Origin of the sequence: Streptomyces sp. NPDC058086 (genome assembly GCF_042885015.1) — a bacterium.
Taxonomy (GTDB): Bacteria; Actinomycetota; Actinomycetes; order Streptomycetales; family Streptomycetaceae; genus Streptomyces.
Window position 1 is genome coordinate 1 of record NZ_JBHVST010000096.1, and the last position, 41,783, is coordinate 41,783.

The following is a 41,783-nucleotide window of genomic DNA, read 5'->3' on the forward strand; positions in this document are numbered from 1 at the left end:
GGCATGGGCTCGGTGTTCTGGTCCCGCTCCTACTTCGCAGGCTCGTGCGGTGGCGCACCGCTCACGGTAATCCGTCAGTACATCGAGCAGCAGAATCGCCCGCTCTAAAGTGCAGGTCAGAGCAGTCTTAGGATGCATTCCCTCCCCGGCTGAAGCCGGGGATACCCTGCAAGATCACGATGGACGTCCAGCGCGACATCGTGGGCATCGCGGACGACGGCTCCGGATATCTGCCGCGTCTGCGCAGTGCGATCGACGGTGCCCGCGCGGCGGGTATCCCCGTGATCTACGTGGTCATCGAGTTACGGCCGGGCGATCCGGAAGTCAGCACTCGCAACAGGGTGCTCACCGCCGCAGTGCGGGCCGGCCTGTTCACCGAGGGCGACCCCGGCACCGAGATCCACCACGACATCGCGCCCCAGCAGGGCGACGTCGTGGTCACCAAGAGGCGTGGGAGCGCGTTCTCGGGCAGCGACTTCGACCTGGTACTCAGGGCTCGTGACATCGACAGCCTTGTTCTCACCGGCATCGCCACCAGCGGTGTGGTGCTGTCCACCCTGTGCCACGCGATCGATCTGGACTTCGACCTCACCGTCCTGGCGGATGCCTGCCTCGACACCGACCCCGAGGTGCACCGGATCCTCACCGAAAAGCTGTTCCCGCAGTGGGCGGATGTCGTCGCCGTCGAGGACTGGCTCAAGGCCATCGCACAGCGGTAGCGGGAGACCGTCCGGACCCTCGCGTGCGGGTCAGGACGGCCTGGCCGCCACCGGCCGTCGGCGGTCACGGAATCCCTGCCACTCGGTGCCACTCGGTCTCGCTCGGCTCTCGGCACAGGTGTCATGAAGGCGATCGCGATCATTCCATGCGGCCTTTGCCCACCGGCAGACGGTTCGAGCGCCGATCGACGCCGTCAACCGCCCCCACGACCCGGCAGGGAACCTCACGCATCCCCGGACGGCGGAGCCGTGCTCCCCCGCACCACCAGCTTCGTGGGGACGAGCGTGGTGCCGTGTTCCGGCCCGCCGTGGCGCATCCGCCGCAGGACACCCTCGACGCACAGGCGTCCCACCTCGGCGAAGTCCTGGTGGACCGTGGTCAGCGGCGGCAGGAAGGAGCCGGCCTCGGGGATGTCGTCGAAGCCGATGACGCTGACGTCGTCGGGGATCTTCCGGCCGCGTTCGTGCAGGGCCCGCAGGAGGCCCAGTGCCATCTGGTCGTTGGCGGCGAACACCGCCGTGCAGTCGCGCTCGTCGGCGAGCCGCAGGCCCGCGCGGTAGCCGGACTCCGCCGACCAGTCGCCGCGCACGAGAGGCGGCGGGACGCGGCCCGCCTCGGTCAGGGCGGCGTGCCAGGCATCGGTGCGGCGCTGCGCCGCGAAGGACTCCTCGGGCCCGGCCAGATGCCAGACCGTGCTGTGGCCGAGGTCCAGAAGGTGGCGTACGGCGGCCCGGGCTCCCCCGGCCTGGTCGGTGTCGACCACCGCGTAGCGGTCGCCCGCGTCCGAGTCGGCGACGACGACCTGCACATGCGGGGGCAGTGAGATGGTCGCCGCGTCGAGCAGATGCACCTCCATGATGGCGATGACGGCGTCGACGGCGAGTTCCCCGAGCCGGGAGAAGGCGCCGCGCACCTCGTCCTGGGTGGGCACGGCGACCGGCAGCAGCGTGACGGCGTAGCCCTCCTGCGCCGCGGAGGTCGCGATCGCCTCCAGGGTGCGCATGTTGCCCGTGGTGGAGAGGTTGAAGGTGATGACGCCGATGGTGCGGAACTCACCGCGCTTGAGGGCCCGGGCTGCGCTGTTGGGCCGGTAGCCCAGTTCCTTCATCGCCGCCAGCACCTGTTCACGGGTCTCCTCGTTCACACCCGCGTAACCGTTGGAGACGCGGGAGACCGTCTGCGAGGAGACCCCGGCCAGGCGTGCGACATCCGCCATGGACGCGGTCTGCGTGCGACCCACCGCCCGTTTTCCCTTGCGCCCGCGGGACCGTTCCGTCCCCGTCGAGGCACTGTCCGCAGTGTCCACCCGTCTCCTTTGTTGCCCGGGTCGCCGTTTCGTCAGACGACCCTTGACCACCGACATTGGCGCAGTGTAGACATGCCGCCATCAGATGTTTACGTAAACATAACAGCCCTCGACGCGAAGGGGGACGGCATGTTTACGTAAACATCGCGACGGCGTGAGACGCCGGTTCCGAGATGGACGAGCGAGGAACGACATGACGACGCTTCAACCCCCTGCGGCCGTGCCACGGCGCCCGGACCGGCCTCCGAAAAGGGACCGCCGCTCCTGGACAGGATGGGGGTTCATCGGCCCCTTCGCGGTGGTCTTCGCCTTCGTCTTCCTGGCTCCGATCGCCTATTCGATCTACCTCAGCCTCTTCCGCGACAAGCTCATCGGGGGAACGTCCTTCGTCGGCCTGGACAACTACAAGCAGGCTCTCCAGGACGACCAGTTCTGGTCCTCCTTGGAGCGGGTCTCACTGTTCCTGCTGATCCAGGTGCCGATCATGCTGGGGATCGCCCTGCTCGTCGCACTCGCGCTGGACAGCGGCCGTCTGTACGGCAGGAACTTCTTCCGGATCTCGATCTTCCTGCCGTACGCGGTGCCCGCCGTGGTCGCCACCCTGATGTGGGGCTTCATGTACGGCACCCGGTTCGGCCTGGTGGGTGACATCAACAGCGCCTTCGACGTCACCCTGCCCGACCCGCTCTCCGCGAACCTGGTCCTGGCGTCGATCGGCAACATCGTCACCTGGGAGTTCGTGGGCTACAACATGCTGATCTTCTACTCCGCGCTGCGGGTCATCCCGAACTCGCTGTACGAGGCCGCGGAGATCGACGGCGCCGGGCAGATCCGCATCATCTCGGCCATCAAGCTCCCCGCCATCCGCGGCGCCCTGGTCATCGCGACGATCTTCTCGATCATCGGCAGCTTCCAGCTCTTCAACGAGCCGAGCATCCTGCGGCCCCTGGCACGCAACGCCATCACGACGGACTACACCCCGAACTACTACACGTACTCACTGTCCTTCAACGGACAGCAGCACAACTACTCCGCGGCGGTCGCCATCATCATGGGGCTGATCACCATGGTCATCGCCTATGTCGTGCAGCTCCGCGGCATGCGCAAGGGAGCGTGACCCGATGAGCAGCACGAGCAGCCCCGTCACCACCGCCTCCCCGCCCCCGTCCGCCGAGTCCGGCGGTTCCAAGAACACGCCCCGACTGCGCACGCGACGCAAGCACACGCCCGGGCGCCCCAAGCGCAGCATTCTGCTGACCGTGCTCACCGGCCTGATCATGCTCTACACCGTGGTGCCCCTGGTGTGGCTGATCATCAGCGCCACCAAGACCCAGGACGGGCTCGCCACCTCGTCCGGCCTGTGGTTCAGCCACAAGTTCGCCCTCTGGGAAAACATCCACGACACGTTCACGTACCACGACGGCATCTTCGTCCGCTGGCTGCTGAACACCCTGCTGTACGTCGTGCTCGGCGCCGGCGGCGCGACCCTCCTGGCGATCCTGGGCGGCTACGCGCTGGCGAAGTTCAACTTCCCCGGAAAGCGCGCCGTCTTCGCCGTGGTCATCGGTGCCGTCGCTGTCCCGGGCACGGCCCTGGCGGTGCCCACCTTCCTGATGTTCAGCAAGATGGGACTGACGGACACGCCGTGGGCGGTGATCATCCCCTCACTCGTCTCGCCCTTCGGTCTGTACCTGATGTGGGTCTTCGCCACCGAGGCCATCCCCACCGAGCTGATGGAGGCCGCCCGCATCGACGGAGCGGGCGAGATCCGCACCTTCTTCCAGGTCGCCATGCCGCTGCTCGCCCCGGGCACCGTGACCGTCCTGCTGTTCACCACGGTCGCCACCTGGAACAACTACTTCCTGCCGCTGATCATGCTCAAGGACCCGAACTGGTACCCCCTGACCCTGGGCCTGGACGCCTGGAACTCCCAGGCCCAGACGATCGGTGGCGACGTGATCTTCAACCTGGTGATCACCGGTTCGCTGCTCACCATCGTGCCGCTGATCGCCGCGTTCCTGCTGCTGCAGAAGTACTGGCAGTCCGGGCTCGCCGCCGGAAGCGTCAAGGAATAGCCCGCCCTCAGGCCCCCACCCCCCGCAGCCTCACCTCTTTCACCCTCACCCTGTCCCACCCATAAGAAGTCCCGCCCACGAAGAAGTGGAAGCACCTCCATGCGCAGAACCACCGGCCGCCTGCTGCGCGGCTTCGCTCTCCTCTCCGTCCTCGCCCTGGGGGCGACCGCCTGCGGAGGCTCCGACGACAGCAGCTCGGGCCAGAAGGCGGTCTCCGCCGCGGACATCCAGGCTGCCCTCAAGAAGGGCGGCTCGGTCACGGTCTGGGCCTGGGAGCCCACGCTGAAGACGGTTGCCGCCGACTTCCAGAAGAAGTACCCCAAGGTCAAGATCAACCTCGTCAGCGACCGGTCCGGTGACAAGCACTACACCGCTCTGTCGAACGCCATCGCGGCCGGCAAGGGCGTCCCCGACGTCGCGCAGGTCGAGTACTTCGCGCTGAGTCAGTACTCCCTCACCAAGGGCCTCAGCGACCTGGCCCCCTACGGCGCCGACAAGCTCGCCGCCAAGTACACCCCGGGTCCGTGGAACGCCGTGAGCGAGGGTGACAAGGTCTACGGCCTGCCGATGGACTCCGGCCCCATGGCGATGTTCTACAACAAGAAGGTCTTCGACAAGTACAAGATCGCCGTCCCGACCACCTGGGACGAGTACGTCGACGCGGCCCGCAAGCTGCACAAGGCCGACCCCAAGGTCTACATCGCCAACGACGCCGGCGACGCGGGCTTCACCACCAGCATGCTGTGGCAGGCCGGTTCGCGCCCCTACAAGGTCGACGGCACCAAGGTGACGGTCAACTTCGAGGACGCGGGCGCCAAGAAGTACACCGACACCTGGCAGAAGCTCATCGACGAGAAGCTCGTCGCACCCATCAACGGCTGGACCGACGACTGGTACAAGGGCCTGGGCGACGGCACCATCGCCACCCTGACCACCGGCGCCTGGATGCCCGCCAACTTCGTCTCCGGCGTGCCGAACGCCTCCGGTGACTGGCGCGCGGCCCCGATGCCGCAGTGGACCAAGGGTGACAAGGCAAGCGCGGAGAACGGCGGCAGCTCCCTCGCTCTGCCCGCGCTGGGCAAGAACAAGGAACTCGCCTACGCGTTCGTCGAGTACGCCAACTCCGGCGACGGCGTGCAGACCCGCATCAAGCAGGGCGCCTTCCCGGCGACCAAGGCGGAGCTCCAGTCCACCGAGTTCCAGAACACCAAGTTCGACTACTTCGGCGGCCAGGAGGCCAACAAGATCTTCGCCGAGTCCGCCGCCAACGTCGCCAGCGACTGGTCGTACCTGCCCTTCCAGCAGTACGCCAACTCGATCTTCAACGACACCGTCGGCAAGGCCTACATCTCCGGCACCAAGCTGGCCGACGGCCTGAAGAGCTGGCAGGACGCCTCCATCAAGTACGGCAACGAGCAGGGCTTCACCGTCTCGAAGTAACCGGCATTCCCCTCGGGAGCCGCCGCTGAGCAGCAGGCGCTCAGCGGCGGCCGCCCGGAAGCAACCACGCACCTCGCGCCACCCCGTGCAGTAACCGGAAGGACCACCATGATCTCCACCCTCCTGTCCCAGTTGCGGCACGGGCCGGACGGTGATTCCACCCCCCGCCTCGCCTACGGCGCCGACTACAACCCGGAGCAGTGGCCACGCGAGGTGTGGGAGGAGGACATCCGGCTGATGCGGGAGGCGGGCGTCAACATCGTCTCCGTGGCGATCTTCTCCTGGGCCCGTATCCAGCCCGCCGAGAACGAGTGGGACTTCGGCTGGCTCGACGAGGTCATGGACCTGCTGCACGCGGGGGGCATCGGGGTCGACCTGGCCACCGCCACCGCCTCCCCGCCGCCCTGGCTCAGCACGGCGTACCCGGAGATCCTTCCGGTCACCGCCTCCGGCGAGACACTGTGGCCCGGGGCGCGCCAGCACTGGCGTCCCACCTCGCCCGTCTTCCGCGAGCACGCGCTGCGCCTGGTGCGCAAGATGGCCGAGCGGTACGCGAACCATCCCGCGCTGGTCGCCTGGCACGTCTCCAACGAGCTGGGCTGCCACAACGTCTACGACTACTCCGACGACGCCGCCCGCGCCTTCCGCGACTGGCTGCGCTCCCGCTACACCACCCTCGACGCTCTCAACCACGCCTGGGGAACGGCGTTCTGGTCCCAGCGCTACAGCGACTGGGAGCAGATCCTGCCGCCCCGGCTGGCCGCGTCCCACCCGAACCCCACCCAGCAGCTGGACTTCAAGCGTTTCTCCTCCGACGTGCTGAAGGACCATCTGCGCGCGGAGCGGGACGTGCTGCGCGAGCTCACGCCCGACGTTCCGGTCACCACCAACTTCATGGTGATGGGCAACACCAAGGGCATGAACTACGCGGACTGGGCCGCCGAGATCGACTTCGTCTCCAACGACCACTACGTGGTGCCCGGCCCGCAGGACCGCGACGAGCTGTCCTTCTCCGCCAACCTCGTCAGCGGCATCGCCGGTGGCCGTCCGTGGTTCCTCATGGAACACTCCACCAGCGCCGTCAACTGGCAGCCGATCAACGTGGCCAAGCGGCCGGGCGACCTCGCCCGTGACTCGCTGGTGCACGTCGCCCACGGCGCCGACGCGGTGTGCTTCTTCCAGTGGCGCCAGTCGGCGGCAGGCGCCGAGAAGTACCACTCGGCGATGGTGCCGCACGCCGGAGCCGACAGCGAGGTCTTCCGCGCGGTGGCCGGCCTCGGACAGACCCTCAAGACCCTCGCTCCGGTCGCCGGGACCGAGCGTGAGCCGGCCCGGGTCGGGATCGTCTTCGACTGGGACTCGTGGTGGGCGAGCGAGCAGGACTCCCACCCCACCGCCCAGCTCAGCTACCGGCAGGAGGCGCTGGACTGGTACTCCGCGCTTCTCGCCCTCGGCATCCGGGCCGACGTCGTCACCACGCAGTCCGAACTCGACCGCTACCAGGTCCTGATCACGCCGGTGCTGCACGTCATGCCCGCCCCGCTCGCCAAGGAGCTCACCCGGTACGCCGAGAACGGCGGCCACCTGGTCACCACGTACTTCTCCGGTGTCGTCGACGAGAACGATCACATCTGGCTCGGCGGCTACCCGGGCGCCCTGCGCGAGCTGCTCGGCATCCGCATCGAGGAGTTCGGCCCGCTGCTCGACGCCGAGACGGTCGACGTCGACCTGGACGGCGTGGACGGTGCCGCCACCGGCACCCTGTGGACCGATCGGATCAGCGTCACCGACCCCGCGGTGGAGGTGCTGGCCCACTACCGTGGCGGCACGTACGCCGACCGCCCCGCCGTCACCCGGCGTCCGACGGGCCAGGGCTCGGCCGCGTACGTCTCCACCCGGCTCGGCACGGACGGTCTCACCGCCCTGCTGCCCAAGCTGCTCGACCCGGCCGGTGTGCGCAGTGAGCTGCCGGACGACGCGCGGGGAAGCGTCGAGCTGATCGTGCGCCGGAGCGCGGACAGCCGCTATCTGTTCCTGGTCAACCGGACCGACGAGACGGTGCCGCTGACCGGACTCACCGGAGACCTGCTGGTCGGCCGTACGGACGACGACGGCACCGTCGTCCTCTCCCCCCGGGATGTCGCCGTACTGCGGCAGCCCGCCCTCTGACGGCCCTCGAACAGCGAGCACGGCCCCCCGTTCGAGGGTTGAGCCGGCGTGTCCCCACCCGGGGGCACGCCGGTCCATCGCAGCGACCACCTACGAGTTGGGAGCACACGTTGGCACGCCGTACCCGCACAAGACGGCTTCTGGGAACCATCGCAGGCACCGCACTGGCCACCGGCGCAGCCCTGGTCACCGCCCCGCCGACGAGCGCGGAGACCGCGCCGGCGGCAGCCGCGTCCGTGACCGTCCGGCCGGATCCCTCGTACAAGGAGCAGAGCTTCGAGGGCTGGGGTACCAGCCTTGTCTGGTTCGCCAACGCCACCGGCAACTACCCGGCGCCGATCCGCGAGAAGCTCGCCAAGCTCCTGTTCGGCGACGACGGCCTCAACCTCAACATCGCCCGCTACAACATCGGCGGCGGCAACGCCCCCGACGTCAAGAACTACCTGCGGGCCGGCGGAGCGGTCGAGGGCTGGTGGAAGGCCCCGGACGGCACCACCCGTACGGACACCGACTGGTGGAGCGCCGACGACGCGGCCGACTGGAACCCGAACGCCGACGCCACCCAGCGCTGGTGGGTGGACCGGATCAAGAAGGACATCACCCACTGGGAGACGTTCAGCAACTCGCCGCCCTGGTTCATGACCACCAGCGGCTATGTCTCCGGCGGCTTCAACTCCTCCGCCGACCAGCTCAAGGCCGACTCCGTCGACGACTTCGCCGCCTATCTGGCGGGCGCGACCAAGCGGCTGGAGAAGGCGAGCGGCATCAAGGTCGACACCCTCGACCCGTTCAACGAGCCGAACACCAACTACTGGGGTACGCGTCTGGGAGCGGACGGGCAGCCGGTCGGCGGCCGCCAGGAGGGCGCGCACATCGGCCCCGAGCTCCAGCAGCAGGTGATCCGCGCTCTGGCCCCCGCTCTCAAGAAGGCGAAGACCGGCACGAAGATCTCCGCGATGGACGAGACGAACCCCAGCCTCTTCACGCAGAACTGGAACACGTACCCCCAGGACGTGCGTGACCTGGTCGGCCAGTTGAACGTCCACACCTACGGAACGGGTGGCCGTACCAGCGTGCGCGACCTGGCCAAGGCGGCGGACAAGCCGCTGTGGATGAGCGAGGTCGAGGGCGACTGGGGCGACGGCCAGAGCTTCACGGACATGCGGCCGGGCCTCGGTCTTGCCCAGCAGATGGTCGACGACCTGCGCGAACTCGAGCCCAGGGCCTGGGTGTTCTGGCAGCGGGTCGAGGACTACGACAACATGAAGCCGGGCGGTGAGTCCGCCAAGGGCGGCAACTGGGGCAGCATCCAGCTCCCGTTCAGCTGCACCTCCGCGGACACCCTCGCGACCTGCCCCATCCACACGAACACGAAGTTCGACACCGCCCGCAACTTCACCCACTACATCAAGCCGGGCGACCGGCTGATCAAGACCGACGACACGTCCAGCGCCGCCGCGGTCTCCAAGAGCGGCAACGGGGCGACCGTCGTCCACGTCAACAGCACCACCAGTGCGCGTACGGTCACCATCGACCTGTCCAGGTTCGGCCACATCGCGCGGGGCGCGACGGTGACTCCCGTGGTGACCAGCGCCGACGGCAAGCTGGCACGCCAGACCCCCGTCGCGGTCACCGACCGCCGGGCCACCTTCACCGTTCCCGCCCAGTCCGTGACCTCCTTCGTCGTCAAGGGCGTGTCGGGCGTGGCCAAGGACGCCGCTGTGCTGAAGAAGGGCCACACCTACTCCCTGACCGGCGTCCAGAGCGGCAAGGCGCTCACCGTCACGGACGACGGCGGCAAGCTCGTCATCAAGACGGCCGGCACGGACGCGGCGACGGTCACCGGCCAGCGGTGGCAGCTGCGACAGATCAGCGGCCAGACCGGCAACCGGCAGCGGTACGTGTTCACCAACCCGGTGGAGGGCAAGCGGCTGGCCGTACGCGACGGCGCCCCGGTCCTGGAGGCGGACACCGGCCCTCGTGACGCGGCCACGCAGTGGATCATGTCGACGACCGGTGACGGCACCTGGACCCTCGTCAACGCCGCCACCGGAAGGCTCCTGGAAGTGGGCGGCCAGGCCACCGCCGACGGATCCGCCGTCACGATCTGGACGCCCAACTCCGGCTCCAACCAACGGTGGACGGTGTCCGACGTGACCGGCTCCTAGCCCTGCGGCGACATCCGTCTCCGTGCCCGCCCGTGACGCTCCGGGCGGACACGGAGACGGATGCCTCGTCGGCCGCGTGAACTGCCTTGCAATGCCAATTCCTTGTGTGTCAGGTGAGTTCGAGCAGTCCCCTGCGCACGGCCTCCGACACTGCCGCCGCCCGGTTGTCGACCTTGAGTTTGCGATAGACGCGCACGAGGTGGGTCTTGACCGTGGCCTCGCTGAGGTACAGCGCCTCGGCGATGGCCCGGTTGCTGCGCCCCGCGGCCAGCAGCCGGACGACCTCGATCTCGCGATGGCTCAAGTCCTGGTCCGGGTTGACCACTTGGCCGACGAGTTCGCCGACGACCTCCGCGGCGAGTCCCATGGAGCCCGCCGCCGCGGTGCGCACCGCCTGGAACAGTTCCTCCGGCGGCCCCGCCTTGAGTACGTAGCCGCGCGCACCCGCTTCCAACGCGCGGACGACATCGGCTCGTCCGGCGTAGCTGGTCAGCATCACCACCGCCACACCGGGCGCCTGGGCGCCGAGCCGACGGGCCGCCTCGACGCCGTCGATCCTGTGGCCGGGTCCGGCGAACCGCAGATCCATCAGCACGACGTCCGGGACCAACCGGGCACCCAGACGGACCGCTTCCTCGCCGCTGCCCGCCTCCGCGATCACGTCGATGTCGGTTTCGCCTTCCAGCAGGGCCCGCAGTCCGGCGCGTACGACGGTGTGGTCGTCGGCGATCAGCACGCGCAGCGGTGCGGCGTTCATCGGACGGTCGCCGGTGTGAACGACGGCTCGACCGGCCGCGGCCGGGACCGCGCGGACACCGAGGCACGGATCCTGGTACCCCGGCCGGGTGCGCTGCTGACGTCGAGGTCGCCCCCGCACTCACGCAGGCGCGCCCGAGCGGCCGGAAGGCCGAATCCGCGGTCCGTCCGGACGGCGCCTGGCGAGCGCTCGCCCGCGAACGTGTCGGCCGGGTCGAAACCGACTCCGTCGTCGCTCACTTCGAGTTCGACACGATCGGGGTGCCGGTGGAAGGTGACCAGTACGTTCACCGCGTGGGCGTGTTCGCGTACGTTCGCCAGGGCGTTCTGGGCGATTCGGAACAGGGTGGTGGCGGCCTGGTCGTCGAGGACGGGCTGATGCGTTCCGAGCGAGCGGAACCGCACCCGGGCCGCGGCACCTTCCTGACGCGAACGGTCGCACAGCAGCCGCAGCGCGCCTTCGAGGCCGGCCTCGGCGACGGTGGTCGGGGTCAGGTCCCGGATCATCCGGCGGGTCTCGGCGAGGTTGCCGTCCAGGCCGTCGGCCACGGCACGGACACGGGTCCGCGTCACCTCCGGCCGCGCGTCCCAGTCGCGCTCGGCCGCCTGGAGCAGCATCAGGCTGCCTGCGAGTTCCTGGGCCAGGGTGTCGTGCAGATCGCGGGCGATGCGGGTGCGTTCGGCCAGCACGCCCGCCTGGCGTTGCTGCCGCGCGAGCGTGTCCCGGGTGTCCCGCAGTTCCTCGACGAGGCGCTGGCGGATCGCGGCGTCCCGCTGCTGGCCCCGGTAGAGGGCGACGGTTCCCCAGACGGCCGCCACCGGAACGAGGACGACCTCCGGGTCGAACCGGCCCGTGGACTGGACGAGCGCGTCGACGAGCACGAAGGTGATCACGGCGACCGAGACCATCGCGGAGCGGCGGCCGAGCACGCGCAGGGCCGCGCAGGCCAGCGGGACGGCACACCAGACGTAGGCCGTCGTCAGTGGTGACGGCGCGAGGAAGACGAGGGCGGTCCACAGCAGGATCAGCAGCGGGATCCAGAGGTGCCGGCCGAGCGGGCCGAGCCGGTCCCAGTAGGCGAACCCGCCCGCGTACGCCACGGCCAGCAGCCCACTGACGGTCACGATGTACCAGCACAGGGGTATCTCGAGTTGGGCGAGGCGCACGAGTCCGGCGCCCACGACGAGGAAGAAGGCGAGGTGCGAAACGTGTTCCAGGGTGGGCCGGTTGCCGCGAGGGGTCAGTGGAGCGCGGTCGGGCACGGCAGATCCCCTTGGGCGGACTGATCCAGTCGGACAGGGCGTCCGAGTCTATCCGTCACCTGTAGGGCCGATGTGAAGAGCGGGACTGCCGGTCTCCGTACCGACCGGAGTACGGAGACCAGCGACGCCACCAGCGGTTACGCCCCCGGGTGCAGGCCGGGTCGGCCCGGCGTGGGGTCGCCCTTCACCTCGCCGAAGTAGAGGGCGAAGGTCTGCTTCCAGCGCTCGACGGCCGCGCGGTCGGCCATGAAACGGGGGAAGCCGTCGATGTGGGCGTCGGGGTACTCCCAGATCGGCTTCAGACCGGCCGCGGGCGTGACGTCGGTCCGTACCGACCAGCCGTTGAAGGACGCCTGCTGCTGGGTGGTGGACAGCTGCCAGTTGAGGTACAGCTTGGCGGCCGTCGGGTTCCTGGCCTGCTTGAGGACGGCGGCGCGCTGACCCCAGGCCATGAAGGGGTGTCCGTCGGCGACGACCCACTTCGCGGGAGAGGTGGCCGGGGAGGTCAGCGTGCCCGCCGTGCCGATGCCGATCGCCTTCTGCTTGCCGAAGACGGCGTCCCCCGGGGAGTTGCTGCCGCGGGCGAACCGCACGTCCTGCCGGGCGAGCGCGGCCACCCAGTCCCAGCCGTACTTCTGCGCGTACAGGCTGTAGAGGTAGAGGACCGCGTCGTCGTCGTGCGGGTACGACGAGGCGATCTTCCCCTGCCACTTCGGGTCGACCAGGTCGAGCGGGGTCTTCGGGGCGTCCGCGCCGACCGCGGCGACGTCGTACAGGAAGCTGAAGCCGATCGCGCCGATGGCGACCCAGGCGCCGTGCGGGTCCTTGAAGCCGTCGTACACCTGGGAGAATCCGGCCGGCTTGTACGGCAGCAGGCGGCCCTGCTCCTTCCAGCGGGTGAAGTCCTGGAGCGTCTGAAGTTGTACGACGTCGGGGACCAGGGTGTCGGTGGCGAACTGGTTGTCGACGCGGACGTCGTGGTACTTGCTGTAGTCCACGATGAGCTTCAGGTCGATGTCCGGGAAGCGCTTGAGGAAGGCGGCCTTGGTGCCGTCCTGCTGTGTCGGGGTGTCTCCGCCGGCGTAGATGACGAGCTTGCCGCCGTCCGCCAGGGCGGCCCGGTACAGCTCGTCGAGCGTCCTGGTCTCCTCGGCTCCGCCGGCCCGCCGGGACCCGGCGGGCGAGGCAGCGGCGGCGGGGCCGGCCGCGGCGCCGAACGCTCCGAGGCCGAGGGCCGCGGCGCCTGCGCCTGCTCCGGTGGCAAGTACGCGTCGTCTGCTGAGGAAACTGGACACTCTGTGGGCCTCTCTGATGGGGGGTGAGGACCTCGGCGGGAAGGAACGCGGCGCCATGGTCAGTGGCGATTCTGGCGCCGTGGCGTGACCCCGCGCGTCGTCCGTACGGAGCGGAGGACGCGCGGGCGGTGGAACCCGCGTTCAACCGATCGGTTGAACGACGTCAACGGCCGTGCGGGCCGCGCACGACGTGTCTGTCAGCGCCCCGTGTCCGGCCCGATGTGGCGCCGACGCACCCAGCCGAACAGCGCCACCGAACCCACCGCCGCGAACGCGCACCAGGTCGACACGAACTCCAGCTCCCACAGCACCCAGCAGGTCAGCGCGCCCGTGCCCATCAGCACCCCGAGCAGCAGAAGCCCACGGTCACCGGAGAGCAGGAGCGAGCCGACAGTGGCCAGGAGGTAGCCGGCGACGAGTAGTTCAGGATGGTCCAGATGCACGAAGTAGCCGAGGGTGTGGCCGCGAACCTCCGCTCGCACGGGACGGGTCACGAGGGCGTACGCGAGTGCGGCGGCGGTCGCGAGGCCGATCGCCAGGGGGACCGTCAGCCTGCCCCGGGCGTGATGGGGCGCCGCCCACATCACTCCGGCCGGGACCCACACCGCGAGCAGAGGCAGCGCGATGACGGCCCAGGCGACGGTGGCGGGGCCCGTGCCCCCGCCGGAGTCCCAGACCACGGACTCCACGATCTGATGTGCCCCGAGGATCAACGGCAGCGCGGCCAGCGGCAGGTCACGGGCCCGCCGCACCCGCGCCACACAGGCCACCCCGACCGCGGCGATCCCGACACCGGCGGCCAGGTCGGCCGTCGCACTCCAACACATCGCGTCACCAGGGGGTCAGCAGTCATGTGATTACACCCTTACGCCGACCACGGTAGTGCCGCCGCCGACCGGACTCATAGAGGCCACCCGCCCATGCGGGGTCGAGCGGGACCGGCGGCACCGAAAATGGGTGTTACGGAGTTGCCATGCCCCCGCAGATGAAACTCACGGCGATCACACTCGACTGCGCCGGTCCAGAGACACCGGCCGCGTTCTATCAGCAAGCCACCGGGCTTGAGCTTCACCCCAAGTCCAACGGTGACTTCGCCGAACGGCGTCAGGCTCCGGCCGGGCATCCCTTCTGTCTGATCAGGGGCTGACGTCGAGAACACCGTCGAGCGAGGGCCGGCGTCAGGTGGCGACGTAGGTCGCGAGGTGCTTGCCGGTGAGGGTGGAGCGGGCTGCGACGAGGTCGGCGGGGGTGCCCTCGAAGACAAGTCGGCCGCCGTCGTGGCCGGCGCCGGGGCCGAGGTCGATGATCCAGTCGGCGTGCGCCATGACCGCCTGGTGGTGCTCGACGACGATGACCGACTTGCCGGCGTCGACGAGCCGGTCGAGCAGACCGAGCAGCTGCTCGACGTCGGCGAGATGAAGACCGGCGGTCGGTTCGTCGAGGACGTAGACGCCGCCCTTGTCCGCCATGTGGGTGGCCAGCTTGAGCCGCTGTCGCTCGCCGCCGGAGAGGGTGGTGAGGGGCTGACCGAGGGTCAGGTAGCCGAGGCCGACGTCGGCGAGCCGGGTCAGGAACCTGTGCGCGGCCGGCGTCGCCGCCTCGCCGGCGCCGAAGAACTCCTCGGCCTCGGTCACCGACATCGCGAGCACCTCGCTGATGTCGCGGCCGCCGAGGTGGTAGTCGAGCACCGATGCCTGGAACCGCTTCCCCTCGCACTCCTCGCAGGTGGTGGCGACGCCGGCCATCATCGCCAGGTCGGTGTAGATGACGCCGGCGCCGTTGCAGGTGGGGCAGGCGCCCTCGGAGTTGGCGCTGAACAGGGCCGGTTTCACGCCGTTGGCCTTGGCGAACGCCTTGCGGATCGGGTCGAGCAGTCCGGTGTACGTCGCCGGGTTGCTGCGTCGCGAGCCGCGGATCGCGCCTTGGTCGACCGACACCACGCCCTCGCCGGCCGGGATCGACCCGTGCACGAGCGAGCTCTTGCCGGAGCCGGCGACGCCGGTGACGACGGCAAGCACCCCGAGCGGGATGTCGACGTCGACGCCCTGCAGGTTGTGCGTCCTCGCGCCGCGGATCTCCAGCGTGCCGGTGGGCTTGCGCACGGTCTCCTTGACGACGGCCCGGTCGTCGAAATGGCGGCCGGTGATGGTGCCTCCGCTCCGCAGCCCCTCGACGGTGCCCTCGAAGCAGACGGTGCCGCCCGCCGTACCGGCGCCGGGGCCGAGGTCGACGACATGGTCGGCGATCGCGATCGTCTCCGGCTTGTGCTCCACGACGAGCACCGTGTTGCCCTTGTCCCGCAGCCGCAGCAGCAGGTCGTTCATCCGCTGGATGTCATGCGGGTGCAGGCCGATGGTGGGCTCGTCGAAGACGTAGGTGACGTCGGTGAGGGAGGAGCCGAGGTGGCGGATCATCTTGACGCGCTGTGCCTCGCCGCCGGACAGCGTGCCCGCCGGCCGGTCGAGCGAGAGGTAGCCGAGCCCGATCTCCACGAACGAGTCGAGGGTCTGCTGCAGCGCGGTGAGCAGCGGGGCCACCGACGGCTCGTCGAGACCGCGGACCCACTCGGCCAGGTCGCTGATCTGCATCGCGCAGGCGTCGGCGATGCTGATCCGCTTGATCTTCGACGACCGGGCCCCTTCGTTGAGCCGGGTGCCGTCGCACTCGGGGCAGGTGGTGAAGGTGACCGCCCGGTCCACGAACTCCCGGATGTGCGGCTGCATGCCCTCCCGGTCCTTGGCGAGCATCGACTTCTGGATCCGCGGGACCAGTCCCTCGTAGGTCATGTTGATGCCCGCGATCTTCATCCGGGTCGGCTCGCGGTGGAGGAAGTCGTGCAGTTCCTTCTTGGTGAACTTGCGGATCGGCTTGTCCGGGTCGAAGAAGCCCGACTCGCTGTAGAGCCGTGAGTTCCAGCCGCCCCCCGTGTAGCCGGGGACGGTGATCGCGCCCTCGGAGAGCGACTTGGAGTCGTCGTAGAGCTGGGTGAGGTCGAGGTCGGAGACCGAGCCACGGCCCTCACAGCGCGGGCACATGCCGCCGGTGATGCTGAAGCTGCGGCGCTCCTTCACGGTCTGTCCGCCGCGCTCCATGGTGACCGCGCCGGCTCCGCTGATCGAGGCGACGTTGAAGGAGAACGCCTTGGGCGAGCCGATGTGCGGCTTGCCGAGCCGGCTGAAGAGGATGCGCAGCATCGCGTTGGCGTCGGTGGCGGTGCCGACGGTGGAGCGGGGGTCGGCGCCCAGCCGCTGCTGGTCGACGGTGATCACGGTGGTGAGCCCGTCGAGGACGTCGACCTCGGGCCGCGCCAGTGTCGGCATGAAGCCCTGCACGAAGGCGCTGTACGTCTCGTTGATCAGCCGCTGCGACTCCGCCGCGATCGTGTTGAACACCAGCGAGCTCTTGCCCGAGCCGGACACGCCGGTGAACACCGTCAGGCGGCGCTTCGGGATCTCGATGCTGACGTCCTTGAGATTGTTCTCGCGTGCGCCGTGCACGCGGATCAGGTCGTGGCTGTCGGCAACGTGCGGCGCAGGCGACTGCGTGTCCGTCCTCGGGGCCATGCTCATCGTGTCTCCATCTGTCGAGTGGGCCGCCTTCGCGGACTCCGTCGGCGTCGCCTGGCTGGATCCGACCAGCCCCGAGGGTAACGTCAGGTCTTCCTGTGTCGGGGCGTGGATCGCGATGTCCACGGACGTCACGGTAGCCGCGGCTCACTGACGGGCGCTTCTCGAATCCTGACCGGTCCGGTCAGCTGCTTCGACGCGCACGACGGCGTTCATGCCGGAACCGCGCCGCCGTCCCGCCGCTGGATCGTCACCGCTGCCCGGTGGAGTTCGGTGAGCACCGTTCGTACGGCTCTTCGTGCGGCACGTTCGGGGCGGTGGAGCACGTCGATGTGGCGTCGGGTGTGCACGCCGCTGAGAGGTCTGAGGACGAGTGCCGGGTGTGGGCGCGTGGTCCAGCGGGGCATGAGGGCCAGGCCCCCTCCGGCGGCGACGGCTTCGGCGACCACCGAGAATTCGTTGATGCGATGGACGATGTCGAGCCGGCGGTTCGCGGCGCTCGCGATGGCGTCGATGGTGGCCATGAGCGGGAACCCGTCGTGCACGGTGATCCAGGGTTGGTCCGCGACGTCGCGCGGGGTCAGACGTCGTTTGGCGGTCAGTGGGTGGCCGGCCGGCAGGGCGATGTCCAGCGGTTCACGCAGCAGCGTGTCGGCGGTGACCGTGGCCGGCCACGGCGGCGCCTGGTCGAGACGGTGGGCGAGTACGAGGTCGTAGTCCCGGGTCAGTCCGGGGAAGTGGTCCTGCGCGACGTCCTCGTCGGCGAGCGAGAGCCGTGGGCGTCCAGGTCCTGCCTGGCCGAGCAGCAGGAGCGGGAAGAACGCGGAGGCCGCGCTGTGGAAGGCCGCCATCGATACGCCCGCGTCCGGCTGGTCGACGAACTCGTCGATCGCGTGGCGTGCCGTGGCCATCGCGGTCTCCACCTCGATCGCGGCACGGGCCAGGGCTTGCCCGGCATCGGTGAGTACCAGCCGCCGGCCGTCGCGTTCGGTGAGAGGGACGGGGATCGAGCGTTGCAACAGCCGCAGCTGTTGGGAGATCGCCGAGGGTGTCATCAGCAACGCCTCGGCGGTGGCGGTCACGCTTCCCGACTCGCCGAGCTCCCGCAAGATCTGCAACTGCCGTTCGTTCACCTGCTCAGTGTAGTGATGCTTCAGGATTGCTGAAGAACATCGTTCTTGGCTTCAAGGTGAGAACAGTGCAGCGTAGGGGCGTGTTCCACACTCGCCGCACTGACGCAGTGCTTCTGCTTGTCGCCATCGTCTGGGGCTCCAGCTACCTGGCCGCGAAGACGGCCACCCATGCCCTGCCGGTCCTGGTGGTGCTGTTCGCGCGGTACGCGATCTCCGCGATCGCCTGCCTCGCCCTCGTCGCCGCCCGCCGCCGGAAGGAGCGCTGCACGCGGGAAGAAATACGTGTCGGGGCTGTGCTGGGGGTCACTCAGGCCGCTGTCCTGATTCTGGAGACGTACGGTGTCGCGCACACCAGCGCGGCCAACGCCGGCCTGATCATCAGCCTCACCATCGTGCTCACCCCACTGCTGGACCGCACGACGGACAACGGACGGCTGCCTCCGCGCTTCTTCGCCGCCACGGGTGTGTGTCTGGTGGCCGTCGCACTGCTCATGTCCGGCAGCGGCTTCCACACTCCCGGGATCGGCGACCTGCTGATGCTCGCCGCCGCGGTGGTGCGCGCGGCGCATGTCGCGCTCGTGGGGCGGCTCACGCAGGGCCGCGTCGTGCGGCCGTTGCAGCTCACGGCCGTCCAGACGGCTGTCGGCTCGGCGCTGTTCGTGGTGCCCGCCGCGAGCGCCCTACCGACGCTGACTCGGGTCGATGCCGCGGTCTGGGGCCAGCTCGCGTATCTCGCCCTGTTCTGCAGCGTGTTCGCCTTCCTCGCCCAGACCTGGGCGGTGCAGAACAGCTCTGCCAGCCGGGCCAGTCTGCTGCTGGGCACCGAACCGGTCTGGGCGGTCGTGGTCGGCGTCTGTCTCGGCGGCGAAGGGTTCACCGTCCTCACCGGCCTCGGCGCCGCACTCATGGTCACCGGAACGTACTGGGGGCAGTACATCGAACGCACCCACCGCACCATCCACATCAAGGAGTCCCCATGCCGGACAACGGCACCTACGAGCGTCTGATCAGCCTGCTCGACAGCACCGCGACCGCGTACGAACTCATGGACCACGAACCGGAAGGCACCACCGAGACGGTCAGCGCACTGCGCGGGCACCCGGTGTCCGAGGCCGCGAAGTGCCTCGTCCTGTTGGTCAAGGTCGACCGGCGGGTCACTCGCCACGTGCTCGCGGTCGTCCCGGGGGACCGGCGTGTGGACCTCAACGCCATCCGCACGCTGTTCGCGGCCCGCTACGTCGGATTCTGCGACGCGGCCACCGCGGAGCGACTGGCCCATGCCGTCCCAGGTACCGTTCTGCCCTTCAGCTTCGACCCCGCACTCGAACTCGTCGCGGATCCGGACGTCGTCGCGCGACCGTGTCTCTACTTCAACGCCGCTCGCCTTGATCGCTCGCTGGCCATGTCCGGGGCGGACTACGCCAGGCTCGCCGAGCCACGTGTCGAACGCATCGCCGGTCCGGGCTCGGACTGAGCAAGAGAGCCCCGGCTCCGGAATATCGGAGGCGGGGTTGTGTGGAGCGGCGGCCGACGCGCCGCGAGGTTGTGGCGCCGCTGAACGGGCGTTCGGCTGACGTACGGTTACGGCGAGTGGTCTGCGGTCGAGGTCGTAGGGGTGGGGAATGGCCGAATTCCAGGGCGAGTTGGTGCGTGCGTTGCCCAGCACTTTGAGGGAGCACTCGGCTCGGCTGGGAGGCAGGACCGCCTACGTGGACAGCCGCCGCGCCGTCACCTACCGGGAGTTGGAGGAGCGCACCGGTCGGCTGGCGGGGCATCTGGCGCGGCTCGGGGTGCGGCGCGGGGAGCGGGTCGCGATCCATCTGGGCAATCGGGTGGAGCTCGTGGAGAGCTGTCTCGGCGTGCTGCGGGCCGGGGCCATCGGCGTGCTGCTGAACCCCGGCGCGTCGGACGAAGAGCTGGGGTATTTCCTCGACGACAGCGGCGCGGTCCTGGTGATCACCGAGGAGTCACTCGCCACCCGGGTCGCCCGACTGGCGGCTGAGCGACCCGGGTTACGGGTGGCCGTCGTCGGCCCCGGCGATCTGCCCGCCGATACGTTCGCCTCCAAGGAGCTGCCCGCCGATGCGCTCGCCTTCGAGGACCTGACCGGGACGGATCCTGGCGCGGCGCCCCGGGACGACCTCGGTCTCGACGATCCGGCGTGGATTCTCTACACCTCGGGCACGACCGGGGAGAGCAAGGGCGTGGTCTCCACCCAGCGTGCCGCCCTGTGGTCGGTGGCTGCGGCCTACGTGCCGGCGCACGGACTGCGGGAGGAGGACCGGCTGCTGTGGCCCCTGCCCATGTTCCACGCCTTCGCGCACTCGCTGTGCCTGATGGGAGTGATCGCGGTCGGTGCGAGCGCACGCCTCCTCGCCCCGGGTGCGAGCGTCGCCCAGGCGCTGGCCGCCGAGCCGTTCACCATTCTGGCCGGGGTACCCGCCACCTATCGCCTCCTGCTGGAGTCGCTGCGCGAGACGGCGTACCCGGTGTCTTCGTCACTGCGCCTGTGCGTCACCGGGGGCGCGCCCTGTTCCCCTGAGCTGAAGGCGGAGGTCGGCCGTGTCCTGGCCGCTCCCCTGCTCGACGGCTACGGCTCCACGGAGACCTGCGGGAAGATCGCGGTCCAGCGGCTCGACGGACCCCGTGACGACGCCTCCAGCGGGCCTCCGCTGCCGGGGCTCGCGGTACGGCTGACCGATCCGTCCACCGGTGCCGAGGTCGCAGACGGGGCCGACGGTGAGATCTGGGTCCGCGGCCCCGGACTGATGACGGGCTATCACAACCGCCCGGACGCCACCGCGAAGGCGTTCTCCGACGGTTGGTACCGCACCGGGGACCTGGGCCGGCTCGGCACGAACGGACACCTCCGTGTCACCGGCCGGGTCAAGGAACTCATCATCCGAGGTGGGGAGAACATCAACCCGTCCGAGGTCGAGCAGGTACTGCTGGCCCGTCCCGACATCGCCGACGCCGCTGTCGTCGGCCGGCGGCACGACGTGCTGGGCGAGGTGCCGGTCGCCTTCGTCGTCCCGGGACCGGAGGGGTTCGACGCGGCGCGGGCGCTCGCCGACTGCCGGGAGCGGCTGTCCGGGTTCAAGGTGCCGGACGAGATCTACCCGACCCCCGCGATCCCCCGTACCCCCTCCGGCAAGATCGTCCGATCCGCGCTCGCCGAGCAGTTGACGCAGCGGCTCGCCGCCGAACGCGCGGCCGCGTCCACGGCGCTGCGCGAGCGGCTGACGGCCGCGTCCGACGCCGTACTGGACCTGGTACTCGACGAGACCGCCCGCACGCTCGACGTCCCCGCGCAGTCCCTCGATCCCGACCTGCCCTTCACCGCACAGGGACTCACTTCCCTCGGCGGTGTGCTGTTGCGCGACCGGCTGGGCACGGCGACCGGTCTCGATCTGCCGGCGACGCTGGTGTTCGACCATCCCACGCCGGCCGCCGCGGCGGTCCTGGTGCGCGACGCGCTGCACGGCGACCGCCGGCTCGCCGCCGCGCGCACGTCCGGCGGCGGACCCCGCGTCGAGCCCGGAAGACCCAGGGAGCCCATCGCCGTCGTGGCCATGGCGTGCCGCTACCCGGGGGGCGTGGAGTCCCCGGAGGATCTGTGGCGGCTCGTCGTGGACGGCACCGACGCGACCTCGGACTTCCCCACCGACCGTGGCTGGAACACGGCCGACCTGTACGACCCCGACCCCGACCGGCCGGGCACCTCCCTCACCCGCAGGGGCGGCTTCCTGCACCGGGCGGCCGACTTCGACGCGGCCTTCTTCAACATGTCGCCCCGTGAGGCACTGGCCACCGACCCGCAGCAACGGCTGCTGCTGGAGACCGGCTGGGAGCTGCTGGAACGGGCGGGCCTCGACCCGTCGGGGCTGCGCGGCAGCGACACCGGTGTCTTCGTCGGCGTGATGCACGCCGACTACGGGCGCCGCCTCCTGCGTCGCGGCGGACACGAACTGGAGGCCCATCTCGCCCTCGGTTCGGCGGGCAGCGTCGCCTCCGGCCGGATCGCCTACACGCTGGGGCTGCGCGGGCCCGCCGTGACGGTGGACACCGCGTGTTCGTCGTCGCTGGTGGCGATGCACACGGCCGTACGGTCCCTGCGCGACGGCGAATGCTCGCTGGCCGTCGCGGGCGGGGTCACGGTCATGGCCTCACCCGGCCCGTTCGTCGCGTTCAGCAGGCTGCGGGGGCTGGCGCCCGACGGGCGCTGCAAACCCTTCTCCGCGGCGGCCGACGGCACCGCCTGGGGCGAGGGCGTGGGCCTGGTTCTGCTGGAACGGCTGTCCGACGCGCGGCGCAACGGTCATCCGGTCCTGGCCGTGCTGCGCGGCTCGGCCGTCAACTCCGACGGCGCGTCCAACGGGCTGACCGCCCCCAACGGGCCCGCGCAGCAACGGGTGATCCACGCGGCCCTCACCGACGCGGGACTGTCCCCGGCGGACATCGACACGGTGGAGGCGCACGGCACGGGCACCGCACTCGGCGATCCGATCGAGGCGCAGGCGCTGCTGGCCACGTACGGGCAAGGCCGACCGGCCCAACGGCCGCTGTGGCTGGGCTCGTTGAAGTCCAATCTCGGGCACACCCAGGCGGCGGCCGGGGTGGGCGGTGTCATCAAGACCGTACTGGCGATGCACCACGAACGGCTCCCGCGGACGCTGCACGCCGATGAACCGTCGCCACGAGTGGACTGGTCGTCCGGCGCCGTACGGCTGCTGACCCGGGACGAGGAGTGGCGGCCCGTTCCCGGGCGACCGCGACGGGCGGCGGTGTCGGCGTTCGGCATCGGCGGGACCAACGCGCACGTGATCCTGGAGGAGGCCGAGGCGGGCACGGTCCCCGCAGCACCCTTCCGGCGGGGCGCGGTGGCACCGCCGCTGCTCCTCTCCGGCGCGAGTTCGGCCGCTCTGCGGGCGCAGGCCGCACGGACCGCGGCCGTACTGCGGGAGCGGCCCGCACTCGCCCTGATCGACGTGGCGTTCACCCATGCCACCGCCCGCGCCGCACTCCCCCACCGAGCCGCCGTCGCCGTCGAGGACCGCGCGGGGACGCTGAGCGCCCTGGACACCCTGGCGGCGACCGCCGCGCCGCGCACGGCGGACTCCGCCGGCCGTTCGGCCCTGCTGTTCACCGGTCAGGGAGCCCAACGCCCAGGGATGGGCCGGGAGTTGTGCGAAGCCTTTCCGGTCTTCTCCGACAGCTTCAACGCCTTGTGCGACCGCTTCGACGCACACCTGGAACGCCCGTTGCGCTCGGTGCTCCAGGAAACCGACGAGAGCGCGCTGCTGGATCGTACGGACTTCGCCCAGGCGGCCCTGTTCACCTTCGAGGTGTCCGCCTTCCGGCTGCTGGAGTCCTGGGGCATGCGGCCGGACTTCCTGGCCGGACACTCGATCGGCGAGTTGGCGGCGGCGCACGCCGCGGGCATCCTGTCGGAGCGGGACGCCGTCGAACTGGTCGCGGCCCGGGGCCGGTTGATGCGGGAGCTGCCTGAGGGCGGCGCCATGGTGGCGCTCGACGCCACCGAGGCGGAGGTGATCCGCGAGCTGACCGACGGGACCGCGATCGCGGCCGTGAACGGCCCGCGCGCGGTGGTGGTCTCGGGCGTGGAGGAACCCGTCCTCGCGCTCGCCCGGCGCTTCGCCGCGCTCGGGCGCCGTACGGTCCGGCTGCGGGTCAGCCATGCCTTCCACTCCTCGCTGATGGAGCCGATGCTCGCCGAATTCGGCCGGGTCGCCGACGGACTGACGTACGACCGGCCCCGTATCCCCGTGCTGTCGGGGCTGACGGGACGCCCGGCCGTCGGAGACGAGCTGCGGTCGGCCGAGTACTGGGTACGGCACGCCCGCGAGGCCGTGCGGTTCGGGGACGCCGTGCGCTGGCTGGCGTACGACGGGCGGGTGACCGCGTTCGCCGAGGTCGGGCCGGACCCGCACCTCACGGCCCAGGCCACGACGGCTCTGGCCGAGAGCGGCAAGGACCTGCTGTTCGTGGCTGCCACCCGGCGGGGCGCCCCCGAGCCGCGGACCCTGTTCGACGCACTCGGTCAACTCCATGTCCACGGTGTGCCGGTGGACTGGCATCGGTTGTACGCGGACAGCGGCGCCCGGCGGGTCGACCTGCCGACCTATCCCTTCCAGCGGCAGCGCTACTGGCTGTCCGAGCCCGCCCCCGACGCGGCACCCGGTTTCGGCCATCCGCTGCTCACACACACGGTCACCGTGCCGGGCACGGAGCGTGTGCTGTGCGGTGGCCGGCTGTCCGGCTCGGCCCAGCCGTGGCTGCGCGACCATGTCGTGGGCGGCCACACCCTGGTGCCCGGGGCCGCGTTCGCCGACCTGGTGCTCCATGCCGGCGACGCGTGCGGTGTCGCCGTACTGGAGGATCTCGCCCTTCTCACCCCGCTGTTCCTCCCCGCCGCCGACGACGAGCCGATCCAGGTCCAGGTGGCCCTGGGAGAGCCGGACGGCGCCGGGCGGCGCACGGCGGACGTGTACGCGCGGCCGGAGGAGTCCGGTGCGCTCGGCGCCTGGACACACCATGCGACCGGTCGGCTCGGACCGGCGGTTGCGGGTGTCCTGGAGCGCCCTGTCCCGCTCGGCGCGTGGCCGCCGCCGGATGCCACACCCGTGGATCTCACCGGCGCCTACGAACGGCTGACCGCCACCGGTCTCGCGTACGGGCCGGCGTTCCGGGGCGTCACAGCCCTGTGGCGACGAGGCGAGGACCTGTTCGCCGAAGTCGGCCCGGTGTCGCTCCCGGATGCCCGGCGTCACGCGCTCCACCCGGCGCTGCTGGACGCCGCCCTGCACGCGGGACTGCTTGCCGAGCCGCCCTCCGGACCGGCCCGGCTTCCGTTCGCCTGGCAGGGCCTCACGCTGCACGCGACCGGGGCCACGGCGCTGCGCGTACGCATCAGGAACACCGGCCCGGACACGGTCGGCCTCGATCTCGCCACGCCCTCGGGTGCGCCTGTGGCCCGGCTGGAGTCGATGACGACCCGACCGGTGCCGAAGGCGGGTGTCGCCCCGGTCGGAGAGCTGTACAGGCTGCGGTGGACCGGCGTTCCCGCTGTCGGCGAAGGACCCGCCGTCGCGGTGGAGGAACCCGACGACCTGGGGCTGGCCGCGTTCCTGCCGCAACGGGGCACGGCGTCCGGGTCCGCGGACGCTGCGGAGGTGGTCGTGATGTCCTTGTCCGCCCGCGCCGACGACGGGACCGACCCCGCCGCCGCGGCCCACACGCTGACCGTCCGGGCACTGGATCCGCTGCGTGCGCGGCTCGCCGGTTCCGGGCGGCTGGCCGTGGTCACGCGTGGCGCCGCCGACGCGGCGCCGGACCTGCCCGCCGCGACGGTCTGGGGGTTGCTGCGGGCCGCACAGGCCGAGTATCCCGGGCGCCTCACGCTCGTGGATGTGGACGGCCGCCCCGAGTCGCTACGGCTGCTGCCTGCCGCGCTCGGCACGGGCGAACCCCAACTGGCCATCCATGACGGCTTGCTGAGAGTCCCTCGGCTTGCGGCCATTCCCGGAGCGGCGGCGGACGGCTCCCTCGGCCGGGGCACCGTCCTGATCACCGGCGGCACCGGCTCCCTGGGTGCGCTGCTGGCCCGGCATCTGGTCGATCGGCACGGCGTACGGCATCTCGTGCTCGTCAGCCGACGGGGACAGCGGGCGCCGGGGGCGCAGGCGCTGCGCTCCGAGCTCGAAGGAGCGGGGGCGCGGGTGGACCTGGTGGCCTGCGACATCGCCGAGCGAGATCAACTGACGTCCCTCATCAAGGAGTTCGGGCTCGACCTCACCGCCGTGGTGCACACGGCCGGGGTCCTGGACGACGGCGTGCTGGAGGCGATGACGCCCGAGCGGCTGACGGCCGTACTGCGGCCGAAGGCCGACGCGGCCTGGCATCTGCACGAGCTCACGAAGGATCTGCCGCTGTCGCAGTTCGTACTGTTCTCCTCGGCCGCCGGACTGCTGGGCAATCCCGGCCAGGCCAACTACGCGGCGGCGAACTCCTTCCTGGACGCGCTCGCCCGTCACCGCACCGCCCTCGGCCTTCCCGCACTGTCCCTGGCCTGGGGTCCTTGGGCCGACGACGACGGGATGGCGGCGCGCGCGGGCCGGGTGCACGGCGGGACGGTGCGCGCGGTCTCCCCGGAACAGGCGCTGGCACTGTTCGACGCCGCACTGGGCGGCGGGGAGCCCGTCCTCGCACCGCTGCCGCTGGACCGCTCGCCAGGAGCGCTGCCCGCCGGGGCATCCGTTGCGCCGCCGCTGCGCGGGCTGCTGCGCCCTGCCCGGCCGACGGCCTCGCCCCCGGCGCAGAACGGGGTGGCGAGCGGGGTGACGGAACCGGACGGTGTCGCCGGGGCCTGGCGGGACCGCCTCGCGGCACTGCCGCCGTCCGAGCGGGCGCCCGCCCTGGTGGAACTGGTCCGCGCCGAGGTCGCCGCGGTGCTCGGTCATACGCAGACCGAGGCCGTCGACCGGGACTTCCCGGAGCTGGGCCTCGACTCGCTGATGAGCGTCCTGCTGCGCAACCGGCTGAGCCTGCTCGCCGGGATCCCGCTGGCGGCCACCGTCGCCTACGACTGGCCGAGCGCGGAGCGGCTCGCGGATCACGTGTACGCCGAGCTGAGCGGCGCTCTGGCCGACGATGCCACTGCCGCCGGGCCGCCGGAAGGCGATCGGCGTCATGAACCGACCCGCCCCGCCGTCCCGGCGGTTGAACGCCGGCGCGGAACCGGCAGGTCGCTGCCGACCCTCTATCGGCAGGTCTGCGAAACGGGCGACGTCGTCTCCGCGATGTACCTCCTCGTCAGCGCGTCCCTCGCCGCACCCACCTTCGGCCACGACGAAGGTGCCGGGCACGCGATACCGCCGCTGCGACTGGCCTCGGGGGCGGACGGTCCGGCACTCGTCTGCGTTCCCGGCTTCGCCACCAACCTCGGTCGGCCCTGGTACGCGGGGCTCGCCCGCCCCTTCGACGGCGAGCGGGACGTCTTCGAACTGCGCCACCCCGGGGTCGACACCGGGGTCGCCGTGGCGCGGGACCTGGAGACGCTGGCCGAACTGCACGCCACAACCGTCCGCCGGCACCTCGGCGATCGCCCCTACGTCGTCGTGGGCCACTCCATGGGCGGTTCGGCCGCCCACGCGGTCACCTCCCGGCTGGCAGCCGACGGCGCGCCTCCGTCCGGACTCGTGCTGGTGGACTCGTACCACGTCACCCCCGATCGGGAAGCCGAGCCCTGGCTGCTGGCGATGCCCGCCCGGATCCCCGTGACCGTCGGCGAGCGGTTCGACAGCGCGGTGGACGACCTGACGTTGCTGTCGCTGGGCGCGTACACCCGCATGTTCCGCGGCTGGGACCCTCGACCCACCCAGGTTCCCACCCTGTTGGTCCGCGCCTGCGAGCCTCTGCCGGACATGCCGGAACGGTGGCGGTCGTCCTGGCCGCTCCCCCACGACACGGTGGACGCCCCCGGCAGCCATCTCGGCGTGCTGGAGGCGAACGCCCCGACGACGGCCCGGGCCGTCCGCGAGTGGATCGACGCGCTCACTCCGGGCCGAGGAAGGCCCACATGAGCGCCGCGACGGGTCTCGTCGCCCGTCGCGGTGTGCCCGAACGGGCACGTGACCTTGCCTCTGCTCCTCCTGAAGTCCGGCGGACGAAACGCTAGCGTCCCCTGGTGAGTATCAGTACCCCCGAGTCGCCACCCGAGCCCGGGGCCGCGAGCACCCGGCGCAGACGCCGCCCCGGACCGTTCACGCTGCTGGTCCTGCCGGGGCTGACGGCCGTACTGGGGGTCGCCGGGTTCATGACGGCGACGGGCCGGTTGACCACTCTTGTGTCGCCGGATCCGAGTACGAACAGCGCGGTGGTCGCGGACGGCGCGGTCGCCGAGCACATCGAGGACGCCTACGTCCCTTGGCTGCGTGCGGCGGCCAAGACGTGCACGGTCCTGAAGCCGTCCGTCCTCGCGGCCCAGATCGAACAGCGTTCCAGCTGGGACACCGACTTCGCCACGCTCTCGGGTCAGACGGGGATCGCCGGTTTCACCGACGCGCAGTGGCGGACCTGGGGCAAGGACGAGGACGGCAACAAACGGTCCTCGCCCCGCGACCCGGTGGACGCCATCATGGCGCTCGCCCATGAGGACTGCGCTCTCGCCGAGAAGGCCACCCGACTCAAATCCCATGGAACGGTCACCGGAGGGCTCCTCGACCTCACCCTCGCCGCCTACACGGTGGGCACGGACGCGGTGACCCGGGCGGGGCACGTCCCCACGAAGGCACGGACCTACGTCACCGAGGTCAAGGCACTGTTCCCGCGCTACAAGTCGTACGACCGGGTGGACACCGGGAGTTCCGGCAGCGGGACGGCGAACGCGGTGCTGGCACCGCCGCTCACCTCTCTCGTGGTCACCTCACCCTTCGGCACGCGCCAGCACCCGCTCACCGGCGTGACCAAGCTGCACACTGGCGTCGACTTCGCGGCGCCCCAGGGGGCCCCGATATCCGCCGCACGGCAGGGGCAGGTGGTGTTCGCGGCGATGACCAAGGCCTACGGCAACCGCATCGTGATCGATCACGGCACCATCGGCGGAAGACGGCTGGAGACGACGTACAACCATCTGTCGGCCCTTCGGGTCACCTCGGGCCAGAACGTCGACACCGGAACAGTGATCGGTTTCGTCGGCTCGACCGGCCTGTCGACCGGCCCACACCTCCATTTCGAGGTACTCGTCGACGGCACGTACACCGACCCGATGCCGTGGCTCGCCGCCGGTTCCTGACGGCGGCTCGGGCTGGTCGGCACCTGCGCGGGCGAACCCGCGCAGGGATCGGACGACACCTCACAAAGTGGCTTCGCGCTCGTGCTGTGCCAGCGGCGGGCCTTCCAGGGGCGGTGTCTTCCGGCCGAGGAAGACCAGCGCGAGCATGTCAGGCATGAGCAGTCGGGCGGGCGGCTTCTCCATGCTCATCACGTCCAGGAGGATGCGCAGGGCGTAGGGGTTGCGTGAGCCGGCGTCGACGGCCTTGTCGACGAAGGCGGCGAGGGTGCGTTCGAGCCGGGTGGGCGGCTGGTCGCTGGCGTCCGGGTAGAACACGTCCTGGCCCACGGCCAGGCTCCAGGCGTTCTCGACCGGTCGTGCCGCGGCCTTCTGGACGCGCCGGGCCGTACCGGGTGCGGCGAGATCCTGTTGCCGCAGGACGCGGCGCAGGGCGAGCACGCTCTGTGCGCCGGCGCTCAGCCCGTGGCCGTAGACGGGGTTGTAGCCTGCGACGGCGTCTCCGAGCACGGTGAAGCCGTCGGGCCAGCGGGCGGCCTTCTCGTAGTACCGCCGCTTGTTGGCGGTGCTGCGGGTGGTGACGACGTCGCTCTCGGGTTTGGCGTTCGCCAGCAGTTCGCCGATGACGGGGTGCGGCAGGCTCAGGGCGAAGGGCATGAACTCGTCGTTGTCGCTGCTGGGCTGCCCGCCACGGGATCCGGAGAGCGTCACGAGCCATCGGCCGCCCTCTATGGGGGCGATGATGCCGCCCCGGCCGGGGATCCGACGGGGATCTGCCTGGACGTTGACAATGGGAAAACCGTCCGCGGCGCTGCCGGGTGCGCGGTAGATCCTGCTGGCGTAGCCGATACCGGCGTCGACCGTACGTTCCTGGACCGGAGGAAGTCCGAGTTCCCGCAGCCAGACGGGGGCGCGGCTGGCACGCCCGCTCGCGTCGATCACCAGGTCGGCGGGGATGGACGTTTCGGACTCTTCCGCGCGTACACGGACACCGGTCACCCGGTCCCCGTCGCCCAGCAGGCCGAGCAGTTCCGTCTGCTGGAGGAGGGTGACGCGGTGGTCCCGCAGGACCCTGGTGCGGATCACCGCGTCGAGGAGGTCACGGCTGCACAGGAGGTTGGTGTGACGGGCGTGGCTGAATCTGCGGAACCACTGCCCCGAGGGAGCCTTGGACACCAGGTCGGTCATGATGCGCGGGGTGAGGGCGCCTTGGTCGACCAGTTGGCCGATGATGCCGGGCAGGAGGTCATCGAGGGCCTTCACGCCGCCGGACCACAGCACGTGGGCATGGCGGGCCTGTGGCAGTCCCTTGCGGGGGTGTGGGCCGTCCGGCAGCACATCGCGTTCGATGATCCGCACGTCTGCGAAGTCGGCGAGCACGGCCGCGGCGAGCATGCCCGTCATACCCCCTCCGATGACCACCGCGGTACGGCGGGAGGCAGTTCTGGCAGACGACGACATAGGGTGCACTCTTTTCTTTACGGGGAGCGGGAGTCTCAGTCATGGCTGGTGGCCATACGGGCGGCGGCCCGCCGTCGTGCTTGGGCGACGATCGGGGACGAGGACAGCGCGCGCGACAGAAGAACCATCAGGTGCGCTTGGGAAATGGACTCCAGGGTTCCCGCTCTCGCCGGTACCTCCGCGCCGGCGTCGTGGGAGACCTGCACACGGGCCGCGGCCAGCATGGCCGCTTCGGCCACCACCGTGGCCTGGTGCGGTGATCGGACTCCGGAGGTGCCATCGGCGGCGAGTGAAGCCACGGCCTCGGCGTACGCGGTCGTGCGCACCTCGTCGTCGAGATAGGGCGAGCAGGCCAGCACGCCGTCCCAGATGGCGATCTCCTGGCGTGCCAGACGCACGACCGGCGGATCCCACCAGCGGATGATCCCCTCGGTCGGCGCGCGCAGCGTCCGCAGCTCCGCGCAGAGAGGTTTCAGCAGCCGGTAGCGCCTCCACGCGCGCAGATTGTCGACCGCCGGTGGCCCGACCCGGGGGACGGCGAAGCCGACGGCGGTGGTGACGCCGGCGAGCATGACGAGCGGTGGGGACACGTTGGTGGAGAGGAAGTCCCAGTCCGCGCCGTTCCAGCGGGCTGCCATGGCCGTGTACTTGGCGATCTGGTAGCCCGCGTCGAACGTCAGGCCGACGATGAGCAGGATCAGACCGGCGCGGGTCACACCGCGTACCTCTCGCAGCCAGCTCGCGCTCATGACGGCGAGAGCGGCGGTGGCGGCCGTGTGCGCGACCATGTACAGCACGATCATTTCACGCATGTAGGGCGTGTTGGCGTAGTACGTGTCCAGGTCCTGGGTCCGTTCCACGGGGACCTCGGCCAGGCCGAACAGGGCCCAGATTCCCGCGATGACCAGTGCGTAGAGGCCCAATACGAGCCGGGCGGAGCGCTGTTGCGTCCGAGAGGGCCCGCCCTTCCACCGGATCATGAGGACCAGGTAGCTCGCACTGAGCGCCGTCATGCCGGCGTACACCAGCGGGGCACTGAAGTTCGCGACGCCGGTAGCGTCATTGACGTACCGGATCGTGGGCGGGGCGGACAGGACGCACACGGCGGCGCCGACGAGCAGGATCGCGTTGCTCGGCGCGACCAGGGAATCCCGCCACAGGCCCGTGCCCGCCGACAGCTTCAGTCCCGCGGCGACCAGGAGAAGAGCGCCGGGTATGTAGAAGACGATGCCGCTGTCCACTGGGCCTGCCTGCCTTCCGGGGATGTACATGGGCTCGGTCGATCGGACGGCGGAGAGGCCGCCGTGGCCCGCCGGGGCGTGTCCGGTGGAGGGACGGGCCGGCGCGGGGGCACGTCGTGCGGGCTCATGACGGGGTTCTTTCGTCGGCAGGGGCCGCGGCGGCCACAGCGGCCGCGCGGGCCGCCACGACGATGGGGGACGTACGCAACGCATGCGCCACGCCCATCAAGGTGGCGCGCGCCATGAGGCCCGCGGAGTGGTCGAGTACGGCGGGTTCGACGGGCGCGCCGTCGGGATGGACCCGAACGGCGGCGGCGATCATCGCTGCGAGGCCGATGCGGGAGGCGTCCTCGTCGCCGTGTCCCGCGGACCGAGCCGCTGCCTGCGCCCGGGCACGGACCCGGTCGTCGAGATGCGGGCGAAGGAGGTTCAGCCCGTCCTGAATGCCGGCCTCACGCCGGGTGAGCCGTACGGCGTACGACGAATACCAGGGGATCGGAGCGGCGAGCGGACTCCCGGGGGAGGCGCCGCTGAGTTCGCGCCACAGCGGGCCGAGCCGCCTCCAGGTCACCACGGTGTGCCGGAGCACGCCCAGCCGCGGCCCGAACAGCGGCACCGTGAAGCCGACGGTGGCGACGGTGGCGGCCAGGCTCGCCATGCCGGGCGCCAGGCTGGTGCTCAGCACGTCCCAGTCCCCGCCGGCCCACCGCGCCGCCACCGCGGTCAGCTTCAGGGTGCTGAAGGACAGGTTCAGCAGCCATCCGGCCACGAGGAGCCACAGCCCGGTCCGCAGCCATCCGCGCACCTCCAGCGCCCAGCGCCGGCACAGGGCCGTGGTGGCCACCGCTGCGGTGATGTGACCGAGCAGGTACAGCGCGATCATCTGCCCGATCCAGGGCGTCGTGGCGTAGTAGGTGTCGAGATCCGTACGGCGCTCGACGGGGGCGTCCCCCGCCACGAAGAGGACGATGATCGAGGTGATCAGCACGCTGTAGCCGATCTGCCAGCGTCGGGCGAGACGGCGTACATGGTCGGCCGGTCCGCCGCGCCAGTGAAGGATCAGCAGCAGGCAGGCGGCGCTGTAGGCGCTGACGATGACGTAGTCCAGCGGGGCGGCGAGATTCGGGATGCCGCTCGCTCTGTTCACGGCGGCGACGGTGGGCGGGGCGGCGAAGAGGAATCCGGCGCCTCCGAGGAAGATCACCCAGCAGACCGAACGGACCAGTGGGTCACGCCAGGTTCGGATCAGATCCGGCAGTTTCACTCCGAGGCCGGCCCACAGGGCCAGCGCGGGTATGTAGTAGCGCGAGGCGTTCACGGCTCAGACCTGGGACCGGCGGTGTCCCAGTGAGGCGCCGATCCGGCCGGCGATCTGGGACCGGTCCGTGGCGAGGCTGCCGGGTTCCCCTTCCAGCCAGATCCGCAGGTGCGTCACCGCCCGCAGGGCGAAGGTCTCGGCTTCCTGCTCCGATCGTTCGTGGAACTCGGTACGCGCGGCCACGGCCCTCACCGTCCGCTGCACATCGGCCCGGTCGCTCAGCACGCGTGCGGCGACGGGGATCCCGTCGGCGTGATGGCCGCAATCACCCTTGATCATGTGCCAGATCTCGTGGCAGAGGATGGCCAGTTGGTGGACGGGCGCGGCCCGCTTGTCGACGAGGATGATGTCGTGGTCCGGCATGTCGAGCCACAGTCCCGTGGCGGTGCGGTGCGGGAACTCCTCTTTGAGGAGAACGACCTCACGGCCCCTCATCTCGGCGACCACGGCGATGAGCGCGTCGAACAGCGCGTCAGGAGCGGCGGGTACGGGCAGGCTCACTCCGTCGGCCAACCGGCCGATCAGGATCCGCATCTCCTTGGCTCTGCCTGTGCGCACCGCTCTCCCCCGCGAACTTCAGCATGGGGCACCGTCGCACGGCGCCCGCCGATCCCACCCTGCCTGCACCCACCCGGCCGAAGGTACGCCCAACTCGGCCTGTCAATATGCCAAACAAGGTGCCTTGTCGGCCACGCCAGGCTCTGCGGTGTGCAGCAAGCTGAGGGGGATCAAATACCGATCAAACGGGATACGCGCGCATCCGGGCCTGGCGCATCCGATGCGTTCCGCAGGCGCTCCGGCCCGCGCGCAGGACGTCTGCCGGTGGCTGCGCCCGGCGGACGGCGCAGCGTGAGCTTCCCGTCCCGGGCGGCGACGGGCCTGCGTACGACCGGGTGCCCCCATGATCAGTGCCCTTCGGTGTGCGAATTGTCCGATCCCGAACCCTGTACCCGTTGAGCGTTTCTGCGCTGCAGGATGGTGTCGATCCAGTCAGTCACCAACTGAAGTTCCTCTTCGGCCAATTGCGGGGCGCGCGCGGCCAACTCCCGCAGTCCGTGCGTACTGCGCAGCCGAGACATCGGATCGGCCGCCCGTCCCTCCAAGCCGTGCAGGATGGGCTGGAGGGCGTGGTTGAGCGAGGCCTGCGGATCGGCGGAGAGCCAGCCGTTGGGCTGACCGAAGAAGAACGCCTCAATGCCGGCCTGGGTGGATGCCAACGGGCCACCGGAGCGGGCCGGACGCCGCTCCACCGTCTGCTGCGAGGGCGCCTGCCGTGCGGGCATCTCCTGCGAGGGCGTCTTCCGGCGGCTGTTCACGAGGTTCGACAGGGATGCCCGGGAGGCCCCGTAGGAGGCCGCGATCTCGTCGTAGGAGTGGCGGGTCCCGTCGGGGCGCAGGCGCGTCTCGCGCAGGTGGACGATACGGCGGACGATCCGGTCGGTGATGTCCTCGGCGGGGGGCTCCTCGCCGTCCAGGAGCATCCTGACGACATCTCGCGGGACGCCGCTTTCGTTCGAGAGCTGTTCCACGTCGAGCACGTCGTCGCGGCTCCGCCCGTCCCCGATCAGGGAGCCGATACGGCCGAGGGTCTCGGCGAGCGCTCGGCGCGTTTCTCTCACCGGCAGGTCTCCTGATGTCGGACGGGGGGCACGAACTGCACGTTGACTTCGGAGACTTTAGCCGCTGCCGAGCCCGGCCAGCCAGAGCGGAAGATACTCCAATAGCCGTACGCGGCTAGAGCAGTTGACATGAGTGGCTGGGGATTGCAGGATCACGACACGACGTGCGGACCGGTCGTCACGCAGCGGGGACGGGGGAACTCGTGTGCGCTCCGACGCGGGTCCCACGGAGTGTTCCGGGCTGCGGCGGTGCACCATCACGGGGTGCGCGGTCGCGGTCCGGGCCGATTCCCGCCGACGTCGGGCCGCACAGCGCGGAGGAGCCACGTGGCGCGAGGCGGGCATCACGCGAGGGCGGCGTCACGCGAAGGCGGGCATCACGCGAAGGCGGCATCACGCGAGGGCGGCGTCACGCGAAGGCGGGCATCACGCGAAGGCGGCATCGGCAGGCATTGCCCGGACGGCAAGCGCTCTCTAGACTCCCGTGCGATGGACGCGGAAACCGCCCTCGATGACGCCTACTTCGACTACTGCCCCTGGGATTTCGTGGACCGTGCCTCCGCCGGGCAGCGGGCCGCGCAGGACGCACACCAGCGGCGACTGGCGGAATCGGGCGCGCGCCTCGGGCCGCGTTGTTACGTCTCTCCGGCCGCCGGGGTCTTCACCGGCACACTGCGCCTGGGCGCCGACTCCTACATCGCCGGGCACGCCTACGTCACCGGTGAGGTGACCGGGGGCGACGACTGCACGGTCAACCCGTATGCCACGGTCCGGGGCCGGATCACCCTCGGCGACGGGGTCCGGATCGGCGCGCACAGTTCGTTGCTCGGCTTCAACCACGGCTTCGCCCCCGACAGGCCGGTGCACCAGCAGCCCCTCACCAGCAAGGGCATCACCGTCGGCGACGACGTGTGGATCGGCTCGCACGTGGTCGTACTGGACGGGGTGACGATCGGAGACCACTGCGTCGTGGGCGCGGGCGCGGTCGTCACGAAGGATCTGGCGCCGTGGACGGTCGCGGCGGGCAATCCGGCCCGCCCCCTGCGCGGTCGCCGCGCCCAGGTCGGACCACGACGGGACCGAGCGGTCTCGGGTGCCCTGCCGGGCGGACTCCCGGACGACCTGTCAGACGGCCCCTCGGGCGACCTGTCAGGCGACTTGGGGGACGCCGTCGCCCGGTTCGCCGACCGGGCCCGGGCACAGGCCGCCGATCTCATCGCCCGTTGCTGGAACCCCGAAGCCGGCCGCTACGCCGACCGGCCGGGCGCTCCCGCGACCGTTCGAGCACACTGCGACGCCGTCGAGATCGCCGACCTGCTAATGGGCTCACCTCCGGAACAGTTGGCCGCCGACGAACACGCCGAGCGGCTGCGCGCCCTTCAGGATCCCGGCAGCGGGCTGGTGCCCGAGTTCGCTCCGGACGGCGGTCCGGGGGTGCTGCCCGCCCCGGCCGCCGACGGCTGGATCGATGACGGCACCGCCGAGTACCACGTGCTGGCCGTGAGCTACGCCCTGGACCTGCTGGGCTCCCGCCTCACCCAACCAGTGCATGTGGTCCGGTGTATGACGGCTGATCAGCTGCTCGCACGGCTGGGGTCACTGCCGTGGCGGACGCGGACCTGGTCCGCCGGCGCGTGGGTGGACTGCTGGGCGACCGGCGCCCATCGCAATCTGGAGCTCGGCGTCGAGGACGGGGAGCCGGGCGCACTGGAGGCTCTGTTCGGCTGGCTCACGACGCGGGTGGACCCGTGGACGGGGATGTGGGGCACCGCCGAGTCGCCCGCAGCGGGCCGGTTGCAGCTGGTCAACGGCTACTACCGGCTCACCCGGGGCTCCTACGCCCAGTTCGGGCTCGATGTGCCGTACGCGGAGCGGGTCGTGGACACCGTACTGGCCCATGGCCGCGATCAGCGCTGGTTCACGGCCGGCCGGGAGAACGCCTGCAACGTGCTGGACGTGGCCCATCCCCTGTGGCTCGCGGGGCGGCGCGGCGGGCATCGGGCGGCCGAGGTACGGACCTGGGCCGAGGAGCAGCTGACGCGGGCGCTGGGACGGTGGCGGGACGGCGCCGGGTTCGGTTTTGGTCCGGCGGGCGAGGACGGTGGCGGTCCGGGCCGGGAGCCGGGGCTTCAGGGCACCGAGATGTGGCTCGCGATCGTGTGGCTGCTCGCGGATCTGGTGGGTGTGGCGGACCGGCTCGCGTACCGGCCGCGCGGCGTCCATCGCCCGGAGCCGGCCCGGTCGCCGGGGTTCGCGACGCCGGGGTAGCCCGTGCGGCACGCCATCCGGGGGGCGTACGCGTACGGTTGGGGCGCGCGGTACGCCGGCCCCTGGCATGCTGCACCCATGCCGACGCCCGTGCAGCCGTCCTCGTCCGCCGAAGCCTCCGCCACCTCGGTCAACGGCCTGCACATACAGGTGCGTTCCGTGGGGCAGCGCATACGCGGCGCGGGCAACGTCCTGCACGACGTGTCCCTCGACGTCGCGCCCGGGCGGCTCACGGTGATCGCCGGGAGCAGCGGGGCGGGCAAGACGATCCTGCTGCAGACGCTCGCCGGGCTGCGCGCGCCGACGGAGGGGACGGTCCTGCACGACGGGGCGCAACCCGGCCCGCCGGGTCCTGAGTTCGGGTTCGTGCCGCAGGAGGACATCATCCACCGCGAGCTGCCGCTGCGCCGGACGCTGGTGTACGCGGCGGGTCTGCGCATGCCGCCGGGCACGACGCCCGAGTCCGTCGGGGCGGGCGTGGACCGGGTCCTGGAGGCTCTCGGTCTCTCCTCCCGGGCGGCCACGCCCGTGCGCGCGCTGAGCGGCGGCGAACGCAAACGGGCCAGTATCGCCGCCGAGTTGCTCACCCGACCCCGTGTGCTCTTCCTCGACGAGCCCACCTCCGGGCTCGACCCGGTGACCGGTGCCGCCCTGCTGCGGACCCTGCGCGCGCTGGCCGAGGACGGCACCACCGTCGTCCTCACCACCCACACGCTCGCCGATCTGCTCCGCGGCGACCAGGTGGTGTTCCTCTCCCCCGACGGCAAGGTCGCGTACGCCGGTGAACCGGGCGCGCTGTGCGGGGCGTTCGGGGTGGGCACGGTCGAGGAGGTGTACGAGGCGGTGGCCCGGGGCGTACACGTCGAGCGCGCCGCGCCGCCGGAGGTGCACGGCACTGCCACACCGTCATCTCCCATGCCCGTCCGGCGTGTTGGTGCGGTGCGGCAATGGGCGCTGCTCACCCGTCGCGGTACCGCGCTGCTCCTGCACAACCGGCTCTCGGTCGCCGTCCTTGCCGGTTCACCGGTGATGATCGTGGCGATGTTCGCGGTGCTGTTCCGGGCGGGCGCTTTCGATCGCGCGGCGCCCGACCCCGGATCGACCGCGATGATCATGTTCTGGATCGCGTTCGGCGCGTTCTTCTTCGGCCTGACGTACGGGCTGCTGCAGATCTGCACCGAGCTGCCCGTGCTGCGCCGGGAATGGCTGGCCGGGCTGCGGATCGGTCCCTACGTCGCGTCGAAGCTGACCACCATGCTGCCGGTGCTCGCGGTCGCCGACGTGCTGCTGCTGGTGGTGCTGCGGGCGCTGGACCGGCTGCCCGCGGCCGGGTGGGGCACGTACGGTTCGCTGTTCGTGTCGAGCGTGCTGGCCTCGGCGGCGGCCCTCGCGCTGGGTCTGCTGGCCTCGGCCGCGGTGACCGAGCCGGGTCAGGCGACGCTGATGCTGCCGCTGCTGTGCTTCCCGCAGGTGCTGTTCTCGGGGGCGTTCGTGCCGGTGCCGCGGATGACCGGCGCCGGGGAGGCGATCAGCTGGGCGATGACCAACCGGTGGGCGTTCGAGGCACTGGGCAGCGGGGTCGGCCTGGAGTCGCTGTGGCGCGCGGGCACGTCGCCCCTGGGGCCGCCGCTGCTGGACTCGTACGGGGACTCGTTCGGTCATCCGGCGAGCCGCGGCTGGTTGATCCTCGCGGGGTTCGCGGTGCTGTTCCTTGTGGTGACGTGGGCGGTCCTGGTGCGCAAGTGCCGGGAGGGCGCGGCGCGGAGCCGGGCGGGACACTGAGCGCCGGGCCCGGCACCCGCGGGCGGCTTCGGCGACCCGGCCGCGCCGTTCGCGGGGGCGCGTCCAGGTCCACGGCGGCTGACGCCGCCGCCAGGCCCTCAGCACCCCACCCGAGCCGCCAGCCCCGTCACTCCCGGCACGCGGTCGCGATAGGTCTGGGTCACGAACGTCAGGAACGTCTCGATGTCCCTCGGCTGGGACGACACGCCCAGGGAGATGCGGACGGCACCGGCCGAAGGCAGCCGCAGCAGGTCCAAGTACTCCTCCATCGAACCGAGTTGTCTGCCCGCGGCTGAGCGCAGCCGGCGCAGCGGAAGGGCGAACGCCGCCTCACCGGCACCCGGGTTGCAGAAACAGCCGGTCCGCAGCGAGATACCGCGCACGGCGCTGTCACGGGTGACGACGCGCTCGTCGACGATCCGGCCGTCCGCTCCCAACAGGTTCAGCGCGACCGTGCCGCCACGGGCCGCCCCGGCGTCCAGGGGGCCGTACAAGCGGGCCATCGGGGAACCGTCACTGTGGCGCAACGCCCCCAGGCCGGTGAGCAGTTGGCCGGTCAGGACGGTGACATGGGCGTGCACCCGGTCCATGCCGAGGCGGTCGATCCACTCCAGCCCGGCGGTGACGTCCGGGACGGACAGGAAGTTCACCGTGCCGTCCTCGAAGGCCGCCTCGTCGTCCGCGAGAACGTGCCACTGCGCCTGCGCGCTGACCGCGTAGATCGTGCCACCGGAGAACCAGGGCCGGCGCAGCTTGGCAAGGGCCTCCCGGCGGGCGATCAGACTGCCGATGCCGGTGGGGTGGCCGAACACCTTGTACCAGCTGACGACGGTGAAGTCCGGATGGAACCGGCCCAGGTCGAGCGGATTCGTCGGCACGAAGGCGGCCGCGTCGAGCAGGACGTCGTAGCCCTGCTCCTGCGCCCGCGCGATCCACTCCAGCGGATGCTGGACGCCGGTGAAGTTGCTCTGGGCCGGGTAGGCAAGCAGCCCGCGCGGCCCCACGCCACCGCGCCGCCCCAGGCGGCGCAGGTGACGCCCAGGGCCGCGTCCGCGCGCGGTGAGCGCGTCCCACAGCCGTTCCTCGTCGATCCGCAGGCCGGACCCGCTCACGGGGACGTACGCCGTCGCGGCTCCCCTGGCCCGCGCGTACTCACGCAGACCGTTGACCGAGTTGTGGTTGTCCAGCGACATCACCAGCCTGCTGCCGCGCGCGAACGGATACGCCTCGCCGACCAGGCGCAGCGCGCCCGTGGCGTTGGCCGTGAAGATCACGGCGTACTCGGCGGGGTCCGCGCCGAAGTGCCGGAGCACCGCGCGGCGGGCCTCGGCGAGCAGCAGTCCCGAGGCGCGGGAGGCCGGGCTCTCGGAGTGCGGGTTGCCGAATAACCCGCCGGTGATCCGTTCGGCACTCCCCGTGACGAGCGAGCGTGGTGGCAGCCCGGCGCCCGTGTGGTCGAGATAGGTGTGGCCGCCCTCGTCGAGGTAGCCGAAGTCGCGCGCCCGCAGCCCTGCGAAGCCGTCCACGCCCCCCTCGCCCGCGGCAATGCCTCCGCAAGCCTCTTCGGTCGCGCGTATGTGGCCGCTGCCCGGTGCCTTGTCCATGAGTTCCCTCCGCCCGGCCGGTCCTTCCCCACGCTCCGGACCGACCCTCCATGAAGCTTCGCCAAAGGTATCCGTACGGACCGGCCCCTCCCCTGTGCCACGGCATCGAACAGTGATTGGGTGGGCCCGGCCATACCGTTCGAACCGCAGGAGAACCACGCAGTCATGAGCAACGCTTACACGTACGAGTACAAGGTCGTCACCTTCCGGGAGTCGCTCATCGGCGACGCGCTGGACAGCGACAAGCTGGAGAAGGTTCTGAACAAGCACGCCGAGGACGGCTGGGCGCTCAAGGCGATCACGTCCGCCGATGTCAAGGGGCGCATAGGCCCCGGCGCGGTGGAGGGACTGCTCCTGACCTTCGAGCGACCCCGAGCATAAATCCGTTTATGCCCGTTTATGCCCTTGTATGGTGCGTGGGAGGCCGAGGCGGGGGATGCTGGAGCTGATGAGACAGCGGATCCGCGGGTACTCCTGAGCCGTCGGAGGCCTTCCGGTGTGGAAGGCCTCCCCGGGCTGGGCGGATGTCGGTCGCGTGCCGTATGCCACCGACATCCCGGAGTACTCGTGTCCAGCCGCTGTCGGCCAGTGAGGTCAGGACGGTACAGCGATGAAGAGCGACAGAACACTCGACCGTGCGGTTGTCTCCAGCCACTCGGTGTTCGGCGCGCCCTGCTGGGTCAGCCTGGCCACACGCGATCTGCGGGCCGCGCAGGATTTCTACCACGCCGTACTGGGCTGGGAGTGGCACGCGGGCAGGCTGGGCAGGGAGTACCGGTTCGCCCGGGTCAACGGAGTGCCGGTCGCCGGCGTCTCGGCGATGTCCGGCTTCGGAGCGAGGATGGCCACCTGGACCCCGTATTTCGCGGTGGCGAATGCGGACGAGACGGTGTCCCGCAGTCAGGAGCGTGGGGGTACGACCGCGGTGGGACCGCTGTCGTTTCCGCCGGGCCGGGCGGCCCTGCTGGCAGACCGGGACGGAGCGGTGTTCGGCATCTGGGAGGGCGAGCTGGTGGCCGGCTGGGAGGAGTGGCGCCGGGCGGCACCGGTCTTCGTACGGCTGCACACCCGCGACGCCTTCGACGCCGCCATCTTCTACGGGGAGGTCCTGGAGTGGGCGTCCTCGGCCCCCGGGTCCTGCGAGGTGCGCTACGAGGACAACGAGGTCGTGCTGCGCAGCCGGGGCGATGTCGTGGCCCGTATCCACTCCGGCGCGGTCGAGGCGGCGCCCGACCCGACGATCCGGCCGCACTGGCAGATCCACTTCACCGTCGACGACGTCGAGGCCGCCGCCCGCGCCGCGCGCGCCCACGGTGGCACGGCCCACCAGCAGGGCGTCGGCTCGACCGAGGCCATCCTGACCGACCCCGACGGAGCCCGCTTCTTCGTGACCGCGCGCAGGGCGGGCTGAGGGCCGCAGCGTAAGTGCTGCCCAGCCCAGGATGTGCCGGGCAGTCTCCACCTTGAGGGCCTGAACGGTGAGGTGCTGTTCGGTGATCTCCGGGAACCGGGTCACGAGCGCGACCAACTCGTGGTCGCAGCATGACGCAGGAGGCTGTGCGCAGTCTCAGTAGTCGAGCGGCGCCGCGTGAACATCTGTACGAGCAGCATGCCCGGCCGGTGCCCGGCCAGCGGAGCCACACCGGACTCTCCGGAGTGATCCAACCACCTTGAAGATCGTCGCGCTGGATGTTCTCAGATGCAGGTGGGGGTGTGGGTGGTGAGTTGTGCGGTGAAGACGGTGGTGTTGTTTTGGTGTGCGGTGATGTGGGTGGTGGGGGTGGGGGTT

Annotated in this window: 29 protein-coding genes; 16 read left to right on the plus strand and 13 right to left on the minus strand. The window is 70.8% G+C overall.

The window, feature by feature from the left end:
• Positions 1-108, plus strand: a 108-nt coding sequence (locus tag ACFVWD_RS44770) for a transposase (protein WP_389603910.1), incomplete at its 5' end; no start/stop codon positions are given.
• A 71-nt stretch (positions 109-179) separates the two neighbouring features.
• Entirely contained in the window at positions 180-719 is a 540-nt protein-coding gene (locus ACFVWD_RS44775) for a cysteine hydrolase family protein (protein ID WP_389603866.1), read from the plus strand.
• A gap of 224 nt (positions 720-943) precedes the next feature.
• Here ACFVWD_RS44775 and ACFVWD_RS44780 read toward each other — a convergent pair whose 3' ends face one another.
• On the minus strand, positions 944-1,936 hold the full coding sequence (locus ACFVWD_RS44780) for a LacI family DNA-binding transcriptional regulator (RefSeq protein WP_168501554.1): 993 nt from the start codon (positions 1,934-1,936) through the stop codon (positions 944-946).
• A 283-nt stretch (positions 1,937-2,219) separates the two neighbouring features.
• Here ACFVWD_RS44780 and ACFVWD_RS44785 point away from each other — a divergent pair, with 283 nt between their 5' ends.
• The 5 genes from ACFVWD_RS44785 (at position 2,220) to ACFVWD_RS44805 (ending at position 9,878) form a co-directional block, all read left to right on the plus strand.
• Positions 2,220-3,143, plus strand: coding sequence for a carbohydrate ABC transporter permease (locus tag ACFVWD_RS44785; protein ID WP_389603868.1), 924 nt, complete (start codon positions 2,220-2,222; stop codon positions 3,141-3,143).
• A gap of 4 nt (positions 3,144-3,147) precedes the next feature.
• A complete protein-coding gene (locus ACFVWD_RS44790; RefSeq protein WP_389603870.1) occupies positions 3,148-4,101 on the plus strand; it encodes a carbohydrate ABC transporter permease in 954 nt (317 codons plus the stop codon).
• Positions 4,102-4,200: 99 nt separating this feature from the next.
• The gene (locus ACFVWD_RS44795; RefSeq protein ID WP_385368881.1) at positions 4,201-5,541 is read left to right on the plus strand and encodes an ABC transporter substrate-binding protein; all 1,341 of its coding nucleotides are present in this window, start codon (positions 4,201-4,203) and stop codon (positions 5,539-5,541) included.
• Positions 5,542-5,649: 108 nt separating this feature from the next.
• Positions 5,650-7,710 (plus strand): beta-galactosidase, encoded by a 2,061-nt coding sequence (locus ACFVWD_RS44800; RefSeq protein ID WP_389603872.1) that lies wholly within the window; start codon positions 5,650-5,652, stop codon positions 7,708-7,710.
• 110 nt (positions 7,711-7,820) lie between these two features.
• Positions 7,821-9,878 carry an RICIN domain-containing protein gene (locus ACFVWD_RS44805; RefSeq protein ID WP_389603874.1) on the plus strand — a complete coding sequence of 686 codons (2,058 nt, stop codon included), beginning with the start codon at positions 7,821-7,823 and terminating at the stop codon, positions 9,876-9,878.
• A gap of 109 nt (positions 9,879-9,987) precedes the next feature.
• On the opposite strand, the gene ACFVWD_RS44810 is transcribed toward ACFVWD_RS44805, so the two are convergent.
• The 4 genes from ACFVWD_RS44810 to ACFVWD_RS44825 all read right to left on the minus strand — a co-directional run bounded on the left by ACFVWD_RS44810 (position 9,988) and on the right by ACFVWD_RS44825 (position 14,019).
• Positions 9,988-10,635 carry a response regulator gene (locus tag ACFVWD_RS44810; protein WP_389603876.1) on the minus strand — a complete coding sequence of 216 codons (648 nt, stop codon included), beginning with the start codon at positions 10,633-10,635 and terminating at the stop codon, positions 9,988-9,990.
• The gene (locus ACFVWD_RS44815; protein ID WP_389603878.1) at positions 10,632-11,897 is read right to left on the minus strand and encodes a sensor histidine kinase; all 1,266 of its coding nucleotides are present in this window, start codon (positions 11,895-11,897) and stop codon (positions 10,632-10,634) included. The genes ACFVWD_RS44810 and ACFVWD_RS44815 overlap by 4 nt, the downstream gene beginning before the upstream one ends.
• Positions 11,898-12,034: 137 nt before the next feature.
• Positions 12,035-13,192 carry an ABC transporter substrate-binding protein gene (locus tag ACFVWD_RS44820; RefSeq protein ID WP_389603880.1) on the minus strand — a complete coding sequence of 386 codons (1,158 nt, stop codon included), beginning with the start codon at positions 13,190-13,192 and terminating at the stop codon, positions 12,035-12,037.
• Between the two features lie 197 nt (positions 13,193-13,389).
• Positions 13,390-14,019, minus strand: a complete 630-nt coding sequence (locus ACFVWD_RS44825) for a DUF6629 family protein (protein WP_389603882.1) — start codon at positions 14,017-14,019, stop codon at positions 13,390-13,392.
• 146 nt (positions 14,020-14,165) lie between these two features.
• Between ACFVWD_RS44825 and ACFVWD_RS44830 the strand changes: the two genes are divergently transcribed.
• Positions 14,166-14,339: a hypothetical protein gene (locus ACFVWD_RS44830; RefSeq protein ID WP_389603883.1), complete on the plus strand. Its 174-nt coding sequence runs from the start codon at positions 14,166-14,168 to the stop codon at positions 14,337-14,339.
• A 31-nt stretch (positions 14,340-14,370) separates the two neighbouring features.
• Here ACFVWD_RS44830 and ACFVWD_RS44835 read toward each other — a convergent pair whose 3' ends face one another.
• Both ACFVWD_RS44835 and ACFVWD_RS44840 read right to left on the minus strand, forming a co-directional pair.
• Entirely contained in the window at positions 14,371-16,761 is a 2,391-nt protein-coding gene (locus ACFVWD_RS44835; protein ID WP_389603885.1) for an ATP-binding cassette domain-containing protein, read from the minus strand.
• A 209-nt stretch (positions 16,762-16,970) separates the two neighbouring features.
• Entirely contained in the window at positions 16,971-17,891 is a 921-nt protein-coding gene (locus ACFVWD_RS44840) for a LysR family transcriptional regulator (protein WP_389603887.1), read from the minus strand.
• An 80-nt stretch (positions 17,892-17,971) separates the two neighbouring features.
• Here ACFVWD_RS44840 and ACFVWD_RS44845 point away from each other — a divergent pair, with 80 nt between their 5' ends.
• The 4 genes from ACFVWD_RS44845 (at position 17,972) to ACFVWD_RS44860 (ending at position 28,704) form a co-directional block, all read left to right on the plus strand.
• Complete coding sequence (locus ACFVWD_RS44845) at positions 17,972-18,898, plus strand: DMT family transporter (RefSeq protein WP_389603889.1); 927 nt, start codon at positions 17,972-17,974, stop codon at positions 18,896-18,898.
• Positions 18,868-19,365 (plus strand): YbaK/EbsC family protein, encoded by a 498-nt coding sequence (locus ACFVWD_RS44850; RefSeq protein WP_389603890.1) that lies wholly within the window; start codon positions 18,868-18,870, stop codon positions 19,363-19,365. The genes ACFVWD_RS44845 and ACFVWD_RS44850 overlap by 31 nt, the downstream gene beginning before the upstream one ends.
• Before the next feature lie 148 nt (positions 19,366-19,513).
• Positions 19,514-27,493, plus strand: coding sequence for an SDR family NAD(P)-dependent oxidoreductase (locus ACFVWD_RS44855; RefSeq protein ID WP_389603892.1), 7,980 nt, complete (start codon positions 19,514-19,516; stop codon positions 27,491-27,493).
• Between the two features lie 110 nt (positions 27,494-27,603).
• On the plus strand, positions 27,604-28,704 hold the full coding sequence (locus ACFVWD_RS44860; protein WP_389603911.1) for a M23 family metallopeptidase: 1,101 nt from the start codon (positions 27,604-27,606) through the stop codon (positions 28,702-28,704).
• A gap of 60 nt (positions 28,705-28,764) precedes the next feature.
• Here the strand turns inward: ACFVWD_RS44860 and ACFVWD_RS44865 are convergent, their stop codons facing one another.
• The 5 genes from ACFVWD_RS44865 to ACFVWD_RS44885 form a co-directional block, all read right to left on the minus strand.
• Positions 28,765-30,162 carry an FAD-dependent oxidoreductase gene (locus ACFVWD_RS44865; RefSeq protein WP_389603894.1) on the minus strand — a complete coding sequence of 466 codons (1,398 nt, stop codon included), beginning with the start codon at positions 30,160-30,162 and terminating at the stop codon, positions 28,765-28,767.
• Between the two features lie 35 nt (positions 30,163-30,197).
• Positions 30,198-31,403: a DUF6545 domain-containing protein gene (locus ACFVWD_RS44870; RefSeq protein ID WP_389603896.1), complete on the minus strand. Its 1,206-nt coding sequence runs from the start codon at positions 31,401-31,403 to the stop codon at positions 30,198-30,200.
• 124 nt (positions 31,404-31,527) lie between these two features.
• Positions 31,528-32,721, minus strand: coding sequence for an MAB_1171c family putative transporter (locus ACFVWD_RS44875; RefSeq protein WP_389603897.1), 1,194 nt, complete (start codon positions 32,719-32,721; stop codon positions 31,528-31,530).
• 3 nt (positions 32,722-32,724) lie between these two features.
• A complete protein-coding gene (locus ACFVWD_RS44880) occupies positions 32,725-33,279 on the minus strand; it encodes a toxin-antitoxin system, toxin component (protein WP_389603899.1) in 555 nt (184 codons plus the stop codon).
• A 347-nt stretch (positions 33,280-33,626) separates the two neighbouring features.
• Positions 33,627-34,340 (minus strand): hypothetical protein, encoded by a 714-nt coding sequence (locus tag ACFVWD_RS44885; protein ID WP_389603901.1) that lies wholly within the window; start codon positions 34,338-34,340, stop codon positions 33,627-33,629.
• Positions 34,341-34,829: 489 nt separating this feature from the next.
• Between ACFVWD_RS44885 and ACFVWD_RS44890 the strand changes: the two genes are divergently transcribed.
• Together ACFVWD_RS44890 and ACFVWD_RS44895 are read left to right on the plus strand one after the other, a co-directional pair.
• Positions 34,830-36,608, plus strand: a complete 1,779-nt coding sequence (locus ACFVWD_RS44890; protein ID WP_389603903.1) for an acyltransferase — start codon at positions 34,830-34,832, stop codon at positions 36,606-36,608.
• Between the two features lie 78 nt (positions 36,609-36,686).
• Entirely contained in the window at positions 36,687-38,390 is a 1,704-nt protein-coding gene (locus ACFVWD_RS44895; RefSeq protein WP_389603904.1) for an ATP-binding cassette domain-containing protein, read from the plus strand.
• 98 nt (positions 38,391-38,488) lie between these two features.
• Here the strand turns inward: ACFVWD_RS44895 and ACFVWD_RS44900 are convergent, their stop codons facing one another.
• Positions 38,489-39,994, minus strand: a complete 1,506-nt coding sequence (locus ACFVWD_RS44900) for an aminotransferase class V-fold PLP-dependent enzyme (protein WP_389603906.1) — start codon at positions 39,992-39,994, stop codon at positions 38,489-38,491.
• 165 nt (positions 39,995-40,159) lie between these two features.
• On the opposite strand from ACFVWD_RS44900, the gene ACFVWD_RS44905 reads away from it, so the two are divergent.
• Positions 40,160-40,375 carry a DUF4177 domain-containing protein gene (locus ACFVWD_RS44905; protein ID WP_168499473.1) on the plus strand — a complete coding sequence of 72 codons (216 nt, stop codon included), beginning with the start codon at positions 40,160-40,162 and terminating at the stop codon, positions 40,373-40,375.
• A 229-nt stretch (positions 40,376-40,604) separates the two neighbouring features.
• Positions 40,605-41,405 (plus strand): VOC family protein, encoded by an 801-nt coding sequence (locus ACFVWD_RS44910; protein ID WP_389603908.1) that lies wholly within the window; start codon positions 40,605-40,607, stop codon positions 41,403-41,405.
• Positions 41,406-41,783 lie beyond the last annotated feature (378 nt).

Bases quoted from the DNA above. Each gene is read 5' to 3' on its own strand.
- ACFVWD_RS44795 (WP_385368881.1), top strand. From the start codon at position 4,201: ATGCGCAGAACCACCGGCCGCCTGCTGCGCGGCTTCGCTCTCCTCTCC.
- ACFVWD_RS44800 (WP_389603872.1), top strand. From the start codon at position 5,650: ATGATCTCCACCCTCCTGTCCCAGTTGCGGCACGGGCCGGACGGTGAT.
- ACFVWD_RS44830 (WP_389603883.1), top strand. From the start codon at position 14,166: ATGCCCCCGCAGATGAAACTCACGGCGATCACACTCGACTGCGCCGGT.
- ACFVWD_RS44865 (WP_389603894.1), bottom strand. From the start codon at position 30,162: ATGTCGTCGTCTGCCAGAACTGCCTCCCGCCGTACCGCGGTGGTCATC.
- ACFVWD_RS44835 (WP_389603885.1), bottom strand. From the start codon at position 16,761: ATGAGCATGGCCCCGAGGACGGACACGCAGTCGCCTGCGCCGCACGTT.
- ACFVWD_RS44855 (WP_389603892.1), top strand. From the start codon at position 19,514: ATGGCCGAATTCCAGGGCGAGTTGGTGCGTGCGTTGCCCAGCACTTTG.
- ACFVWD_RS44775 (WP_389603866.1), top strand. From the start codon at position 180: ATGGACGTCCAGCGCGACATCGTGGGCATCGCGGACGACGGCTCCGGA.
- ACFVWD_RS44905 (WP_168499473.1), top strand. From the start codon at position 40,160: ATGAGCAACGCTTACACGTACGAGTACAAGGTCGTCACCTTCCGGGAG.
- ACFVWD_RS44790 (WP_389603870.1), top strand. From the start codon at position 3,148: ATGAGCAGCACGAGCAGCCCCGTCACCACCGCCTCCCCGCCCCCGTCC.
- ACFVWD_RS44780 (WP_168501554.1), bottom strand. From the start codon at position 1,936: ATGGCGGATGTCGCACGCCTGGCCGGGGTCTCCTCGCAGACGGTCTCC.
- ACFVWD_RS44850 (WP_389603890.1), top strand. From the start codon at position 18,868: ATGCCGGACAACGGCACCTACGAGCGTCTGATCAGCCTGCTCGACAGC.
- ACFVWD_RS44890 (WP_389603903.1), top strand. From the start codon at position 34,830: ATGGACGCGGAAACCGCCCTCGATGACGCCTACTTCGACTACTGCCCC.
- ACFVWD_RS44825 (WP_389603882.1), bottom strand. From the start codon at position 14,019: ATGTGTTGGAGTGCGACGGCCGACCTGGCCGCCGGTGTCGGGATCGCC.
- ACFVWD_RS44900 (WP_389603906.1), bottom strand. From the start codon at position 39,994: ATGGACAAGGCACCGGGCAGCGGCCACATACGCGCGACCGAAGAGGCT.
- ACFVWD_RS44910 (WP_389603908.1), top strand. From the start codon at position 40,605: ATGAAGAGCGACAGAACACTCGACCGTGCGGTTGTCTCCAGCCACTCG.
- ACFVWD_RS44895 (WP_389603904.1), top strand. From the start codon at position 36,687: ATGCCGACGCCCGTGCAGCCGTCCTCGTCCGCCGAAGCCTCCGCCACC.
- ACFVWD_RS44810 (WP_389603876.1), bottom strand. From the start codon at position 10,635: ATGAACGCCGCACCGCTGCGCGTGCTGATCGCCGACGACCACACCGTC.
- ACFVWD_RS44785 (WP_389603868.1), top strand. From the start codon at position 2,220: ATGACGACGCTTCAACCCCCTGCGGCCGTGCCACGGCGCCCGGACCGG.